Source organism: Paracoccus haematequi (genome assembly GCF_900631945.1).
Classification (GTDB): Bacteria; Pseudomonadota; Alphaproteobacteria; order Rhodobacterales; family Rhodobacteraceae; genus Paracoccus; species Paracoccus haematequi_A.
Genome location: NZ_UZWE01000098.1, coordinates 1 through 47409, shown reverse-complemented (window position 1 = coordinate 47409; position 47409 = coordinate 1). Strand labels below are relative to the sequence as shown.

General features: G+C 62.6%; 44 protein-coding genes and 3 pseudogenes. 15 read left to right on the top strand and 32 right to left on the bottom strand.

The features are described from left to right. Positions 1 to 132 precede the first annotated feature (132 nt). Complete coding sequence (locus tag PARHAE_RS20840) at positions 133 to 1155, bottom strand: replication initiation protein (RefSeq protein ID WP_126156400.1); 1023 nt, start codon at positions 1153 to 1155, stop codon at positions 133 to 135. A gap of 584 nt (positions 1156 to 1739) precedes the next feature. On the opposite strand from PARHAE_RS20840, the gene PARHAE_RS20835 reads away from it, so the two are divergent. Further along, positions 1740 to 2939 (top strand): AAA family ATPase, encoded by a 1200-nt coding sequence (locus PARHAE_RS20835; protein ID WP_126156399.1) that lies wholly within the window; start codon positions 1740 to 1742, stop codon positions 2937 to 2939. After that, the gene (locus PARHAE_RS20830) at positions 2936 to 3883 is read left to right on the top strand and encodes a ParB/RepB/Spo0J family partition protein (RefSeq protein WP_126156398.1); all 948 of its coding nucleotides are present in this window, start codon (positions 2936 to 2938) and stop codon (positions 3881 to 3883) included. The genes PARHAE_RS20835 and PARHAE_RS20830 overlap by 4 nt, the downstream gene beginning before the upstream one ends. Before the next feature lie 35 nt (positions 3884 to 3918). Here PARHAE_RS20830 and PARHAE_RS20825 read toward each other — a convergent pair whose 3' ends face one another. The 3 genes and pseudogenes from PARHAE_RS20825 to PARHAE_RS20815 all read right to left on the bottom strand — a co-directional run bounded on the left by PARHAE_RS20825 (position 3919) and on the right by PARHAE_RS20815 (position 5639). Then, complete coding sequence (locus tag PARHAE_RS20825; protein WP_241232930.1) at positions 3919 to 5106, bottom strand: ATP-binding protein; 1188 nt, start codon at positions 5104 to 5106, stop codon at positions 3919 to 3921. Between the two features lie 98 nt (positions 5107 to 5204). Beyond that, positions 5205 to 5399 (bottom strand): annotated as a pseudogene (locus PARHAE_RS20820) (winged helix-turn-helix transcriptional regulator); the annotation flags it as partial. Positions 5400 to 5489: 90 nt separating this feature from the next. Continuing rightward, positions 5490 to 5639 carry a PIN domain-containing protein gene (locus PARHAE_RS20815; RefSeq protein WP_206437047.1) on the bottom strand — a complete coding sequence of 50 codons (150 nt, stop codon included), beginning with the start codon at positions 5637 to 5639 and terminating at the stop codon, positions 5490 to 5492. Between the two features lie 423 nt (positions 5640 to 6062). Here PARHAE_RS20815 and PARHAE_RS22230 point away from each other — a divergent pair, with 423 nt between their 5' ends. Next, a complete protein-coding gene (locus tag PARHAE_RS22230) occupies positions 6063 to 6194 on the top strand; it encodes a hypothetical protein (protein ID WP_420899433.1) in 132 nt (43 codons plus the stop codon). A gap of 173 nt (positions 6195 to 6367) precedes the next feature. Here PARHAE_RS22230 and PARHAE_RS20805 read toward each other — a convergent pair whose 3' ends face one another. The 10 genes from PARHAE_RS20805 to mbhE all read right to left on the bottom strand — a co-directional run bounded on the left by PARHAE_RS20805 (position 6368) and on the right by mbhE (position 16496). Beyond that, positions 6368 to 8431 carry a TRAP transporter permease gene (locus tag PARHAE_RS20805; protein ID WP_126156396.1) on the bottom strand — a complete coding sequence of 688 codons (2064 nt, stop codon included), beginning with the start codon at positions 8429 to 8431 and terminating at the stop codon, positions 6368 to 6370. 79 nt (positions 8432 to 8510) lie between these two features. After that, positions 8511 to 9512 (bottom strand): TAXI family TRAP transporter solute-binding subunit, encoded by a 1002-nt coding sequence (locus PARHAE_RS20800; RefSeq protein ID WP_126156395.1) that lies wholly within the window; start codon positions 9510 to 9512, stop codon positions 8511 to 8513. A 467-nt stretch (positions 9513 to 9979) separates the two neighbouring features. After that, positions 9980 to 10894, bottom strand: a complete 915-nt coding sequence (locus tag PARHAE_RS20795; protein WP_126156394.1) for a hypothetical protein — start codon at positions 10892 to 10894, stop codon at positions 9980 to 9982. Continuing rightward, on the bottom strand, positions 10891 to 11226 hold the full coding sequence (gene mnhG / locus PARHAE_RS20790; RefSeq protein ID WP_126156393.1) for a monovalent cation/H(+) antiporter subunit G: 336 nt from the start codon (positions 11224 to 11226) through the stop codon (positions 10891 to 10893). Before mnhG ends, PARHAE_RS20795 begins: the two co-directional genes overlap by 4 nt. Continuing rightward, positions 11219 to 11515: an MrpF/PhaF family protein gene (locus PARHAE_RS20785; protein ID WP_103174710.1), complete on the bottom strand. Its 297-nt coding sequence runs from the start codon at positions 11513 to 11515 to the stop codon at positions 11219 to 11221. Before PARHAE_RS20785 ends, mnhG begins: the two co-directional genes overlap by 8 nt. Further along, positions 11512 to 11997, bottom strand: coding sequence for a Na+/H+ antiporter subunit E (locus tag PARHAE_RS20780; protein WP_126156392.1), 486 nt, complete (start codon positions 11995 to 11997; stop codon positions 11512 to 11514). Before PARHAE_RS20780 ends, PARHAE_RS20785 begins: the two co-directional genes overlap by 4 nt. Beyond that, positions 11994 to 13496: a Na+/H+ antiporter subunit D gene (locus PARHAE_RS20775; protein ID WP_126156391.1), complete on the bottom strand. Its 1503-nt coding sequence runs from the start codon at positions 13494 to 13496 to the stop codon at positions 11994 to 11996. Before PARHAE_RS20775 ends, PARHAE_RS20780 begins: the two co-directional genes overlap by 4 nt. Continuing rightward, positions 13493 to 13855 carry an NADH-quinone oxidoreductase subunit K gene (locus PARHAE_RS20770; protein WP_126156390.1) on the bottom strand — a complete coding sequence of 121 codons (363 nt, stop codon included), beginning with the start codon at positions 13853 to 13855 and terminating at the stop codon, positions 13493 to 13495. Before PARHAE_RS20770 ends, PARHAE_RS20775 begins: the two co-directional genes overlap by 4 nt. Beyond that, positions 13855 to 14256, bottom strand: coding sequence for an MnhB domain-containing protein (locus PARHAE_RS20765; RefSeq protein WP_126156389.1), 402 nt, complete (start codon positions 14254 to 14256; stop codon positions 13855 to 13857). Before PARHAE_RS20765 ends, PARHAE_RS20770 begins: the two co-directional genes overlap by 1 nt. Then, positions 14253 to 16496 (bottom strand): hydrogen gas-evolving membrane-bound hydrogenase subunit E, encoded by a 2244-nt coding sequence (gene mbhE, locus PARHAE_RS20760; RefSeq protein ID WP_126156388.1) that lies wholly within the window; start codon positions 16494 to 16496, stop codon positions 14253 to 14255. The genes PARHAE_RS20765 and mbhE overlap by 4 nt, the downstream gene beginning before the upstream one ends. A gap of 110 nt (positions 16497 to 16606) precedes the next feature. On the opposite strand from mbhE, the gene PARHAE_RS20755 reads away from it, so the two are divergent. Further along, on the top strand, positions 16607 to 17530 hold the full coding sequence (locus PARHAE_RS20755) for a LysR substrate-binding domain-containing protein (RefSeq protein ID WP_126156387.1): 924 nt from the start codon (positions 16607 to 16609) through the stop codon (positions 17528 to 17530). Here the strand turns inward: PARHAE_RS20755 and PARHAE_RS20750 are convergent. The 8 genes and pseudogenes from PARHAE_RS20750 to PARHAE_RS22220 all read right to left on the bottom strand — a co-directional run bounded on the left by PARHAE_RS20750 (position 17481) and on the right by PARHAE_RS22220 (position 23101). After that, positions 17481 to 17720 carry a hypothetical protein gene (locus tag PARHAE_RS20750; RefSeq protein WP_126156386.1) on the bottom strand — a complete coding sequence of 80 codons (240 nt, stop codon included), beginning with the start codon at positions 17718 to 17720 and terminating at the stop codon, positions 17481 to 17483. The two genes, PARHAE_RS20755 and PARHAE_RS20750, sit on opposite strands and share 50 nt — an antisense overlap. A 23-nt stretch (positions 17721 to 17743) precedes the next feature. Then, the gene (locus tag PARHAE_RS22225) at positions 17744 to 17902 is read right to left on the bottom strand and encodes a LacI family DNA-binding transcriptional regulator (RefSeq protein WP_126156385.1); all 159 of its coding nucleotides are present in this window, start codon (positions 17900 to 17902) and stop codon (positions 17744 to 17746) included. A gap of 100 nt (positions 17903 to 18002) precedes the next feature. Continuing rightward, positions 18003 to 19181 carry a plasmid replication protein RepC gene (gene repC / locus PARHAE_RS20740; RefSeq protein WP_241232929.1) on the bottom strand — a complete coding sequence of 393 codons (1179 nt, stop codon included), beginning with the start codon at positions 19179 to 19181 and terminating at the stop codon, positions 18003 to 18005. Positions 19182 to 19358: 177 nt separating this feature from the next. Then, positions 19359 to 20321 carry a plasmid partitioning protein RepB gene (repB, locus tag PARHAE_RS20735; RefSeq protein WP_126156384.1) on the bottom strand — a complete coding sequence of 321 codons (963 nt, stop codon included), beginning with the start codon at positions 20319 to 20321 and terminating at the stop codon, positions 19359 to 19361. Then, positions 20318 to 21532 carry a plasmid partitioning protein RepA gene (gene repA, locus PARHAE_RS20730; RefSeq protein ID WP_126156383.1) on the bottom strand — a complete coding sequence of 405 codons (1215 nt, stop codon included), beginning with the start codon at positions 21530 to 21532 and terminating at the stop codon, positions 20318 to 20320. Before repA ends, repB begins: the two co-directional genes overlap by 4 nt. A gap of 93 nt (positions 21533 to 21625) precedes the next feature. Next, positions 21626 to 21970, bottom strand: coding sequence for a type II toxin-antitoxin system RelE/ParE family toxin (locus PARHAE_RS20725; protein WP_241232927.1), 345 nt, complete (start codon positions 21968 to 21970; stop codon positions 21626 to 21628). Continuing rightward, the gene (locus PARHAE_RS20720; protein WP_241232926.1) at positions 21960 to 22241 is read right to left on the bottom strand and encodes a ribbon-helix-helix domain-containing protein; all 282 of its coding nucleotides are present in this window, start codon (positions 22239 to 22241) and stop codon (positions 21960 to 21962) included. Before PARHAE_RS20720 ends, PARHAE_RS20725 begins: the two co-directional genes overlap by 11 nt. Before the next feature lie 58 nt (positions 22242 to 22299). Then, positions 22300 to 23101 (bottom strand): annotated as a pseudogene (locus PARHAE_RS22220) (recombinase family protein). 436 nt (positions 23102 to 23537) lie between these two features. On the opposite strand from PARHAE_RS22220, the gene PARHAE_RS20710 reads away from it, so the two are divergent. From PARHAE_RS20710 to PARHAE_RS20700, 3 genes are all read left to right on the top strand, one after another. Further along, entirely contained in the window at positions 23538 to 24197 is a 660-nt protein-coding gene (locus PARHAE_RS20710) for a L,D-transpeptidase (RefSeq protein ID WP_126156382.1), read from the top strand. Between the two features lie 83 nt (positions 24198 to 24280). Further along, positions 24281 to 24826 carry a c-type cytochrome gene (locus PARHAE_RS20705; protein WP_241232924.1) on the top strand — a complete coding sequence of 182 codons (546 nt, stop codon included), beginning with the start codon at positions 24281 to 24283 and terminating at the stop codon, positions 24824 to 24826. Between the two features lie 309 nt (positions 24827 to 25135). Continuing rightward, positions 25136 to 25900 (top strand): DsbA family protein, encoded by a 765-nt coding sequence (locus tag PARHAE_RS20700; RefSeq protein WP_126156381.1) that lies wholly within the window; start codon positions 25136 to 25138, stop codon positions 25898 to 25900. A gap of 554 nt (positions 25901 to 26454) precedes the next feature. On the opposite strand, the gene PARHAE_RS20695 is transcribed toward PARHAE_RS20700, so the two are convergent. Beyond that, complete coding sequence (locus PARHAE_RS20695; RefSeq protein ID WP_126156380.1) at positions 26455 to 28014, bottom strand: 4-hydroxyphenylacetate 3-hydroxylase family protein; 1560 nt, start codon at positions 28012 to 28014, stop codon at positions 26455 to 26457. An 87-nt stretch (positions 28015 to 28101) separates the two neighbouring features. On the opposite strand from PARHAE_RS20695, the gene PARHAE_RS20690 reads away from it, so the two are divergent. Beyond that, complete coding sequence (locus PARHAE_RS20690; protein WP_126156379.1) at positions 28102 to 28743, top strand: TetR/AcrR family transcriptional regulator; 642 nt, start codon at positions 28102 to 28104, stop codon at positions 28741 to 28743. Beyond that, positions 28733 to 29263, top strand: coding sequence for an isochorismatase family protein (locus PARHAE_RS20685; protein ID WP_241232923.1), 531 nt, complete (start codon positions 28733 to 28735; stop codon positions 29261 to 29263). The genes PARHAE_RS20690 and PARHAE_RS20685 overlap by 11 nt, the downstream gene beginning before the upstream one ends. 216 nt (positions 29264 to 29479) lie before the next feature. Here the strand turns inward: PARHAE_RS20685 and PARHAE_RS20680 are convergent, their stop codons facing one another. The 5 genes from PARHAE_RS20680 to PARHAE_RS20660 form a co-directional block, all read right to left on the bottom strand. Then, positions 29480 to 30058, bottom strand: a complete 579-nt coding sequence (locus PARHAE_RS20680) for a recombinase family protein (RefSeq protein WP_126156377.1) — start codon at positions 30056 to 30058, stop codon at positions 29480 to 29482. Positions 30059 to 30626: 568 nt separating this feature from the next. Next, a complete protein-coding gene (locus PARHAE_RS20675) occupies positions 30627 to 31127 on the bottom strand; it encodes an acetone carboxylase subunit gamma (RefSeq protein ID WP_126156376.1) in 501 nt (166 codons plus the stop codon). Positions 31128 to 31179: 52 nt separating this feature from the next. Further along, complete coding sequence (locus tag PARHAE_RS20670; protein WP_126156375.1) at positions 31180 to 33489, bottom strand: hydantoinase B/oxoprolinase family protein; 2310 nt, start codon at positions 33487 to 33489, stop codon at positions 31180 to 31182. Between the two features lie 15 nt (positions 33490 to 33504). Next, positions 33505 to 35658 (bottom strand): hydantoinase/oxoprolinase family protein, encoded by a 2154-nt coding sequence (locus PARHAE_RS20665; protein WP_241232922.1) that lies wholly within the window; start codon positions 35656 to 35658, stop codon positions 33505 to 33507. 123 nt (positions 35659 to 35781) lie between these two features. Next, positions 35782 to 37575 carry a sigma-54-dependent Fis family transcriptional regulator gene (locus tag PARHAE_RS20660; protein ID WP_126156374.1) on the bottom strand — a complete coding sequence of 598 codons (1794 nt, stop codon included), beginning with the start codon at positions 37573 to 37575 and terminating at the stop codon, positions 35782 to 35784. Positions 37576 to 37982: 407 nt separating this feature from the next. On the opposite strand from PARHAE_RS20660, the pseudogene PARHAE_RS21485 reads away from it, so the two are divergent. The 3 genes and pseudogenes from PARHAE_RS21485 to PARHAE_RS21475 form a co-directional block, all read left to right on the top strand. Beyond that, positions 37983 to 38315: pseudogene (locus tag PARHAE_RS21485) on the top strand (transposase); the annotation flags it as partial. After that, positions 38301 to 38486: a helix-turn-helix domain-containing protein gene (locus PARHAE_RS21960; RefSeq protein ID WP_277600693.1), complete on the top strand. Its 186-nt coding sequence runs from the start codon at positions 38301 to 38303 to the stop codon at positions 38484 to 38486. The pseudogene PARHAE_RS21485 and the gene PARHAE_RS21960, both read left to right, overlap by 15 nt. Next, the gene (locus PARHAE_RS21475) at positions 38486 to 38884 is read left to right on the top strand and encodes a hypothetical protein (RefSeq protein WP_206437046.1); all 399 of its coding nucleotides are present in this window, start codon (positions 38486 to 38488) and stop codon (positions 38882 to 38884) included. The genes PARHAE_RS21960 and PARHAE_RS21475 overlap by 1 nt, the downstream gene beginning before the upstream one ends. Positions 38885 to 39304: 420 nt before the next feature. Here the strand turns inward: PARHAE_RS21475 and PARHAE_RS20645 are convergent, their stop codons facing one another. Continuing rightward, positions 39305 to 40366, bottom strand: coding sequence for a YihY/virulence factor BrkB family protein (locus tag PARHAE_RS20645; RefSeq protein ID WP_126156372.1), 1062 nt, complete (start codon positions 40364 to 40366; stop codon positions 39305 to 39307). Between the two features lie 668 nt (positions 40367 to 41034). Here PARHAE_RS20645 and PARHAE_RS20640 point away from each other — a divergent pair. Next, positions 41035 to 41691: an SRPBCC family protein gene (locus tag PARHAE_RS20640; RefSeq protein ID WP_126156371.1), complete on the top strand. Its 657-nt coding sequence runs from the start codon at positions 41035 to 41037 to the stop codon at positions 41689 to 41691. A 3-nt stretch (positions 41692 to 41694) separates the two neighbouring features. After that, positions 41695 to 42864, top strand: coding sequence for a zinc-dependent alcohol dehydrogenase (locus tag PARHAE_RS20635; RefSeq protein WP_126156370.1), 1170 nt, complete (start codon positions 41695 to 41697; stop codon positions 42862 to 42864). Positions 42865 to 43111: 247 nt separating this feature from the next. Here the strand turns inward: PARHAE_RS20635 and PARHAE_RS20630 are convergent, their stop codons facing one another. Both PARHAE_RS20630 and PARHAE_RS20625 read right to left on the bottom strand, forming a co-directional pair. Further along, complete coding sequence (locus tag PARHAE_RS20630) at positions 43112 to 44221, bottom strand: iron-containing alcohol dehydrogenase (RefSeq protein ID WP_241232921.1); 1110 nt, start codon at positions 44219 to 44221, stop codon at positions 43112 to 43114. Positions 44222 to 44395: 174 nt separating this feature from the next. Next, on the bottom strand, positions 44396 to 45616 hold the full coding sequence (locus PARHAE_RS20625) for a helix-turn-helix domain-containing protein (protein ID WP_126156369.1): 1221 nt from the start codon (positions 45614 to 45616) through the stop codon (positions 44396 to 44398). Between the two features lie 298 nt (positions 45617 to 45914). Here PARHAE_RS20625 and PARHAE_RS20620 point away from each other — a divergent pair, with 298 nt between their 5' ends. Beyond that, entirely contained in the window at positions 45915 to 46790 is an 876-nt protein-coding gene (locus PARHAE_RS20620; RefSeq protein WP_126156368.1) for a recombinase family protein, read from the top strand. A 15-nt stretch (positions 46791 to 46805) separates the two neighbouring features. Here PARHAE_RS20620 and PARHAE_RS20615 read toward each other — a convergent pair whose 3' ends face one another. Further along, complete coding sequence (locus PARHAE_RS20615) at positions 46806 to 47201, bottom strand: PIN domain-containing protein (RefSeq protein ID WP_126156367.1); 396 nt, start codon at positions 47199 to 47201, stop codon at positions 46806 to 46808. Positions 47202 to 47409 lie beyond the last annotated feature (208 nt).

Here is a 47409-nt window from a genome sequence, read left to right as displayed (position 1 = left end):
CATCGCCATGCGCTGCTGCAAGACTGATGAAAGTTTCAGCGCCTTCATTGCTCTCGCCGCAACCGTCATCCGACTCCGGTGAACGTCAACACACCCTAGCCGCTTCACCGAAAAATTGCCAATTGGCAATTTTTAAATGGGATGCTTCTCGGCATAGCTACGAAAGAACGCCAAGAAGGCGCGATCAGGGTTATGTGGAGGCTCTTTTGCTTCGCTCCACCGTCGCCATTCGCCTTCTACAAAGTAGATGTCATAGCCGGGATGGCGCAGGCGTGCTGTTTCATAGGTTGCGGTTTGGAGGGCTGGACCTCGACTGTCGAGCCATGCAGGACGGGGTCCAGCCCCCTGCCCTGCAATCACCTGTTCGGCCCTGCCTTCGACCTTTATCCGGCGTCCTACCCTGGAAAATTGCAGCGCGCGGTCTGCGGCTCCGCTGGCATCGCCATCCTTGCGCCACCATCGCATCTCGACATGGGTAACGGCCCGCCCCGTCTTGATCGGCGAAATCTCGACCATGAAATCCGACAGCGCGTTGACCTCGGCCACCGCCGGATCGATGGCACGCAGCTTCAGATTGGACCAGGACGAAAGCTTGCCCTTCGGCACGCCCATGATGCCGCGCAGGGAATCGAGCGTGAATCTTTCCGACGCTTTCCAGCGAAGATTTCCGCGCTTTTGCACCATCTCATACAAAGTCAGCGCGTATTTCGAGGACAAGGCAAACATGACCTCGCGCTGCAAACGCGCAAAGACCTGGCTATTGCGGATGATCTTTCGCAAGCGCGCAGGAATTTCGTATTCCAGCAAACCGTCGTTCCGGCTGCTTTCCAGATTTCCGCCAAGAAGCTGGACCCGTTCTATGGCCGGTTCACCTTCCCAGGTCACAGCGACCTTGACGATTGCCGACATCAGCCTTTCAAGGCTTTCACCGACGCGGTCGTTGGAGTTGTGACTTCCTCGCAGCACGGATTTGGCAATGACATGCGTCACCGGCTTGTCGATGGCATCCCATGCGTTTTCCAGAAGCTGGTTATAGATCCGACGGTCGCTCAAGGTCAGCGGCGTCACTTCCACAAGGTCGACAAGCTCGCCCGGCTTGACCAGACTGTCGGCATTGGGCCGAGCTTCAACCGTTCGAATCGATGCGTCCGCCACGTTTCACCTACATCTTCAGCCTTACTTTTGTAGCTTTGCCATGGTAATTTTTCAAGCAGGCTGGCTTGTGTCTGATTAGCATCACCCAAAAAGTAAGCCTAACCGTCGGCTGGTTCCTCCAGGTGATTCGCAAGCGCCTGCTTTTGCTGAACAATTTTTGGCGTGATTCGGGCCTGGATAAGGCATCCAGAACGTAAGCTTTCCGCAGCACCCGATCTGTAAGCCCATGCCGCCCGAATCGTAAGGATAGCCATCCCGGAAAGTATGCAGTGCAGTCCCAAACCGTAAGACTTTCCAAAGAAACCATAGTACGATCAACAAGTTACTCATCACGAATCTGAATCAGATGAATCCGAACAAATAGGTTGTTTGATTTTATCCACAGGATCCGCCCGCTAAGACTGTCATTCCTTACAAAATGGGACTTGCGCCTCTTTCTCACCAAAGCAAATAGCGCAAAAATCGGTAATCGTTGCTTGGATTACCGACTATCGGTTTTCCAGAGTCCTGGCTCGAAAAACCGAACTTTACCCGTTGGCTGCTTTCCGACATACTGCCGGGGAACGAGCAGCGAAGTTGCAACGATGAACCATGTTCTGCCCCCCGTCACCCTGGACGAGCTCGCAATTCTCAGCCAGCGTGCCTCAACCGTGATCGAACGGCTGAGGGAAAGAGTTTTTTCTCCCGGAACGCAAAAGCAACTCGATCTGCTTTTCAACGTTCGCACCGCTGCCGAGATGGTGGGGCGGTCAGAAAAGGCAATCCGGGATGCGGAATCGGATGGCCGGCTTCCCGAACCGTCCAAGGACGAGACCACCAATCGCCGCCACGGATACAGCTTGGCAGACATAAACCGGATGCGTGAGGTGTTCGGCACGCTTCCGCATCGCGACCCTGACGATCCGCCCCTGATCATGGCGGTGCAAAATTTCAAAGGTGGGGTCGGCAAGACGACATTGGTAGTTCATCTGGCCCAGTATTTCGCGCTGCGCGGTTACCGTATCTGCGTTATGGATTGCGATTCGCAGGCTTCGACCACTGCCGTCTTTGGCCTGAACCCCGATGTCGATGTGGATGAGGAAGAAGACACGCTTTATCCCTTCCTGCAGCATGGCGGACCAAAGTCGCTGCATTACGCCCTGAGAGCGACCCATTGGCCCGGTATAGCCCTGATTCCCGCGAACCTGGGGCTTTACGACGCGGAATACGAATTTGCCGCGCGGATGGCACGCGACCCGGCCTTCATCCTTGACCGTCTGCGCGAGGGTGTCGCCTCGATCGCAGACCAGTTCGACATCATCCTCATGGATCCGCCACCCGCGCTTGGGATGCTGTCGCTGTCGGTGCTGCGCGCGGCCAACGCATTGCTGATTCCCGCGCCGCCCAACAATATCGACTTTGCTTCCACGGCACATTTTCTGAAGATGATGGAATCGACCTTGGCAGAATTGGCGCGGCATGGCGGGGCGCGGGAATACAGCTTCGTGAAGATCCTGACTTCCAAGATGAACGACCAGAAGTCAGCGCATCAGGCCATCAAGCGCATGATGGATGCGGTGTTTCCGCAGGACATGCTGAGCGTTTCGCTGAGGGATTCCGCTGAGATCGACAATGCGACGGCTAATCTGATGACGGTCTATGAACTGACTGGCCCCGCGACCCGGACCGAGACACACAAGCGCTGCCGGGCCTATCTTGATGCTGTCGGGCGCGAGGTCGAGCTCCTGATCCGAAAGACTTGGCCAAGCCATCACCGTCAGTTGCGCAAGGAGGGCTTGTTGTGAGCAAGCGACACAATGCGATCTTCGACGATGTCCTGAAGGATCTGCCTGCGCCAGCAACCCCGGATCGGGGAGGTGCCAGATTCCTGAAACGGACCAACGCGCTTTCGGAAAGCGGCGAGCGCGAGGAAAAGGTGCTGAGATGGGTCGATCCCGCACGTTGCGTGATGTGGTCCCGGCATAACCGCGCTTATGATCTGCTGACCGAGGAAAATTGCCGCGACCTGATCGACAGCCTCAAGGCACAAGGCCAACAGGAATTTCCGGCCATTGTTCGCAAGCTGCCGGTGGGGCAGGGCGCGGAATACGAGGTCATCTGCGGAGCCCGTCGGCATTTCGCCGTCACTTGGTTGCGGGCCAACAACTATCCCCAGTTCCGTTATCTGATCGAAGTCCGTGACCTGACCGACGAAGAAGCATTTCGTCTTGCCGATATAGAAAACCGGGACCGCGCCGATCTCAGTGACTATGAGCGGGCCTGCGACTACCTTCAGGCGCTTGGCGCCTATTATGGGGGAAAGCAGAAGACCATGGCCGCACGCCTTGAGGTGTCCGAGGCATGGTTGTCGCGCTATCTGCATCTTGCGCGGCTGCCAAAGGCCATCATCGACGCCTGGCCCCGCATCACTGAAATCAGGGAACTGCACGCCCGGCAGATACGCGTGATGCTTCAGGACGGTGAGGACAAGGTTCTGGCCGAGGCCGAAAGGATTGCGGCCGAACAGGAAAAGGCCAGGGCAGGGCAGGGGGGCTATGTTGCCGTTCCAAAGGTTCTGTCGCGCCTGAAAGCGGCCGTTTATGGTTCGGCGCCCAAGGCTGGCAAGCCGTCCGGCATTACCGTCCAGAAGCGCGGAAACAGGATCCGTTTCGAATTTCCGGCCAGCATCGGCGAAGCCGAACTGCGATCGGCCCTGGATGATTACCTTTCCGACAGGGCTGGAAAATGAAAATTGCCAATTGGCAATTTCCGCGCTGCTCGCGATCAGGCTTCTCGCAAGGCCGCAAGAGTGCGACCGAGCGGCATTGCCCGAAGTCCGTTTTCGCCTGGCACCTCGCGATCTCCCGCATAAACCAACAGCTTTCGATCGGCGCCGATATCCTCGATCGCAAGATGAAACCCGCGGGATACCTTGGGTGAAGTGGTGCGCTTGATCTCAATCGCCCAGGTGCTGCCATCCGGCAGTCGAAGGACCAGGTCGAGTTCTGCCCCGGCCGAGGTTCGATAAAAGAAGGCCTCCGTCCCGGAAGGCGCAGCGGCGATCAGCGTTTCGATGCAGAACCCTTCCCAGCTGCCACCAACGACGGGATGGCCCAGGAGTGCCTCGAGAGAGCCAAGGCCGAGAAGCGCGTGGACCAGGCCACTATCCCGGACATAGACCTTGGGGGACTTGATCAAGCGCTTGCCGAAATTCTCGTGCCAGGGCGTCAGGCGGCGAACCAGCATCAGATCAACCAGAAGATCAAGATAGCGTCCAACCGTCTGGCCCGATATGCCCAGTCCTTCGGCCAAGGCCGAGGCGTTCAGAAGCCCACCCTGGGTATGCGCAAGCATCGTCCAGAACCGTCGCAGCGTCGTCGCAGGAATGCGCGGTCCAAGGGCGGGGATATCCCTCTCAAGATAGGTGCGAATAAAGTCCTCGCGCCAGGACAGGCTGGCACGGTTATGGGCGGCCTGGAAGCTGTCTGGAAATCCCCCTCGCAGCCAAAGGTCATTCAGGCGGTTTTCGCCCACCTCGTCTAACAGAAGAGGCGGCATCTCGATATAGCGGACCCTACCTGCCAGGGACTCTGCCGACTGGTTCAACAGCACGTTCGATGCCGATCCCAGCAACAGGAACTGCCCCGTGCGATACCCCTTGCGACGGCGCATGTCGATCTGACCGCGCAGGTTCCTGAACAGGTCCGGCATCTGCTGGACTTCATCAAGGATCACCAGATTTCCAGCCAGTTCGTCCAGATAAAGGTCAGGCTCGACAAGGATCCGCCGATCTGCCTCCCGCTCCAAATCCAGATAGACAGAGCGACGCTGTCCGGCAACATCCAGTGCCAAGGTCGTTTTTCCGATCTGCCGGGGTCCCAGCAAGACCACAGCCGCTTGCTCATCAAGGGCAGAAATGACGGCTTTGAAAACATGACGGTTGTACATAACCTTGCAAATAATCCATGGCATGGAAGATTTGCAAGGTAGATTACGCGAAAATACTAAGGTCAACTGACTTTAAGATGGTTGTCGAGCCTAACCAGCATCCGGATTTCATCGCCATCTTTCAACCAGCCGGCCAGCTTCTCGGCGAAAGGATCAAGCTTGCTTGGCCGATCCGGCGTAGCAAACTTTGGCTCGATCGTATTTGCAGCCAGATGCTTCGTCACCGTGTTCCGTGACAGTCCGGTGCGTCGCGCGATCTCGCGGATCGACAACTTCTCCCGCAAATGCATGCGCCGGATGATGTTCAAAAGTCCCATGTGGATCACTCCCGTTACCCCCGTCGCTCACCGCTCTGGGGAAAGGTTCACATGGCTCAATTCTCAGTGGAAATTACGCGCCTATCCGGCTCAGTTCTGGGTGGAAATCAACAGCCTGCCTTCGATCAGCTGACCATGCTGAAGATCTTCCGTATAGAACCGCTCGCAGCCGCTGGTCAGCGCAGCCGAGACGATCATCGCGTCATAGACCGAAAACCCATATCGCTCGCCGACAGCCATGGGTCTCTCCACCACGGGCGCGCGGGAGCCACTCCCCCGCTTTCCCACCCGTCGCGCAGCCCCCGGCCTGTCTCTTCCTCTTGCACCCCCTGCCCCGCTGTTTCGGCCTTATCGGTTCCGATGACGCCAGTCCCATGGCATGTCGAATTGTGAGGACCAGGTGCAGCGACCGGCTTGGCGAACGGCGGCTTTTTCATCCAGATAGGCGGTCGAATATTAGCCATAAACCAAGATCCAACCCTGTGCGACCATCCGTCGTGCAGCAGCGTGCGGCAGAGGAACCGCGGGCTGCGCGGGGCGACCGTGCCACCTGCTGTGGCCACCCGGACGCCTTTGACCCCGATCGTTTCCCGAACCCGCCCGACCGCTATAGGCGCGGGGCCGTGCATCTGCATCGTTGCCAGCTTTGCCCTGCAGGAAGCGGTGATCATCCTGTCGACCCTGCTGGCCCGCTTCCGCTTCGAGCCCGTCCCGAACCGTACGCCTGATCCGCAGATGATCCTGACCCTTCGCCCGCAAGGCGGCGTCTGGCTTACGGTGCGCCCCCGCCGCTGAGCAGCGCACGCCGAAGGCATTCGTGAAGGCCCGAAGCCTGCGCGTTTGGGGAACATAACGCGCTTGGCATCTACAGCGGAAACTATGATGAGAGCCATCGATCCCAAGAATTCTACCGCACGCGTCCACGCGCCAGAGGTCAGGAAAGGCTGCCCCCTGGCGAGCCTGTCCTGTCAGGGCGCCGCCGCTGCGGGAGTGTCGCGGCTTCCCAGATACTGCCGTGCCGTCACGGCAGCCAGGATCGCAAGGCCAAGGGCAGTCGAGATCGGCTCTGGCGCGATCAGCAGCAGAGCGGCCAGGACCAGTACGATCCGCTCGACCACCCAAAGCGGGCCAAGCAGCCAGTTGGTGATCGCCGCCGACAGCGCCACGATGCCCAGGACCGCGCCGGTGAAGGCCAGCAGGAAATCGGGCAATGTGAAGGCCTGCGTGACGATCAGCAGCGAAGGCGAGAAGACGAAGACGAAAGGCACCATGGCCTTGCCCATCGACAGCCGGAAGGCGGTGTTGCCCGCCTTGAAGCCGTTGGCCCCCGCGATCCCCGCGCCTGCATAGGCGGCAAGGGCCACCGGCGGCGTCACGTCGGCCAGAACCCCGAAGTAGAAGACGAAGAAGTGGGCCACCAGCGGTTCCACGTTCATCATCCCCAGCACCGGCGCGGCCACTGCCACCATGATGATATAGTTGGCGGTCGTCGGCACGCCGCAGCCCATCAGGATGCAGACCACGGCCGTCATCACCAGCGTGAACAGCAGGGTCAGGGTCTGGACGGTGAACAGCTCGAACGGCAGAAAGCCCAGGAAGGCGTGGAAATCAGCCGCCCCGCTGGCTGCGACCGAGGTCACCATGAAGGCGATCTTGAAGCCCACGCCCGTCAGCGTGACGATGCCGATGACGACGCCCACGAGGGCAGCGGCAGCGGTCACCGACAACGACTGACGTGCGCCGGACACGAAACCCTCGAAGATGCCGGCGGCGGTTTCCTTGATGCCACCCAGGACGCCGGAGGCCATTATCCGCTGGATCAGATAGACGGCCATGCAGGCGGCAATGGCCCAGAAGGCCGACAGGAAGGGGGTGCGGCCCGACATCAGCATCCAGACCAGCAGGATCAGCGGCGCGACCGACAGCCAGCCTTCGCGCAGAACCTTTCCGGCCTTGGGCAGTTCTTCTTTCGTCAGGCCGCGGATGCCCAGGCGCTTGGCTTCCAGGTGGACCTGCACCAGCACGCCGAAGAAATGCATGAAGGCGGGCACGATGGCTGCGATCAGGATGGTGCGCAGCGGGATGCCCAGGTATTCGACCATCAGGAAGGCCACCGCCCCCATCACCGGCGGCGTGATCTGCCCGCCGGTCGAGGACGCCGCCTCGACCGCGGCGGCGAAGTGGCGCTTGAAGCCGATCTTGATCATCGCCGGAATGGTCAGCGCGCCCGTGGTCACCGTGTTGGCGATGGACGAGCCGGAGATCGTGCCCAGCATGGCCGAGGACACGACCGAGACCTTGGCGGGCCCCCCCGAGAAACGCCCGGTCAGCGCGGTGGCCAGGTCGATGAACAACTGCCCCAACCCGATCTTCTGCGCCATCACCCCGAACAGGACGAAATGGAACACATAGGTGGCGATCACCCCAAGCGCGGTGCCATAGATTCCCTGCGAGGTCAGATACAGGTGGTTTATGATCGTGTTCCAGTCTGCGCCGGGATGGACCAGAATGCCGGGCATCGACCGGCCCCAATAGGCATAAGCGATGAACAGCGCCGCGATCACCGGCAGGGGCCAACCCATCGACCGGCGCACGGCCTCCATCAGCGTGACCAGCAGCAGCGTGCCCATCACGATATCCAACGTCAATGGATTGCCGACGCGGAAGGCAAGCTGGTCATAAATCCAGGGCACATAGAAGGAACTGACCGCCCCGGCGATGGCGAACAGCCAGTCATAGACCGGAATGCCCAGAATGACGAAGCCCGTGGTCTTGTGGCGGTCTCTGTGGAAGGCCGCGAAGCTGAGAAAGATCACGAACAGCGACACGCCCATGTGCAGCCCGCGATGGGTGGTGGCGCGCGGGATGCCAAAGCCTGCTGTGTAGAAATGATAGACCGACAGCAGGAACAGGATGACCCCGGTCAGGATCGCCACCGGTCGCAGGACGGTGCGGAACCGGGCCTCGGGGTCGTATTCTTCCTCCAGCGCGCGCAGTTCGGCGTCGGTCAGTTGGCGTGCAGTTTCGTTCATTCGTCATTCCTGCGTTTCAGGGACGGAAAAAGGACGCGGACCACGGGTCCGCGTCCTTTGAACCGGATCGGACCCGTGCTTACTGAAGCTTTCCCACTTCCTTGTAGAACCGCTCGGCGCCGGGATGGAACGGGATGCCCGCGCCCTGCGTCGCGCTGTCCAGCGTGATCTGCTTGCCCTTGGCGTGGCCCGCTGCGAACAGCTTTTGCGTGTTCTCGTTATACAGCGCCTTGGTGATGCCGTAGATCAGTTCCTCGGACTGATCGGCCGAGGTGACAAGCTGTGCGCCGACCGAGATGGTGGGAACGTCCGCGTCCTGCCCGTCATAGGTGCCGGCGGGGAAGTTGTCGGTAGCGAAGAAGTTATAGGTTTCCAGCAGCTTCTCGACTTCGGGACCACTGATCGGGACCAGCCTCACGTCATGCTGGCTGGCCAGTTCCGCAATCGCGCCCGCCGGATAGCCGCCCACGAAGAAGAAGGCGTCCATCGCACCGTCGCGCATCCGATCGGCCGCCTGATCGGGCTTGAGGTATTCCGCCGTCACGTCGGATTCGGACAGGCCATAGGCTTCCAGGATGATCTTGGCATCGACCAGCGTGCCCGATCCGGGTTCGTCCAGCGAAACGCGCTTGCCCTTCAGATCCGCCACGGAATTGATACCCGCGTCGGCGCGCGTGACCAGATGGATGCTTTCGGGGTAAAGGTTCGCGATCAGCCGCAGCTTTTCGACGGCAGGCTGGCCTTCCCACAGCCCCGTGCCGGTCTGCGCCCAATACGCCACGTCGGACTGGGTGAAGCCCGCCTCCAGCGCGCCGCCATTGATCGCGTTGACATTGCCCACCGATCCGTTCGAGGCCACGGCGGTCGCAACCAGGCCCGGCACGCCGCAGGATCCGCCATCCTCGCAGGCCCGAGATCCCGGCGGGTTCGAGATCGCGTTCGCGATCAGCCCGCCAATCGGGTAATAGGTGCCTGCGGTGCCGCCGGTGCCGATGCGGAAGAACGACATGTCCTGCGCAGAGGCGGCCTGACCGATCGAGGCTGCAATTGCGAATGCTGCAAACAGTGCTTTGATTTTCATATCCCTATCCGGTTTATTGCGACTTCAAGAACACGTTAGCACAGGATGCGGCGGTCACAACCATTCGGCACGCTCATCACCAAGGCGCTTGCTGACCTTGGCCTGGAAGGGGGGCTCAAAGGTTGTTCCGCAGCGCCGTCCATGCAGGTCAGCATGGACTCTGTCTTATGTTCCTGAACAGCGGCGTTGGTCGCTTTGGGCATTCCATCTGCCTACCTGAACTGTCATTCGACCTTCATCCGGGCGGGATTGGAGCCTGGTTGATGTTCATGCCCGTTGCCACAGGCCAAGCACCCACCCGACCGGCGAGCTTTCATCCCGCGCGAGCCGGAGCGGTCTGTCAGGCGGTCTTGCTCACCAGCCTGACCGCGCATCAGACGGCATGAAGGTTGGCGGCCGCTCCATTGCCGCCGCCTTAAGACGAGGAGCATAGGGCTTGGCTGCCCATCCCCGCGGTCAATCCCTGTTCAGTAGGAACCGGATCTCTTTTTGCGGTGGCTGTCCGAAGAGTCGCCCCGAGTTGTGTCTGTGTCGGAACGGTCCTGCAGCGTCTTGCCGTTCGCCAAGGCCGGGGAGTCAGGTTTTTTGACGATGACGACATGTGTCGGCCACTGGCGGGACAGTTCCTCGGCCAGGTTCGGCCTGAACCGTGCTGCCCAGCCGTCCCGGCCTGGGGAGCCGGCGACAACGAGCGTATCGTTTGACACGATACCTTCCAGCCCCCCGATGACGGGCCCCTGCAGGCAGTCCAGCCGGTGCCAGGACAGACCGGGCGAAAGCGTCGCCAGAACGCGGGCCAGATCCGATTGCGCGATCCAGGCGGCCCGGCGCTTTCCCTCGATGATTTCCGGCTCGGGCGTCCTGAGGCGCCAGGATCGCAGAAGGCCTTCTTCCCGGAAATACCAGATATTGAGGATGTCCAGAGACACATCCAGAGCCTGCGAGAGCGTGAACGATACGCGCAGCACCTCAGCCGCAAGATGGGGGTCGATGCGGTCCGCGTCATCGGGATTGATCAGGGCGGTGACGGCCGAGGGGGGATCCGTAGGGCCATTCATGATCCAGACCGGGGCGGGCACGCGCCGGGAAAGGTCGCGAATGAAGCTCCGCCACGCCAGAGGGGCCTGGGATGAGGGCCGGGCAGCAAGGACCAGATCGGCCGGTATCCCCGCAAGGCTCTCGGGGGTAACCGAGAGATGCGCTGACACGGCCACCCCCATCGCCTCGATCCCTGCCACGAGCTGCCATTGGCTGTCCGACAACTGCGGGCTTCGCGAACACAGCCCGACCCGCAGCGGCTGGCGGCGTGACAGCCGGGCCATCACCTGCAGCAGGGCAGGCTCGTCAAACTTTTCGGGCAGAACGAGGGCGATGTCCTTCATGGGCTGCGGTCCTTCGGACGAGGCTGCTGGGGTTGCGGCCGCGGGGCTGGCTTCTGCCCCGCCCGCCAAGCGGCAGCGCGGCCCAGAAGATGCGCCCCGATCGGTGCCGTCATCAGCAGGAACAGGATGGCGATCAAGGCCCGGCTGGCCGCGCTGACGCCGCCGATATCGACTGCCGCCGCCACAAGAGCCAGGGAGCCTGCCAGGCTGCCAACCTTCGAGGAGGCGTGCATCCGGGTCAGCGCGTCGGGAAAGCGCAGGATCCCAATGGCCGCGACAAAGGCAAAGCCGCCGGCCAGAAGCGCAAAGATGCCGGTAAGGATCTCAGTCATCGCGGTCGTTCCTGCGGCCAAGCCGTTCGGCATAGCGGGCAAGGGCAACCACGGACAGGAAGCTGACCAGGGCAAGCGCCACGGCGATGTCCAGAAAGGCCTCTGCCTCGGTGCGCACCGCGTAAAGGCCGCACACGACGATGACGGCGGTCGTCATCATGTCCAGTGCCACGACCCTGTCGGCCAGGCTTGGTCCGCGTGCCAGCCGTATGAAGCCGATGAAAATCGCCAAACCGACCATGATCAGGGCCAGGGTGACGCTTGTCTGCATGAAGGCGGTGGGTGTCATGGGCGGAAGACCTTTCCGATGCGACGTTCCATCCCCGATTTCAGATCGGCGATCAGGGCGGCCTCGTCGGTGGCATAGATCGAGTGGACAAGAAGGAAGCTGCGGTCCGGGGCCACATCCAGCGTCAGCGTGCCGGGGGTCAGCGTGATGAGATTGGCCAGCAGGAAGATCTCGCCATCCGAACGGGCCTCAAGGGGCATCTTGACAATGGCGGGGTGCAGGTTCGGCCGGGGCGCGATGCAGTCGCGGGCCACCATGATGCAGGACTTGATCAGTTCCTTGATGAAATAGACGGCCAGGACGACGCTCTGGGGCAAGGCACGGAAGTACCGGCGCTCGTCCTTGCTGGCGATCAGGTCTCGGGCGAACCAAAGGGCACCGAAGCCGATGGCAAAGCCTGTCAGCAGGTTCACCAGCGAGAACCCGTTCCACAGCGCCGACCAGGCGACGGCAAGAAGGACGTTGATGGCCAGAAGCCTCATTGCCGCGCCTCCCCCAGGACGGCCGCGACATAGGCGGCGGGATCAACAAGCTGCTCGGCGCCTCGGGTCGCGAACTCCAGAAAGGGACTTGGGAAGGCGCCGATCACGACCGTCATTGCTGCCAGCATCATGATCGGACCCAGCATTTGCCATCTCGCGGACCGGGGCAGATCGGCCAGGGTTGGCTGGCGTCCGTCGGGATGGGACTTCCAGAACGCCTCGGCCCAGATCTTGGTCATCGAGAAGATGGTCAGCAGCCCGACCAGAAGCGCGATCCCCGCCACCAGCCCTTCGCCGATTTCCAATGAGGCCTGGACAATCACGAACTTGGCCCAGAAGCCCGAGAGCGGCGGGAAACCGGCCAGCGAGAAGGCAGGAATGATGAACAGCGCGGCCAGCAGCGGCGCGGTCCTGTAAAGGCCGCCGATGGCGTAAAGGTCCGACGAACCCGTCAGGCGCCGCGAAACCCCGGCGATCAGGAACAGGTTCGTCTTCACGATGATGTGGTGGAGCAGATAGAAGACCGCGCCCATCACGGCAAGCGGCGTCATCAACGCCAAGCCCAGCACCATGTAGCCAATCTGGCTGATGATGTGGAAAGACAGGATCTTGCGGAAATCGCCCTGCGCGGCGGCGCCCAGAACACCCGTCAGCATGGTCAGCAGCGACACCCAAAGCAGGATTTCGTGCGTGTAGCCGATGTCGCCCACGAAGATCAGCGTGAAGACGCGCATCAGAGCATAGACCCCGACCTTGGTCAAAAGCCCGGCAAAGAGCGCTGAGACCGCGTAATGCGGCGTGTGATAGGATGCGGGGAGCCAGAAGAACAAGGGAAAGACCGCGGCCTTCAGGCCGAAGGCGATCATCAGCATCATCGCGATCAGCGTCATCAGCCCCTGGTCGGGCGAGGTCGCAACGGCACCGCGCAGATCGGCCATGTTCAGCGTGCCCGTTGCCCCATAAAGCAGCCCCGCGCCGCCCAAGAACATCACGGTCGAGATCAGGTTCAGCGTGACGTATTTGACCGCCCCGTCGATCGCTGACTGCCTGCCCCCGATCACCAGAAGCCCGAAGGACGAGATCAGCAGGACCTCGAACCAGACATAAAGGTTGAACAGGTCGCCGGTCAGGAAGGCGCCGGCGACGCCGCCCAGCAGCGACTGGAACAGGGCGTGGTATCCGAACCGGGCGGATTGGGGGCCAATCTCGGCCAGGGACCAGATGGCGACCGACAGGCCGATGATGGCGGTGATCAGCACCATGGCTGCCGACAGGTGATCGGCCACCAGCGTGATGCCGAAGGGGGCCTGCCAGCCGCCGATCTGGCCGGCGATGACGCCCTGATCCAGAACCTTGTCGATCAGCACCACAGCGGCGACAAGCGAGGCAACCGAGCCGCCAACCGAGGCCAGGTCGCCCAATCGCGACCGGCGCAGAAGAAAGGCCACGACCGCCGTCACGAACGGGATCATGATGGGCAGCGCAAGAACCCAGCTCACTTCCGGTCCTCCGCCGGTTCGGCGATCCGCATCCGGTCAACCTCGAGATGACCAAAGGTTCGATAAGCCCGTATCGTCAACGCGAGCGCAAAAGCGAACAGGCCGAAGCCGATGACGATGGCCGTCAGCAGCAGCGCCTGCGGCAGCGCGTTGGCCATGGTGCCGGCGGGCAGTTCGCCCTTGGCCCCCAGCAAGGGCGGGGCGCCGGGCGTCAGGCGCCCCGCCGCCAGGATCGCCAGGTTGAAGCCGTTCGACAAGAGCAGCAGCCCGAACAGGAATCGCATCAGGTTGCCAGACAGCATCAGCCACACAGACGTCGCGACCAGGAAACCCGAAAGGCAAGCAAGAAGGGTTTCCATCAGAGCGTCTCCTCGAGCGTGAAGACCAGGGTCAGGATCGCGCCAAAGACGGCCAGATAGACGCCGATGTCGAAGACAAGCACCGTTGAGAGCGCCAGATCCGCCACGATCAGCCAAAGCCCGGTGAAGGGGTCGAGGGCGGCCAAGGCCGAGGCCAATCCTGCAACCACGGCAAGCGCCATGCCCCAGACGCCGATGGCGCGGGGATCGACCCGCAGCGCGCTGCGCGCAGCACCGACGCCTGCCGCAAAGCTATAGAGGACAAAGCCTGCCGCGCCGATCAGCCCGCCGATGAAGCCGCCGCCGGGGCTGTTATGGCCGCGCAGCAGCACGAACAGCGAGAACAGCAGGAACAGCGCCGTCAAGAACCGCGCCCCGATTGACAGGATCAGTGAGTTCATGCCCCTGCCCCCCGCTTGCGCTTGAGGACCGCATAGGCCCCGAAGGAGGCCAGCAGCACCACGATCAGTTCGCCAAAGGTGTCAAAGGCGCGGAAATCGACCAGAACCACGTTCACGATGTTGAGGCCGTGGGCCAGAGCATAGGAGTTCTCCTCGAAGTATTGCGTGATGGTCCGGTCAAGCGGCGAGGCCGTGACAGACAGCACCATCACCGTCACGCAGAGGCCGACAGCACCGGCCACCGCCCCATGGGCCAGTTGCCTTTGGCGGCTGCGACGCTCGACCAGGCCCGGCAGGCGCAGGGCTGCGATGGCGAACATGACCGCCGACAGCGTCTCGACCATCAGCTGGGTCGTGGCGACATCCGGGGCGCCGGCAAAGATGAAGATCACAGCGACCCCGATCCCCACCGTGCCGATGCCGGCGATGGCCGCGATCCGCGAATGGGTGTTCAGCGCAAGAACCGCCCCGGCTGCGGTAAAGCCCACCGTCAACCACAGGAAGGCCGACCGCGGAAGCTCGGGCGCGATGACGGGCCTGCCGTGGAGGATGGTCGCGCCAAGCGCCAAGGCCGTGACGGCGAACACTGCCAGCATGTAGGACGTCAGCCTGCCGGTCTGCAGCATCCGGGTTTGCCAAGCCGCAAGGTCGCGGAAAGCATCCAGCAACCGATCCCAGCCGTTGTCGAAAGACGGAAGGCGCCGCAGCACGGGGTCGACCAGGGCCGCGAACCGATCACGCATCACATAGAGCATCACCCCGATGGTGAAGGTCAGGAGGCTGAGCACCAAGGCCGCGTTGAACCCGGCCCAGAGATGCAGCCCTGCGGCGCGATCCTGCATCAGGCTTCCGGTCAGGGTGCTGCCGATAGCCGCACCCAGCAAAGGCTGGGCGAGCAACCCGGCCACAAGGCCGCAAGCCGCCAGAATGATCGGCCCTGCCAGCATCTGCCAGGGCGCCTCATGGGCAGGATGCGGCGTTCGCAGCGGCGCGCCCAAAAACGGGCGCAGCGTAACAACCCCCGCGACAGCGAAGACCAGCGCATTCGCCGCGACCGCTGCGGCGATGACCAGGGGCGCACCCGCCATGGTGGCGGCGCCCGCATAGATCAGCTCTTTGCCGATCCATCCGATCATCGGCGGCAGCCCCGCCATCGAGGCGCAGGCCAGAAAGGCCGCGACCGCTGTCACGGGCATCGCCCGGCCCAGGCCGCCCAACTGCGCGACCTCTCGCGTGCCAGTCGCGTGGTCGATCGCGCCCACGACCATGAAGAGGCTGGCCTTGTAGAGCGAATGAACGATCAGAAAGGTCACCGCTGCCGTCAGCGCATAGGGGTGCGATCCGGCCAGAAGCATCGTGATCATGCCCAAGGCCATCAGTGTGGTATAGGCAAGCGCCTGCTTCAGATCGCTCTGCCGCATCGCCAGGACCGAGGCGAGAACCGCCGTTACTGCCCCGGCGGCTATCAGCGTCACGGTCCAGGCTGGGGTGCCGCCCAGTGCCGGGTGCAGCCGCGCCAGAAGATAGACGCCCGCCTTCACCATCGTCGCAGAATGCAGGAAGGCCGATACCGGGGTCGGCGCAGCCATCGCATTAGGCAGCCAGAGATGGAACGGGAACTGCGCCGACTTGGTAAAGGCCCCCAGCAGGACCAGCACCAGGATCGGTCCGTAAAGAGGATGCCCCTGAAGCCCCTGCCCCGCCAGGATCCGCGCCAGATCGTATCCGCCAGCCGCTGCGCCCATCAGGATGAAACCTGCCAGCAGCGCCAGCCCGCCGCCGGCCGTGATCAGCATGGCTTGCAAGGCATTGCGCCGGGCGCGGGGATTGTCGTGGTCAAAGCCGATCAGCAGGTATGAGGTTATGCTGGTCAGTTCCCAGAACAGAAACAGGGTGATCAGGTCGCGCGCCGTCACAAGTCCCAGCATCGAGATCATGAAAGCGAACAGGAACAGCACGAAGCGGCCGAAACGTGGGTGATCGCCCATATACCCGGTCGCATAGAGAAAGATCAGCGCACCGATGCCGCTGATCAGCAGGCCGAAGATCAGCGACAACCCGTCCAGCATGAAGGCAAGCGAGATATTCAGCGACGGCGCCCACGGCCAGTCTGCCAGCACCGGCTGCCCCCCGACAACGCCAGGGGCCATCGCCGCAAAGGCGACGAAGATCAGCGCGGCCAATCCCGATGCCGCATAGCCGTATAGCCGCCCCGCGTCCGTGGTCGCGTGCTGAGTCATGGAAAGTTCCGAAGCCGTTTAATTGCCCCGGATTTTAATCACAGCCCCTTCATGATAAGGAAATTGATAATGAGGCGACGTTACATAGCCGCACTCTATAAGGAGTCGAAATGCCGACCTTGCAGCAGCTTCGCTACCTGCTGGCAGTGGCCGACACGCTGAACTTCAGCCGTGCTGCCGAGCAGTGCCACGTCACGCAACCCACCCTCAGCATTCAGCTGAAAGAATTGGAAGCGCGGCTGGGAACCCGGCTGGTGGAACGCACGCGGGCCCGCGTCCTTCTGACCCCAGTGGGGACCGAGATCGCCCGCCGGGCCCGCATCATCGTGGCCGAGATCGACGACATCCGCGACATTGCCCGGCGCGAAGACCCGCACGCGATGCAGAGCCTGCTGCGCATGGGCGTGGTCCACACCGTGGGAGCCTATGTCCTGTCCATAGCGATGCCGACGCTGCGCCGGACCTTCCCCCAGACCCGCATCCATGTGCGCGAGGAAAAGCCGGAGCAGCTGCAGCACCACCTGGCCGACGGCCAGTATGACGTGATCCTTCTGCCCGAGGTTCCGGTGCGCGATGACTTTGCCTCTTTCGTGCTGGTGACCGAGCCTTTGCACCTTGTTGTTCCGCAGGATCACCCGCTGGCCCGCCGCAAGTCGGTCAGGCCGCAGGACTTGGCGGGCGAGACCATCCTGACGATGGAACGGCGCGAGGGACCGACCGATGACATCGCACGCCTTTGCCGCGAGGTTGGCGCGATCGAGGCCAGCGACTACGTCGGCACCACGCTCGACACGCTGCGTCAGATGGTCGCCGCCGGCATGGGCATCGCCCTGCTGCCCGCCCTTTACGTCCGCTCCGAGGTCATGCGCGAGGAACTGGTGGTGGCCGTCCCCCTGAGCGATCCCGTGCCAACGCGGAACATCTGCATGGCCTGGCGCAAGTCGGCGCAGCGGGCAGAAACCTATGTCGATTTTGCCGAAGCAATCAGTGGATGCCTGAAGCCTTGGGATGTGCAGCCGGCATCAGGCGCGTGAAGTGGGACGGGCCTCGCAAGCTCGCCACCAGCGACGTGATCCCCGTCAGCGGCAGGTGGGACAGCATCTCGAACAGTTGCAGCTCGAGCGCCGCGTCCTGCACCGAGGTCAGGCCCTGGTTCACCACCTGGCTGATCGCGGTGCCGCCAAGCGCGGTCACAGTCCCCTGCCCTTGTGTTATGCGCGTCATGAACATTGCCGCATTGTCGATCCCTACGTGAAGGTCGATTGCGGCTGGACGAGTAGCACCTCGATCCGCAGCAACCCGACAGCGTCGGGGCTGACACCGCCTCGATTGTTCAAAACCCTGTCGACTGTTACGGTCCCTACCCCCGCTTGGGCAGTAATGTCCTTGAAGGTCGGTTTGCGCATGGTTCTTCTGCCGGGAGACAGGATCAGGATGGCTATACAATCGTGATCATGGTTGCTGTTGCTGTGTGTCGCATACGCTGGAAGGGCAAAGGTTATGAGGCTAACAGTTCACAGCTGTGAACTTTGGCGCATCCCGGCGAGAAAGTGCCCTGATCATTTGGTCAATCGAGAACTGTCCGGCCTGTGCCTTCGCGGCAAGTGCCTGTAGATAGGCCCCAGGCGATCGAATCTGCGTAAACCGTTGAAGGATCGCCGCCAAGGTGGCCGCTGCGCAAATAGCGCCCATGCTCCCCTTCACGCGCGACCACACCGAAAGCTCAATCCCCATCATTGGTCTGACCTGATCTGCCGCATGGACAAGATCAGACCAGGTGCGGATGTCATGGTTGACGAACTGAACGATGTCGCCGCAGGTCGAGACGATAGCGTCCAGCGTCAGCTCGGCGGGTTCTTCAGCAGCCGGCACGCCATTAGCTTTTTCTTTGCAGCATTCAGATTCAAGATCTTCTTTATCTGATCTCTGATAGTGCTGCTCATTCTGGTTGTCCCAGGTGCCCAATTCATCTGTCTGATCAGTGGATATCCTGCCTCGGATATCCTTAAGAACAGTAGTCAATTCATTATGCAGCGTCCACAAATCTTGGGCGCAAGGCTTGCGGCGAAGGATGCGGCCTGCAAGGTTCACAAGACTCCGTTGCGGGTCATCAGAGGGCAGGGCGCCTCCCTGGCTTTCAACCAGGTCAAGGAGACTGATCACATCGCGCCGCATCAGGCTAATGTCGCTTCGCAGATCCGCCATCGCCGCCGCGGTGTCGCGGGCCCGCTGGGCGGCCGCCCGGATTTCGTCTGCACGCCGCAGCAAGGGCGACAGGTCTAAGCCGAACCGCTGTTCGCCAAGGGCACTGCGACGAATGTATCGCTTTCCATTTGGACTGTCATTGCGAAGGATCAGTCCGACCTCGACCAGACGGGCAAGGTGACGGCGCATGGTCGAACAGGGCATCCCGTTGAGCCGGTCGCAGATCGTCGAGTTCGAAGGGTATACGATCAATCGTTCAGGATCGCCCAGATCATTGCGGGGGTGGAAACTGACAAGCGCCTGCAGGACAGTCAGATCACGATCGGAGACACCGAAGGTCTCCCGTCCGGCCACCAGATCGCGCAATATGGCCCATTTATCGACGCTTCCGCCCGAAGACGGTTGCATCAGCGTCGCATGGCAGCGGATTTGGACAGCATCCACCCGCCGCCGGAACGGCGTTATGGCATCGTAAGTCATTGTTCGTTCACGAAGACAAAGAAATCCCGCGCTGCAAATCACGAAGGGACTTGCAGACTGTTCCGATGGCGATTACCTTTAATGTGCTACGATCAAAGGGTCTCGTAAGGTTTCGTGCTTTGCGGGACCTTTTCTTTGGCTGGGTCGTGCCTCCTTGCTGTTATGCCTATCTTGCCCTCACCCGCGCTTCTTCCAGCGGGCGTGAAGCTCCTCGATCGCGCCGGCAGCTTCGGATTGCAGCCATTCCGCGAACTTTGTGTCTTCGGTCCTGATCTCCAGCCGGACACCGGTCTTCGTTCTGATGACCTTGCCGGCGGGTTTTCCATTGATCGTCAGGGTGTTCGAATCTCCCGGTGTCGGGCGGGGCAGGGCGGTCATCTTTCGCAAAAGCCGGACTACCGCTTCGAACGCTGCAACCGAGGGATCGGCAACCTCCGGATCGGTCTGAGCCCTGACCCGAGCTGCAAGCTCCACCAGCTCCGCGCGATCCATGTCGGACTCGGCCAATGCGGCGGCCAGCGCCTCCCAACGGGGACGGCCCGTGCCATGGGCAGGGCCGATCGCCAGGGCAAGATCCGGACCGACAGTCCGGACAACGGCAAGAGCCATCGAGACCGCCGATTTCGTTACGTTCAGGATATCGGCGATCTGAGCCTGGCTGCCGAAATCGCTTTCGACCAGTTGGCGGGCAAACATCGCGCGTTCGATGAAGCTCAGCTCGCGGCGGCCTGTGTTCTCGGAAGCCTGCGCGCGGATTGCGGCGCTGTCGTCCATCGAGGCGATCATCGCGCGGATCTTGGTAACGTGGTCAGATCCGCGCACGGCCTCCAGCCGCCTGCGTCCATAGACCAGCAGGTAGCGGTCCGGATCCGAAGGATCGCGGCGGACCAGGATCGGCACGGTCTGCCCCACGGCCTCGATCGAGGCGCGAAGGTCGGCCACGTCCTGCGGGTCCATCCGGTCGGCGGCCCGGTCGTCGATGATCTGATCCGGATCCAGTTCCCAGATGCGGTGACTGTCCACGGCATCGCGCGCCGAACGCAGTGCGCGGTTGTTCGACATCATCGACGGCGGCGCGGCTGCCGCACCCTGGGCCAGGTCGTCCAGCATCGACATCCGGCGCTTCTTGCTTTCGCTCATTTGCGCCCCCAGGTCTGCTGGATCAGTTGCGCGATCTCGTCATTGACCGCGTTCAGGCTTTCGATCGCGCGATCATAGGTGGAGCGCGTGAAGGCCGAGCGATCGACCTCGTAAAGGGTCTGCTTCGTCAGCCCCGCATCCGAAATGGCGGTGGACTTCAGCATCGGCGCATTCAGGACCTTGTCGCCATACATCGTGCGCAGAAAGGCCACGATCCGATTCTGCGGGGCATCCGTCGGCTCGTAGCGGGTCAGCAGATAGCGCATCCAGTCATGCGACATGTCCGCACCGCTTTCCGCGATCACGTCCATCAGGTCGGCCGTCATCCGGAGGAACTGGCTCATGGACATGACATCCAGCATTTCCGGGTGGATGGTCACCAGCACGCCCGTCGCCGCCGAGAGGGCCGACATTGTCAGAAAGCCCAGTTGCGGCGGGCAGTCGATGACCACCACGTCATAGTCGGCATCGACCTGCGCCAGGGCTTCCTTGACACGGAAAAAGAACAGTCCGGCATTGCCCTGCGCCAAGGCCCGGGGCGTTTCATGCTCGAACTCCATGAGTTCGAGGTTGCCGGGGATCAGGTCCAGATTCGGCAGATAGGTCTTGCGGATCACGTCGCGGATCGGGGCAGGCTTCTCATAGCGGATTGCGTCGTAAAGCGTCCCGCCGTCCTGAAGGTCATATTCCGGCTGCACCCCATGCAAGGCCGTCATTGACGCCTGCGGGTCCAGATCGATGGCCAGCACGCGATAGCCCTTCAGCGCCAGCCGTTGCGCCAGATGGGCCGAGGTCGTCGTCTTGCCGGACCCGCCCTTGAAGTTCATCACGCCGATGATCTGCAACTTGTCGCCAAGCTGGCGGCCAGGCAGGTAATCCCCGACACTGCGCGCCGTCTTTTCAAGCAACTCCCGCAATTCCTGGATGTCCTGCACGGAATACATCCGGCGATTGCCGGCGGTCAGTTCGGGTGAGGGACCCTTGCCGTCCAGATGCAACTTGCGCAGATAGCTGTCGTTCACATCCAGAAGCGCGGCAGCCTCTCCCGAGGTGAACTTGCGCATGGCCTTGTGGGCGTCGGGCGGGAACAGGTTCTCACGCTGGGCATGCAATTGACTGGCCAGCCATTCGGAATGTTGCCGAATGACCGTGTTCAGGTTTTCCTGATCAAGGTCTCTGCCCGCTCGTTGCTCTCGCCTCGCCGTGTTCACGAAAAATGCCGTTCTGCTGCGATTTTTCGTGACTATGGCTGAGAATCGCTGCCTTTGGCAAGCAGAATTCCGGATCATCAGGCCTGATGCTTGCTATTCCTGTCCCAGCAAGCGGATCAACATCCGCCGATGCTGGTCCTGTGCCCCGAAAAAGACCGCCAGAACACGCACCTTCTGGTCCATGTCCTCCACCTTGAACCAGAAGGTCACACTGCCCAGGGTCAGTTGACGCAAGCCCGGCATCAGATCATCATGCCGGCTTCCGCGCCGCGGAGCTGTCGCAATGCGCGTGGTATCGTCAAGAATACCGGCCAGTCTGGCCTCGGCGCGTTGCAGGGCCTCTGTACGGCTTTCGCCAAACGCCATGTAGCTGTCGACGAGATGGTCGAAGATCAGGACAAAATCGCGCTCGGCCTCGGCTGCGAACTCAATCCGCATCACGATCCGCACGGCGGCGCGCTGCCGTGAAGCTATCAAGGCGACTGCGCATCGTTGCGGCACCGACGAAGGCTCCCTTGGCGCGCTCCTCCAGCAAGGCCTTTAATGCTGCCCGTTCCGCCCTTTCGCCTTCGGACTTCTGGCGCAGCAGTTCCAACCCATGCTGCACGACCGCGCTCACAGACGGAAAGCTGCCGTCCTTGACCTGAGCACGGGCAAAGGCATGTTGCTCGGCGCTAAGGGAAATCGACGATTTGACAGTCATGGTCATCTCCTTTGAAAGGAGAGTATGACCTGGTGGTACCTGCGTCAAGTCGGAGGGTCGATCCTCACGACAAGTCGTTGATCATCCCCATCCTCTCAGCCCGTTGCAGCAGCAGTCGCACGGTGGAGGGGAACCACTTCACGTTACCCAGGGGGATGCGCTCTCGCATCTGCTCCAGCCGGGTGGCGATGCCTGCCGGCGTCAGGTCGGGATCGGCATGTCGCATCCTGCCACGACGGCCAGCAGCCGGTCATTGGCGGTGCGGCGCGGCGCGATCCAGCACCGTCGCGGACATAGCGTCGGGCGGCGCGCTTCAGCCGCTCGACCGACCAGTCTTGGCCGATGCCGGCGGTGACAAAGCGCGCCAGAGCCTCCCAAACCTAAGGTCGTGCTCTCGAGCTTCTTGAATAGCCCTCGTCGCGGGCCAGGCGCAGCTTGCGGTTCGCCTCGCGGTTGCCTGCCCGAAGGCCGGGGTTGCCGCCCACCCGGCCCTGCGCCTTAGCCGAGCGCAGCCCCGCCTTGGTCCGCTCGCGCGCGTTCCGGTTCCGCCACCGCCCCCATCATCTGAAGCGAGAGGCGGCCCGGCGGCTTGGCCGTGTCGATCAGATCGCCGAGTGAGCGGAAATGCGCCCTCCGGGCCTCCAAGCGACTCGATCACCTGGAGAAGATGCGAAAGCGAGCGCGCCAGCCGGTCAAGCCGGACCACCACCAGGGTATCGCGGGCCGGATCGGCGCCGGAGGGCGCCGCAGGGCAGGGCGTTCGAGGCGTATTCCTTGTGGATGATCCCGCAGCCTGACGCCGCTCCGCCAGCTGCGGGTCGAGCGTCTGTCGCGGTCGAGACGCGGGCATAGCCGATCAGGGCCAAGGAACCGTCGGGATCATGGGTGCAAAGGGGTTATATGTTGTCGCGAGGAATCCGGCGGCAATCGGAGATGCCCGCTGGCCCTCTGGGCCTTTCCACGCGGCAGGCTCCCTCCGGACATGAGATCTTCGATAAGTCATCCGGATCCGACCTCTGTCCTGGCTGTCATATCTGTACAACCGGCATTGATCAGGACCACTGCCAAGATGATGAGGAATTTGTTTTTCATTTACGTCTCCTTGTCTGGTTTGCCTTATTGGAGCCTTCCTTGCACTCGACAGCGCAGCGCACAAGCTCGACAGCTGTCAACAGCAGGGGTCGCAGCTGGAACGCACATGATCTTGATCTACGCGGCATTTCGTCTCCTTGGCCAAATGCCCGGGAGCGGGTACCATTCTGTAATTACTGAATAAGATTATCAGAAAGAACGAGGCAGTAAATGATTCCGAAAGATACAGGTAGCGACCGACGCCGTTTTCTAGGTGGCCTTCTGGCCACAGCGGCGGTTCTGCCAGGCGGCGCCCTTCTGGCGCAGGGTTCTGACCCTAATACTGGGCAGCCTCTCTATGGCGCGCGCCCATCCGGTGGTGCGCCCGATCTCAGTGCCTATCAGGTCGATCCAACTGCGGATCCCCGGCGCAATCAGTCGTCGTTTCGCGCGAGACACTGGAGCGAGTTTTACCCGAGTTTGGGTAAAGGAGTGATCCTTGCAGATGTGACTTCGCGTGCAGTGCATTACTGGTCGGGTGATGAATCAATCAACCTGGCTTTCCCGTGCTCTATCCCTGTCACTGAAGATCGAACCCGCCGGGGCAAAACTGAAATTGTCAGAAAAGCAAAAAATCCGCCTTGGACACCAACGCCTAGCATGCGGGAAAAGGATCCCAATCTGCCGCAGCGAGTAGAAGGCGGAGATCCAAGCAATCCTTTAGGACCGTATGGTCTTTACCTATCATGGCCAGCCTACTTGATTCATGGCACTCATGACACGCGGAAAATCGGTCGGAAATCCTCCAATGGCTGCTACGGCCTGTATAATGAACATATTACTCGGCTCTACGAGGTGGCAGAAGTCGGAACGCAGGTGACGGTGTTCTAGAAGCCTCCTTGCACAGCCGCCACAGCTCGTGTTGGGAATGTGAAAACGTATGATCTCTCTTGAGCTTGCCGGTGTCTGACAAGATGGGAACTGCCCGCACGGAGGTTCAGGGCGGCGTTCCAACAACAGCTTTCAAGGTTGATCTTTGCGCAAATGGGCACAATTTGACACGCATGAGACGAAGCTATCTGCCTGCCATCCCAAAATGGGCGATATGCCTGCTTGTCGTCGGCTTTGCTACCGGAGGCGGTTGGGTGGTGTGGGGTTATGGCAAGACAGTCGATCTGCAACGGGGGGCTCAACTTTATTCCGAACACTGTGCAGTATGCCACGGTGCCCAGCTCGAAGGGCAGCCCGACTGGCAGATTGCGGATGAAAACGGCATTCTTCCTGCCCCGCCGCACGACAGGTATGGCCATACCTGGCATCACGACGACGCTATGCTGGAAGATTATATCCGCCGGGGAGGTCAGGCAGTCATAGATGACATGGGGGTGAGCATGACATCCGGCATGCCTGCTTTTGGCTCGAGCCTGAGCGATGACGAAATTGGCACCATACTTGCGTTCATCAAGTCAACTTGGCCCAAGCGAATTCAGGCTATTCAAGCCAGTAAAAATGATGGCTAGGCGAGGCAGGACTCAGAATAGTTATCTTCTGCGGATCATAGAATGCGTTCACATTACAACCCGTTTCGGTGCCGATCTCAACGCTATGGGCAACTCAGCGATGACGTGCTCGTTGGCCCCGGAAAACCGCTCGGGGCGCAGGCGCTCTGCCTCTGCCGTAACGGGAGGGTTTCCTATTGCCCCCTCCAAGGAGGGCTTGAGCCTTGGACGATGAGGCGGCCGGCGCGTAACGGCGGCATGGGGGAACTGAACGACCGTGCCATTCGGGTCAACGAGCGGGTCCTGCTTGGAGTTTAGGGTGGCTGTGGCATGACAATCCGGCGACGTGATGTGTTTGTTTTTGGGGGCATTGTCGCTGCAATTTATGGATTGCGTGCGCTTCCCTGGGAGCAGTTGACAGGCCGCGGCCTTACTTATGTCGAAATTGAAGACGTGCCGCCCTTTCGGCGCCTGAAGTCCGAGGGGCAAACTTCCTCTGCATCCGTTGCGCTGATTGGCCTTGATGGACCCTCGGATGATGCTGAGGCGCGCCATGCGCGGATGGAAGCCATGCGCGCCGACCCCTGCCCCGCCCTCTTCGGCACCGACCTTCCAACCGGTGTCGTCCCGATTGCTTATTTCAGCGAGTTTCGTTGCCCCTACTGCCGTGCGCTTGAACAGGATCTGGACAACCTGCTGGCTGATGACCAGGCCGCCTATCGGCTGGTGCAGCACGAACTTCCAATTTTCGGACCGGCATCTGAACTTGCCGCCCGTGCTTCGGTCGCGGCCGCACGGCAGGGCAAGCAGCAGGACCTACGGCGCCGCTTCATGCGCACGCCGCTCGTTGCCGATGAAGCTTCGGTATTGCGTGTGGCGTCTGACCTCGGCCTTGATGTCGAAAAGCTTTCGAAGGATATGGTCTCACCCGAGATTCAGGCCGAACTCGATCAAACGCGTGCCTTGGCTGATCTATTTGGCTTTATCGGCACGCCTGGCCTTGTGATCGGTCGGACCGTCCTGAATGGCGCAGTTCCTGTTTCGGTGCTCAGTCAGATTGCGAAGGACGAGAAGATCCTACCGCTCCCGTGTTGATAGAACAAAAACACCCGCTCTCTTGTTGATTAGGTGGGCTCTGATGATGTGACCGCCCCCCGACGGCATCTGATGTGCCAGGGTGGGTCTGCAACGATCCAAAAAGGGGAGCGGTCACATCATCAGAGCCGTCTGCAGCAGAAAAGTGTGCGCCGGGGCATCCGACGAGCCGCAAAGCCGTCCGGAAATCAAAATGTCCAATTACCCGCTGTTAGGATAGTTTTAGGACAAGTCCGCTCATCTTCCATAAAGCGGAGCCTTCTTTGGAATGCCCTGGTTTCACTGTACGATTAAGGATCGTTGAGAGGACAGCCAAGTTGCCCCTGAACAGGCCCGTTGAAGGCCAGCTGTGGATTTCTACGCTGAATGGCACGGTTCTGCTGGCGCTATTTGTCAGCGACCTTGCTTAAAGCCGCAACTGAAAGCCCCCGATCAGGTAAGGTGGCAGGATCGATGCGAGGAGCCCTAAGCTGCCCGTTCATACTTGGTTGCGCGCCGCACGACGGCGTCCTCATCGTGCATTCATCATTGCCTGGGACCAATCTCACCAGAGATCAGACAGACCTTTCCATTGCCAAGGAAGAGGCGGCCGTCCCTGAAGGCGGTGTCAGTTCAGGCGTTTCGCATCCTATTGTGCAGCATCTGCCCGGCTGCTTGCTCACACGCCGCCCGTCGTTGAGGAGGCCACGGTCGAGCAGGCTCTCGACCAGTTCCACCTTCTCCATCACCGGATAGTTGCGCCAGATCTCGCGTTTCATTGCCTCGGGCGAGCCGCCGCCATGGAGCGAGATCACCGAATACCAGCCTGCCTCGTGCGAAACCGTCAGATCCTCGATAAAACGGGCAACCTCTACGCGCTGCTCGAAGGGGATGTCGGCGCGTCCACCCATCACCGCGGCGATCGAGGCGGCGGTCTCGGGGTTGTGGTCCTCGTCCGGTCCTGGCAGCGCGACGATCAGCCCCCCCGAAACATAATGGGCGACGCGGTGCATGTCGTAGATCTTCGTGGCCAGCAGCAGCTTGCCAATGTTGGAAAACACCGCATCCGGCATGATCGACCCGGCCGCATCCTTGGTGCAATAGACCGAAGACGCCACCCCGCAGGCATAGAAGCTTTCGGTAATGGTGATCAGTTCCACCATCTGATCGCGGATATGCCCGTGACGGTCCGCGTCGAGTCCGTTGGCCTCGATCATCAGCGCCCCGGCCCCGATCAGCAGATCGCCGAAGCCCGCTCTCGCACCAATGCAGGAATGGCGGTGATGGGTTGCATAGGAGGTCGTCAGGAAGCCGCCCTCCTCGGTCTCGCCCGCGAGAAACACGCGGTCATGGGGCACGAAGACGTCATCGAAGACCACCATCGCCACGGCCTGGCCGTATTTCGCCGAGAACTTCGCCGCCGCGTTGCCTGGCTGGCCCGCCGGCCGCGAGATGATCGTCACGCCCGGCGCGTCACAGGGAACGGCGCAGCAGACGGCAAAGGCGCTGTCCTCCGGCATGTGCGTGCGACATGGCATGACGAGGAACTCGTGCATGTAGGGCGCGCCTGTCACGATGGCCTTGGTGCCCCGGATGACGATGCCGTCCTTCCGGCGCTCCGTGATGTGGACATAGACATCCGGGTTCACCTGCTTGCCCGGACGCAGGGACCGGTCGCCCTTGGCATCAGTCATCGCGACCCCTAGCGTCAGGTCGCGGTCCTGAATGTCGTGAAGATAGGCCAGGAACCGCTGGCCGTAGTCGGTGCCATGGTTGGCATCGATCAGGTGCGTTGCCTGCCAGAGTCCGTTCAGCGCATCATGCGTGAGGTAGCGCTGCGCGCAGCCGGAAGTCCTGCAGACCAGCCGCACGGCCTCAAGCTTGTCGAGCAGGTCCTGCGAGGTCTCGTTGATGTGCAGCATCCGGTTGACGGTCTTGCCGGAGGTGCCCTGCCGGGCCGTCATGATGCGCGCGTGCTGTTCCTGTAGGGCGAAGTCATAGGTGACACCCACACCGGCGATGCCGGGCGCCAGCAGCGGCTCATCGGCGACGCTTTCAACGGCCTGACCGCTGACGAAGACGCGGGGTTTGTAGGCCCGGAGCGAGTCCCGGTAGTCGGCAGCTGACATCAGCATGATGATTCCCTCCGGATTGTTTAAAATATCGAACGCTGTTAGATTAATGAGCAGTGTTAGAATATCTGTCAAGGATGATAGGAGGGCATGGTGGCGGAGCGTCAAACCCGGCGGACAGCGGTTAGCGAACACAAGCGCGCGTTGATCCTCGAAGCCGCGCGCCAGGTCTTTGCCGAAGAGGGGCTGGACGGGGCGAGCCTGCGGGCCATCGCGGTCAGGGCCGGATACACGCCCGCTGCGCTCTATTTTCACTTCGACTCCAAGGAGGCGATGTATGCCGAGGTGCTGCATGGCTCGCTAGTGTCCCTGGGTGCTGCGGTCGAGGGAAGCGTCGCCGGGACGAAGACTCCGCAGCAGCACCTAAAGGCCGCTGCCATGGCCTTCTTCCGGTTCTATGCCGAGAACCCGCGGGATCTGGACCTGGGCTTCTACCTGTTTCGCGGCGGCATGAAGCCGGCAGGACTGGGACGCGAGCGTGACGAGCGGCTGAACGCAGCGCTCGAAGCCGCCCTACGGCCAATTGCCGAGGCCGCTTTGGCACTTGGTGCCTCAGCGGAGCGCGCCAATCTGCTGATGGTGGATTGCTTCGCCCATGCGACGGGGCTTCTGCTGCTGCTCCATACCGGCCGCATCCGCATGTTCGGAGCCTCGGCGCCCGAGTTGATGGAGGCTTACGTCGATGAGCGCGTCGAGCGGCTTGTGGAAGGACAGGACCGTGATGACCATTGATCCCGCACGCTCCCTACTTCTCGTCATCGACTTCCAAGTGCGCCTGATGCCTGCGATCCATGAGGGCGAGCTGGCGGTCCGCAATGCGCGGCGGCTGACCGACGCTGCAGCGCTGATGGGCATCCCGTGCCTCTTCACCGAACAGAACGCCAAGGGTCTCGGCCCGACGGTCGACGAGCTTATGGTCCCGCAGGATCGACTGGTTCACAAGCAGTTCTTCGATGCCTGCCGCGAGGAGGGCTTTCTCGCTCGCATCCCCGCAGACGCCCATGTCGTCGTCCTCGGATGCGAGGCACATGTCTGTGCTCTACAGACGGTGCTGGGCTTGCTCGCGGCCTCACGGAAGACCTGGGTGGTGCGCGACGCGCTCGGCTCGCGCCATCCCGAGAATAAGGAGACTGCTCTGCGCCGTATGGAGCGCCACGGCGCCGAGATCGTCACGACCGAGATGGTGGTCTTTGAATGGCTGCAGAGCGCCGGCAACCCGCAGTTCCGGCAGTCCGTGGCATTGATCAAGTGACTGAACTGTATAGAAAAAAACCGAGTAGAGCGTCGGGGCTGGGTCAAGGCACCGCATTATCAGCGCTGCCAAGGCAAACGGGATGCCGCATTAAGTGTGTGGATTGCCAATGCTGACATATTCATTTGGCAGGCGCAGCGAACGTCCGCTTCGTCCAGCATCCCAGTTGTTGCGCCTTGCTCTTTGGATGACCGCTTCCACGCGCAGGTGCCCAAGCTATCGGTTTGTATCGTTTTTCGGTTCGCCATTTCTCAGGGCAGCGTACAAAGCGGACTTGCCGACTTTCACGCGTGCGGCGGCCTCGCGGACGGTGAGGCCGGTCGCAATTAGATGGCGGGCACGTGCGACCCTTTCCGGCGTGGCGGCCATCGGCCGGCCCCCCTTTCGCCCCCTTGCTGCCGCCGCCGTGAGCCCTGCGTTCGTCCGTTCACGGATCAGATCGCGCTCGAACTGACCAAGGGCGCCGAAAATGTGGAAGACGAGCCGCCCGGTGGGGGTCGTGGTGTCGATGTTCTCGGTCAGCGACCGGAACCCCACGCCGCGATCTTCCAGGTCGGCGACGGTCTGAAGCAGATGCGTCATCGACCGGCCGAGGCGGTCGAGTTTCCAGACCACGAGAATGTCGCCCTCCCGCAGGAACGATAGAGCCGCGTTGAGCCCGGGGCGCTCGGTTCTGGCGCCTGATACTCCGCGATCCTCGAAAGTGCGGGTTGCTCCGGCAGCATGGAGAGCGTCGAGCTGAAGGGCGAGATCCTGTTCGGCGGTTGAGACGCGGGCGTAGCCAATGAGGGACATGGGTCTCCGGCGGAAAACTGTGCGCCGGGGCATCCGACACACTCCATTTGTCCGCAAAGCCGTCCAGAAATCAAGTTGTCCAGCTACCCGCTGTTGGGATAATTTTCGGACAGACTCTATGATCTTCCATAAAACGGACGTTTTTCGGAATTCACATGAGCAACGTGCTGAACGATAGGGGATCCTCAATCGTTTCACGGCGCTCGGTATCCCCGTGACACAGCCCGTCGGCTGACATCAGGCAGGGAAAGGGGACCTCCGGCCTTCAGACACTTCGTGCAACAGCGCCGGTTTCGGTGCATTCACACTTGGAGCATCGATATCTCCGCACTGCGCAATCAGGCGGCAGCACGGAGAAAATTCCCGCGCTGTCTCGGCCCCACGCGTCCTCGATGTCTCCGGAAAAGCTTCACGGAAATACTCGATTTGCTCTGCATCAAGCATTTGCCTCAGGTCACCCTTAGCAGCGGTTCGGTGCAAATTTGGCGCACCGCCCCGTGCATCTCGCCGCGTTCTCTTGGAAAAGGCCGGAACGCCGCGAACGGCGTTCCAGCTTGTCGGACCGATCTCAGGCGCGCTCGGGAACGGGCAGGCCCAGCCATTCCGTGTAGAAGGCATCGATGTCGGGTTCGAAGTCGTGGATCACCGGATACCAGGGGGTCGGCGCCTCGACATCGAGAAGGTCGCCGGATTTAGGGCAGTAGTATTCGCGGATCACCTGCCAGTCGGTCGAGGGGGCCATCAGGCGGGGGTAAAGCTCCTCCATCTCCTGGGGCGTCTCGCGCACGCGCATGACCGCATGCAGCTTCCAGTTCTCGCGCCAGTCGCAGAACTCGTGACCGGCATGGGACTTGACGACCCATTTCCTGTCCGAGGCGCGCTGCACGATATACAGCTTCGGTCCCAGCGGCAGGATGATCTTGTCGTCCCACGGCACCTGCTCCTGCAGGATGTCCAGGTAGATCTCGAACCGCTCCTTGTCCTTGGGGGTCGAGAGCATCGTGTGCAGCGTGTCGCGGTCGATCTTGCCGTCGACCAGGTCCTTGATCTTGGCTTTCGTGTAGGCCATTTCGCGTCTCCTGTTGGGTGGGGGGCACCGGGCCGGCCGGTGCCCGGAAGGCTCATTCGTCGACGAACTGGACGGTCTTCACGTCCGGCAGCTCGCTGATGTCCATGGAATATTCGCGCCCGTAGGACGGGATCGGCAGGTCCGCCTCCATCAGCGCCCAATCCCCGGGCAGGTCCCAGAACTTGCGGAAGCTTTCCTCGAACTTCGGCCCCAGCTTGAAGGACGCCGCGAACATCTGCTGGACATGGACGCCCGCGTCCTTGTCTAGGATGCGCTGACGCTCGCCCTTCATCCATTCCCGTGTAGGGACGGCCTTTTCCAGCCGCTCCTTGCGGATCGTCGCGCGCAGGGCCTCGGTGCCGGCCTCGTCAACCGCGAACTGGCCGTCCTTGCCGCGCGCCAGCTTCACCCCGTAGACGCTGGCGGCGAAGCGTTCCAGCAGGTAGCCGCCGTTTACGTCCCGCGCGACCGATTCCGCCTCGCGGTCCAGCGGATCGCCGAAGCCGGGGCCGCCGCGCATGTAGTTCAGGTAGAGGTCATAGTCCTTGAACATCGCCTCGGTGGTGATGGCCTGCTTGTCGCGCTTGATCAGCGCGTCGGGCAACATCGCGTCCCAGGTCGGGTTCTCGGGGTCGGTGTCGCCGCCATGGGGGATCGGGCCGCCGTTGGCGATGATCTCCTTCAGGCCGGTGTCATGCGCCTCGAAGCGATAGCCCGAGGCCGCCGGATAGCCGCCCATCAGCCCCCAGTCCGAGGAGATATGGCCGTTGCCCATGAAGAACATTGTCCAGTCCTTGGCGTTCCAGACCATCCGCAGCGATTCAAAGCCGCAGCCGCCGCGATACTTGCCCGCGCCGCCCGAGGAGGCCTTGATCTGGCGGCCCAGGTAGACCAGCGGCTCGGCCAGTTCCCAGATCTCCATGTCGCCCATGTCGCCTTCCGGGTTCCAGATGGCGGCGGCATGGCTGATCCCGTCCTTGATCGCGGAGGCGCCGACGCCATTGGCCGCGCATTCGAACGAGTTGACGGCGTGGATCTCGTCAAACTGGTTGAACCCGCCGCCCTGCAGCCAGTTCGAGGTGTTCGCGTTGCCGGCGTTCACCTCCTCCAGGTAGCCGCGGCCGAAATAGGACCGGGAAAGTCCCCGCCACAGCGCCGTCCAGGAACTGACGAGGAAGTGCCAGCTGTAGCTGAAGGCGACGCGGCGATCGTTGGGGTTCATCCAGGTGCCTTTGGGCAACCGGAACTCGGTCCCATAGGCGGCGCCGTCATTGATCATCTCGGTCGGGATCAGCGATTGCGTCATCATCACCCAGATACCGGAGGTGAAGCTGACCGCATGGGCGTTGTAGGTATGCCAGCCCCAGCGGGACGACCCCTCGAAGTCCAGTCGCCATGTGCCGTCCGGCCGGATCGTGATCTCGGACGGTGTGTGCATGATCGTGTCCACCTTGGCGAAGTCCGAGGGAACACGGACATCGTCATGGGCGTAGGGCACGTCCACGAAGCCGACCTGCCGGTACTTGCCCGGAATGGTCATCGCCTTGATGCGGGCCTGCAGGCCGACGCGGCCGTGTTCGATCGCTTCATAGGCGAATTTCCAGTAGTTCTCGATCCCCTCATCGGCGATCACCTGCTCGACGAGATCACGGATCATGTGGCAGCCGGCGATGCGCGTGCGCTCGTCCAGCATCCAGTAGCGCGTGGTGCGCACAGAGCGCTGGCTTTCATGCAGCCAGTCGCGCATCAGCGTGTCGTTCTGGCCGATCTTGCGGCAGGTGATCTGATAGCCGTCACCGAAACGCTGGATCTGCCCCGTGGACATCGAGCCCGGCCCGACCGACCCGGTGTCGATCACATGGGTCACGCCGCCGACCCAGCCGATCAACTTGCCCTCGTGGAAGATCGGCACGATCGTGTGGATGTCGCAGGTATGGACGTTGCCGATCAGGCTGTCGTTGTTGCAGAAGATATCCTTGTCATTGATGCCCGGGTTCGATTCCCAGTCGTTCTCGATCATGTACTTGATCGCTGCACCCATGGTGCCGACATGGATGATGATCCCGGTCGAGGTCAGGATCGCGTCCCCTGCCGCGTTGTAAAGCGTGAAGCAGAGTTCGCCTTCCTGCTCGACGATGGGGCTGGCCGCGATCTTCTTGGCGGTTTCGCGGGCATCCACGACCCCGGCCCGAAGACGCGAGAACAGCTTGTTATACATGATGGGCTGGCTGTCGCGCAGTTCCATCTTCTTGATGCCGCCGTAATGACCGGTGCGCTTGGTGGCATCCATCAGCCGGTCGCGGTGCTGTTTCAGGGTTTCGCCACCACGGACGATGCCCTCGACCTTTGCTTGCATATTCATCTGATCTTCCTCCCCTCAGACTTCTTTCAGGTGGAACAGGCGGTGGCCGTCCAGGAATGTCTCGAAACCGCCGGGCACGACAAAGGTGGTCGCGTCGGATTCGATGATCGCAGGCCCCGTGATGCGGTTGCCGGGTTGCAGCGTCTCCATCTGGTAGAGCGTCGCGTCCACCCATTTCTTGTGGCGGTAGAACTTGCGGGTTCCCAGCCGGGCTTCTTCGGGCGGGGTCTCCGGTCCGAGCTCTTCCTTCGGGATCTTCGGCTTCGGGATCGGCACGGTGCCCCGCATGATCGCGCCGGTCACCGAATAGCCGAGTTCCGGCGAACGGGCCGAAGCGGCGTAGACACGGCCGTAGGTCTCGTTGAAGGCGTCGACCAGCTGGTCCCAATCTTCGGCGGTGTGGGCCGCCTGAACGGGGGAATCGATTTCCAAGTCGTTCAGCTGACCGCGATACTGCATGCGGAAGCCCGGCTGCAGCGTCACCTTGTCGGCGGAATAGCCGTTGATCTGGAACTCCTCCAGAACCCGCTCTTTCAGCTCCTCCCAGGCGCCCTGCAGGACTTTGGCCTGCTCGGCTTTCTGCCCGGCTTCGGCATCGACCGCGATGTTGATGTCCAGCGACTTGTCGTAGCGGTACTCGAAGTCCGCCGCTGCGCAGCCGAAGGCCGAGAAGCCTGCGGCCCATGCGGGGACGATCACGTCCTCGAAGCCCAGACCTTCGGTATAGCCGTAGGTATGGACCGGACCCGCGCCGCCATAACTGAAGCAGACGAAGTTGCCCGGCGTCGAACCCTTGCCCGAGATCATCGAGCGCAGATAGTCGCGCAGCTCGCTGTCCAGCAGTTCGATCACGCCCGCAGCGGCATCCTCGACCGACAGGCCGAGCGGGTCCGCGATCTGCTCCTTCATCGCCTTGACCGCCCGGTCACGGTCCAGCTTGATCTGGCCGCCCAGAAAGTTGTCGGGGTTCAGGTAGCCCAAAATGACGTGGCAGTCGGAAATCGTGACGGTCTCGATTCCCGAATCCGCCCAGCAGACGCCGACGCGATAGCCCGCGCTGTCCGGCCCCAGCTTGATCGCCTTGGTATAGGGATCCAGCCGGATGAAGCTGCCGGCGCCCGCACCGACCGAGTCCATCGCCACCAGCGGCAGCGACAGCACCAGCCGCGCCATGTCGGGGTCGTTGCGGATGGTCAGTTCGCCCTGGGTGATCAGCGCCACGTCGAAAGAGGTTCCGCCGATGTCCGAACAGGCGATGTTCTTGTAGCCCAGCACCTCGCCCAGATACTTGGCGCCGATCACGCCGCCGATCGGGCCGGAGGAGATGGTGCGTGCCAGTTCCTTGGCCTTCCACGAGATCGTGCCGCCATGCGTCGCCATCACGCGGAAGTCGAACTTGGACCCGTTCTCCTTGAAGGCGGTCGAGATCTTGTTCAGCGTCTGGCGCGACGGCTCGGCCGCATAGGCTTCCAGGATCGTCGTGTTGGTGCGATGGGTTTCCTTGCGGACCGGGTAGTAGTCGGTCGAGGCGAAGACGGGGATCGTCTTGCCCGCGGCCTCGATCTCCTCCATCACGATGTCGCGGACGCGCCGCTCGTGCGCCGGGTTCTTGTAGCTGTGCAGCAGTGAGATCACGATCCCGTCCACGTCCTGCGCGATCAGGTCGCGGGCGGCGCGGCGGGCGTCTTCCTCGCGCAGCGGGATGACCACGGTGCCGAACATGTCGATCCGCTCCATCACGCCGCGGGTTCGGTCACGCGGGACGAGCGGCTCGTCGTAGTAGTGGGTGTTCAGGTGGATGCGGTCTTCATAGGCAAAGCCCAGATAGGCCTGGATGGCGCGGCCCATGCGGTGGAAATCCTCCATCCCCGCATTGACGATCAGCCCGCATTTAAGCCCCTTGCGCTGCACCACGCGGTTCAGCATCGCGGTGCCCGAATAGACGCCCGTCTGGATCGAGCCGAGCGCGTCCTCCAGCGACAGGCCCCAGTGCTCCAGCCCCTCGCGGCTGGATTCGATGAGGCCGAGCGCCTCGTTCTCGGGGGTCGACTGGGCCTTGCCGACGACGAAGTCGCCATCGCTGTCGACAAAGAAGGTGTCCGTCATCGTGCCGCCGGCATCAATGCCCAGCACCTGCACGGTCCGGTTGCTCTTGTGGTCCAAAGCCAATGTGAGGTCCTCCCTTTCCTCGGGGCGGCGCAGGGCCGCCCGGTAAGGTCAGAGTGGAATCATCGCGGTCGGCCCGGTTGTCCGATTGTCGGATGGACCGACGGACATGCTGCGGACGCGAAATCAGCCCCGGCGGGGTCGCGCGATCCGATAGGCGTCGAGCTTGAGGTAAAGGGTCGAGCGCGCGATCCCCAGACGCCGCGCGACCTCGGTCATGTTGCCCTGCGCGCGTTCGATGGCTTCCAGGATCTGGGCGCGCTCGCCGTCGCGCAGGGTGTCGCCTTCGCGTGCAGGCGCGCGGCTGAACTCGGGCGGCAGGGAACGGTGGTCGATCAGCCCGTTCGGTGTCACCGCCAGCAGCAGATCGACGAGGTTCGACATCTCGCGCAGGTTGCCCGGCCAGTCATGGCCGGTGATCGCCGCCAGGGCCGCCGGCGTGAAGTTCAGGCTGCGCCCCACCCCGGCCTTCTGCCGGGTGATGGCGCGCAGGTGCGGCACGATTTCGTCGCGCCTGTCGCGCAGGGGCACAAGGGCGATGCGGGCCACGGCAAGGCGATAATACAGGTCGCTGCGGAAGCGCCCGGCCCCCGCTTCGTCGCCCAGCGACCGCGTCGAGGTGGCGATGATGCGCATCCCTGCCCCCGCCGCCTGCTCGACCAGTCCCAGCAGCAGCTTCTGCGCGTCCAGCGGACAGGCCGCCGGGCTTTCGAGGCAGAGCGTCCCCCCAGCCGACGAAAGCTGATCGACCAGCCCCTCCGCCAAGTCGCGGCGCAGCCCCTCGGCCGTCAGCATCGCGCAGTCCAGCCGGACAAAGGGCAGGTTGGGATCGCTGCCCGCCTGATGGATCGCCTCGGCCAGCGTGGATTTCCCGGCTCCCGTCTCGCCCTCGATCAGGATTGGCAGATGCGAACCCGCAAGCCGCGCCGCCTGCGACGAGATCCGTGCCATCACCTCGCCCACCTGACCGATGGTTTCGAGGTCCAGCCGGGATGGGACCATGGCGGGGCGGCTCTGGCGCTTGCTCAGCAGAAGGCCAATCCCCCCGCCGCCGTCGCGCATCACCTCCAGGTCCATGCCCGGCAGCAAGCCCTGCAACACCGGGACCATCTGCTCATCGGGCTGGTCCATGAGGTCGGGCAGTGCCGCGCGCAGCCGGTCCAGCGCTCCGTCGTCGTCGAAGGCCCGCAGGAAGTTGTCTGTGGACAGGACGTTCAGGCCATATCGGTCCAGCATGGCCATCGGCGCGTTGCCACGCCGCAGCCGGCGCCGGTCGGCGGTCTCGGCCAGCTTCTCGCGCTCGACCATGAGCATCTGGCGCAGCATGGTTTCAGCCTGCACCGCAAGGATGGCCGAAAGCGCGCTGGCATCCGAGCGCAGGGCGTCGGCCGGCCAGGACACATCGACCACGCCCAGAATGCGTTCCGTCACCGGATCGCAGACCGGCGTCGCCGAGCAGGACCAGCGCTGGATTTCTTCCGAGAAATGTTCCGCCCGGAAGACCTGCACCGGCATCCCGGTCAGCAGCGCCATGCCGATCGCATTGGTGCCGATATCTTCTTCGCGCCATCTGCCGCCCGTGTGCAGATGGTTCTCGCGTCCCATGTCCAGGGTGTAAGGGTCGCCGACCTGGTCGATCACGAGTCCCTCGGGATCGCAGAGCAGGATCATGTTGCCCGAGCGGTTCAGAAGGTAGCCCGCCTTCTGGACCGTAGGCTGGGCAGCCCGCATGAAACGGCTCGACCGGAGCCGCGCCTGCTGGACGTCCGGCTCTGTCAGCACGGGCGCCTGCTTCAGCCCGTCTCGCGCCAGGCGTGAACTGCGCTGCCATGAGGCGATGATCTCGGCGCGGGCGGCTTTCGGCACCCGGCCCATGGCACGAAAATTCTCCCAGTCCTGTTTGGAAACGCTGTTCGGCATCGTTCCTCCTCGCCAAACCAGGCACCTCCCCTGCCCGACGGAACGCTAACACGCGCGTGCAAGGCCGTCAGCCGCGACAAAAGAAGGTTACATTTTCCCAAGGTCATTCTTGCAAGTCGCGTCAGCGCCTGTTGTCCGAAAATCGGACAGATCGGACAGATCGGACAATGCGCGGACATGTGCAGCCTTGGGCGATCATGACCCATGATCGCGCCCGCAGCCCTGTGCCCGAGTCCGAGTTCGCCCTGGTCACGTTCATGCTTCTCGCGCACCATGGGCTTTTCACGCACCATGACCTTGTTGCACGAAGGCTGCCCCGGATTCACATCGCGGGTCCAGCGACATAGCTGAGCGGCATGTCCAAGCCCGCGCCTATCCGCTACCGCACCCTGAACTGGTCGTCCTACAGGCGGCGCGGCTGGCGCAAGGTGAACCTGGCGGTGGACGAGGCGACGCTCGAGGTGCGAGCGGTCGAAATCACCGGCAGCGGCGTCGGCGACGCACCGATGCTGCCCGGCCTGTTGTCGCAGATCCCCGAGGGCGAGCCGATCGCCTCGGTGACGGCCGACGGCGCCTATGACGGCCGCGCCTGCCGCGACGCCAACGCCGACCGTGGAGCAGAAGCCATCATCCCGCCCCGGCGCAACGCCAAGCTGTTCTTCAACATCCTGGCGACCTTTGCCGAGTTCGAGGCAGACCTCATTCGGATGCGGACCCGGGAGGGCATGGCCGTGGCCCGCGCCAAGGGCAAGCTGCGCGGCAAGAAGCCGAAGCTGTCGGAGCGCCAGCAGCAGGAACTGCGGCGCATGTATGACACCGGGGAGTATTCCATCAGTGATCTGGCAGAGGTGTTTTCTATCTCCCGGCCGACCGTGTACCGCACCTTGGGCCGGCAGGCGGCGGCAGCGTGATGACGGATGATCCGAAGCCTCCACGCCCACCCTCGCTGAAAAGCGAGGCCCGCCAGACAAACTGGCGCCGCACCAACCTGCCGAAGTATCAGGCCCATCTTGCTGTTCAGCGGGCGCTTATGTCCGGCGCACTGGAAAAGCAGGGCTGCGAGGTCTGCGGCGCAGCCAAGGTCGATGCCCACCACGACCGATACGACGAACCCTTGAACGTGCGGTGGCTATGCCGCAGCCATCACGTCAAGCTGTACCTAATGGGTTTCATACTGCAGAATCGACTAACTGCCGCGTTCAAAGTCCGATTAAAAGAAGCAGCAGCTCTCATTCAACGGAAAAATGGCCTCGCCTTCAGACAAAACCCAGACCCATACCCGGGCATGCACAACATTTACGGGTATTAGGCTTGCTGCAATGCGGACTCCTTCCTCGGGCGGTAACTGCGTGTTCAAGTTGCTGGCCAGACAGTTGCTCCTCCCAAAGACCGCTGCCTGACCTGCGCTGAATGTATCGCGGATAACCGCCCCGAATGCCTATCCATTTTGGTAGGTCTGCGTCACGCCGGACCGGCGTCTGAAAGGTAGTTGCGGAGATGCTTTGGAAGGCCTGTCACCATAGCCAAGCTGAAAAACTTCGGTATCCGGCAGTCCAATGTTGGGAGCGGAGCAATACCAACCTGCCTACGGTCGCGGCTGGATGAAAGTTCAGTGATAGGTCAGTCCCCACCTTCATATAGCGTTTGCTTCACACCGAAGACGCACGTGACATAAGGATAAGCCGCTTCGACCTTGGCAGACCCGGCATTCAGCCGACGGACAGCCATCTCAGTTGCGAACGCTCATCTTCCGAAGCTTCCACAAGCTGGCCCCAAGAAGGATGATTGCCATGATGGCGTCCGACTTGGGCGACGGCGCGACCTCCGTATCGTTCCTTGCCGTGGAGACCCCGACCGGACCGGCGGTCCGTGTTCCGTCGCTTTCATGTACCGACTCACCTGGCGGCGGAGTGTCAGCCTTTACAGCGTTGCGCTGGCCCATCGGTTCGGGGGCACCCGTGGTCGTGTCCTCGGAGGTCTGCTGTTCGATCTCGGCGTTCAGCTCCGCTCCGGCCAGCACGATGAAGGCCGACAGCCACATCCAGGTCAGCAGCATGATGACCCCGCCCAACGTCCCGTACGTCTCGGTATAGTCGTCGAAGTTCTGGACATAGAGCGAGAACGCCGCGGTGCCCAAAATCCACAGGACCGTGGCCGCCACGGCACCGACGCTGACCCACCGCCACTTGGGATCGGCGCGCGACGGACCAAAGCGATAGATCGCCGCCAGCCCGATCATGGTCAGCACCGCCATCAGCGGCCATTTCAGCCATTCGGCGGCGGTCTCCAGCGTCGGTGACAGCGGCAGGAAGGCGATGACCGACGGCAGCACGATCAGCAGCGCGATCGCGACCGCCAGGCCCAGGATGGCGCATACCGTGATCAGAAGCGCGCTGAGATACAGCTTGATGAAGCCGCGGCCCTCCTCTTCGTCATAGGCGATGTTCAGCCCCTCCATCAGGGTCATGACGCCCTTCATGGCGCCATAGATCGCGATGGCCAGACCAAAGGCCGCGACCAAGCCGGTCGCCGTCTCATCGCCGCTGGTGACCTTCAGGACCTGTTCCTGCAGCACCGCCCCGGCGCTTTCCGGGATCAGGGCCATGACCGTGTCCAGCTGGCTTGCGATGTCGGCGGGGTCCAGCACCAGACCCGCGATCGAGATCAGCGCGGCAAGGGCCGGGAACACCGACAGCAGCGCATAGAACGCGATGCCCGCCGACACGACCGAAATGTGGTCGCTGGCGATCTCGGTCTTCACGCGAACAAGGATCTGCTTCCATTCCTCCATGGAAAATCGTGTCGGAGAGGCTGTCCCCTTTTGGTCTGTCGAAAGGGTCGTCTTGGTACGGGGCACGTGGTTCTCCAGCGCTGTAATGGGCAGTGTCGGCAGGTCCGCAAGCTCACGAATCTGTCATCTGTGCAGACGTAAGGCGATCACCGCGACCGGGGTTCCTTGCGCAATCTATGCCCTGCCCGACCGTTGCCCTGTCGCACCGTTCCGCCGCCGCCGATGATCGGACAGAAACGGGTGACCTGTGTCTGCCCGGCCTGTCCCCGACTGCTGTCGCGACCGGGGGGGTGCCGCTGCCAGGCCATGGGTGACGTGGCCTCCCGTGGCGGGTGATCAGGCAAAGAGCTGGAACATTCGCGCCATCCCCTTGTTGGACCCCTGCTCGATCACGGGCCCAGAACACAAGGAAAGGCCCGCCCATGCATCGTCGTCCCGACACGCCACCCCTGGTTCCCGGCACCGCGCGCAGGTCGCGGAACCGCGCCTGATGCGCCGTTACGCCGCCGCACACGCTGCCCCCGACGGCGTCCAGCCACCACTCAGCCTGCTGGATCGCCGGAACCAATGCCCCCGCAACCAGACGCCGCCCATGCGGGCCATCTGACCGAACACCATGATCGCGGCGCCGGACCATCGGTGCCGCACAGCTTTGGGAAAGGACCGTCATGCCCCATCATGATCATCTCGACCACATCCGCCACACGCCCCGGCCGCCCGCATCCGGCATCGGACTAGGGGCGGTGCTGGGCATCTTCCTGGCCGCCGCCGGAACCGGCTATCTGCTGACCCGCCAGCCCGAACGGCGTCCCGCCGACAATGCGCCCCGGCGCACTGCCAAGCACGCGCCGCCGGGCCGCTTCGCGCTGTCCGGCCGCACCGTGACCATCGCCCGCCCCCGCGACGAGATCTATGCCTTCTGGCGCCAGTTCGGGAACCTGGCCGGCGTGATGGAGAACGTCCGCGCCGTCTCGACCGAGGGCGACGTCACCCGCTGGACCCTGCGCGGCCCGGGCAGCGACATCACCCTGCGCACCCGCATCACCGAGGATCGCCCCGGCGACGTCATCGCATGGGCCTCGACCGATGGCTCGGACATCGAGACCACCGGCCGGGTGCTATTTCGCGATGCGCCGGGCAATCGCGGCACCGAGGTCACCGCGCTGATCGCCTATGTGGCGCCGATGGGCGCGCTTGGCCGCGTCGTGGCCAAGCTGTTCCAGGCGGACCCCGCGATCCAGGGGCGCCGCGACCTGAAGCGCCTGAAGATGTTCCTCGAGACCGGCGAGATCGCCACCCCCCTCAACCGCAGACAGGAGGCCTGATCCATGCGCGCACTGACATGGCACGGCAAGCACGACGTCCGCGTCGAGACGATGCCCGACCCCCAGATCGTCAACCCCCGCGACGCGATCATCCAGGTCACCTCGACCGCCATTTGCGGGTCCGACCTGCACCTGTTCGACGGGGTGATCCCCGGCATGCAGGCGGGCGACATCCTGGGCCACGAATTCATGGGCCGGGTCGTCGATGTCGGCCCCGGCAGCACGCTGAAAGTCGGTCAGCGGGTCGTGGTGCCCTTCACCATTTCCTGCGGGTCGTGCTTCTTCTGCCAGCGGGCGCAGTTCTCGGCCTGTGACAACTCGAACCCCGCCGACAAGCAGGACCTGACCGAAACCATGTTCGGCCATGCGGCGGCGGGCCTGTTCGGCTACAGCCACCTGACGGGCGGCTATCCCGGCGGACAGGCGGAATATGTCCGCGTGCCGTTTTCCGACGTGGGCCCAATCGTCATTCCCGAAGGCATGGACGATGACGACGTCCTGTTCCTGTCCGACATCCTGCCCACCGGCTGGATGGCCGCGGACAATGCCGACATCGAAGCCGACGACACCGTCGTGGTCTGGGGTTGCGGCCCGGTCGGGCTGTTCGCGATCCAGGCCGCCCGGCTGATGGGTGCGGCCCGCGTCATCGCCATCGACCACTATCCCAACCGCCTGGCCCTGGCCCGCAGGATGGGGGCCGAGGTGATCGATTTCAAGCAGACCTCGGTGCTGGAGGCGGTCATGGAGATGACCGGCGGCATCGGCGCCGACGCGGTCATCGACGCGGTCGGGATGGAGGCGCACGGCTTTGCCCTGGACACGGTGATGGACAACCTCAAGCAGGCCGTGGGCGTCGGTGCGGACAGCGGCCACGCCCTGCGCGAGGCGCTGATGGCGGTGCGCAAGGGCGGACGCGTGTCGGTCCCCGGCGTCTATGGCGGCTTCATGGACAAGTTCCCGCTTGGCGCGCTGATGCAGAAGGGGCTGCAGCTGCGCACCGGACAGACCCATGTGCAGGCCTATACCCACGACCTGCTGCGCCGCATCCAGGAGGGAGAGCTGGACACGACCTTCATGATCTCTCACCGCCTGCCGCTGGAGGAGGCCGTCAAGGGCTATGAGGGGTTCCGCTGGAACCAGAACGACTGGACCAAGGTCGTCCTCAAGACCTGACGCCCGTTGCGGCCGCCGGCAGGCATTGCCGGACCGGAACCGCGTCCCCGGATCGTCGTGCCCCTTGCCCGGGCGCCGCGATCCGGGGACAGTTCTTCCCAAATACCTGCCGCACTCCACCTCGGCGTTCACCCGCAATGGGGGTTCCTGCCCCATGAATTGGACGATCGCCAACTTTCTGCGCGCGGCGGCTATCGAGGACTGACCTGAGGCTGTCACGCCTTGTGCTAGGAATAGCCAAAAGCGTTCAGAACGCTTGCCGGTACATTGCCAACGCATCGGCTTGGGTCACTTTGACAGGGTTGTTCATCAGCAATCGCGTCTGCAGCATCGCATCCTCGGCCAGGCGTGGGAGACTGTCCTCCGGGATGTTGCAATCACGCAGCCGCCGGGGGGCGCCGGAACGGTTCATCAAATCCTCCATGAATACGACGAATGCCGTTGCGCGTGCGTCGACGCTGATGATGGATGCGCCAAGAATAAGGTCGGCCAATTCGGCATAGAGGGGCGCTGCGACCCGCATGTTATGGCGCAGCACAGGACCCAGCATTAGCGCATTGGTCAGGCCGTGCGGCAGATGAAAATGTCCTCCAAGCGGATAGGCAAGGGCGTGAACGGCTCCGACGGGACTGTTCGAGAACGCCTGACCGGCCAGTGTCGCCCCCAACAGCATCGCCTCGCGTGCCTGTCTGTTCTGGCCATCGTCACACGCGGTGATCAGGTTCGCAGCCATCAGGCGCAAGGCTTCCTTTGCCAGGAGGTCAGACAGAGGATTCTTTCTGAGCCTGCCGGTGAATGCTTCGATTGCGTGCACCATCGCGTCGATCCCGGTGGCCGCGGTCTGCAGGGGTGGCAGGCCAATCGTCAGTTGGGCATCCAGCAAAACGCGATCGGCGTATAGCTGTCGTGCAATGATCCCCATCTTCGTGGTCGCGCCGGTGGTCAGGATCGTGATGTTCGTGACCTCGGAGCCTGTGCCAGCAGTCGTCGGCACCTGAACCAGCGGCACCCGCGCGCCAGTCACCTTTCCGATGCCGCACATGTCGGCCAGTGACTGATCCGAGGAGATCATCACGGCAGCCAGTTTCGCGACGTCCATGGACGAGCCACCGCCGAACCCCATGACGATGTCAGAGCCTGCATCCTTGGCCATCGTCGCGCACGCGATCATCACATCTTCAGGCGGGTCGGCGACGACATCATCGAAGATGGTTATCTCGAACCCTGCCGACTGCAGCGATGCCTTGGTGGGATCCAGAAGGCCGGATTGATGCAGAAAGTGGTCAGTAACGATCAGCAGCTTGCGCTGCTCAACCACTCCGACAGCAATGTCCCAAGGCGCTGCGCGCCGCCCCATTCTACCAGCATTCCAGCTACCGTATCGTAACTGAATGGTCCAAGCTCCGAATTCATTGCTGCGCGCCCTCCTTAACTAAGTCTTTCACACTCGACGTTCTTGGTTCCGCCTTAAGGATACATCTACCGCACAGCGTGCGTCTCCAGACATGCAAAGAACTGACCACTGCAGGATCTACTCTTCTTTCCGCTGCCTGCCCCCCGCCCGGCGCACGACATCATCCAGGCCCGACATCGCGGTATCCAGATCGGCCATGATCCGGTCCAGTTGGCCCTCGTCTCGTCCTCCCTTCATTCGCTCCAAGGCAGTGATCGGCTTCAAGCGTTCGCTCGGCCCGCTCGGCCCCTCACGGCTGGCGAACACACCGCCACGAACAGCCCCTGCCCCTCCTGCATGGCCCATCCGCGCGGCAAGGGACGGCAGCGCCCAGAACCGCGAGGTGCTGCGGGCGGTGAGGTTGCTGAGGCAGCCGGCATCGACGAGCTCGCCGATCAGCGACAGGGCCGTCCGGCGCGTCACGCCCAGATGATCCATGACCATCGCTGAGCTGACGACCGGCTGCGCCCTTAGATAGGCGATCAGGTCGCCAAGGCGCGACCGCCCATGCGCAGAAGACGTCATGGCCGAGAGACGCCCCAGCTCATGGCGCAGGGTCCCCAGATGACCGAGATCATGTGAGAGGCTCCGCGTGGCGGCCTTTAGGAACGTGGCCAACCCGGTCATCGGCGACCAGACCCGGAAGCCGGTGCGGGTCAGCGATACGGATGGCGGCACGATCCACCCGGCCACCGCCGGCATCAGCAGGCCCCCTGCCCTCTCGTCCAGATCATCGCGGCCAGCCCTTCGATCAGGAGACAGTCCCTGCAGGTGACGTGCGGCACCCTCCACGGTCATGAAGATCAACCGCTCGGCCACGGGGCTGCTGCGCCGGGAGCGGAAGGCATAGCTGGCCGCCGCGCGCCATCCCGCTAGGATCGGAACCTGGGACCAGGCGCGACCAGCCTCCACGACCAGGGGCAGTTCCGCATCCTCGAGACGATCGCCCTCATCGCGTGTCTGCCCGATGGGTGCGGCGGCTGCTTCGATCCGGCGCAGGGCCGCGACCGGCGCGCCGAACGGATCCCCGGGTCGCCGGATGACGGTCAGAACCTTCAGGGCCATCTCGGCCGCCCGGGCATCCTCGTCCATCGCGGTGCCGCTGATGAGACGCAGCACCATCCCCTGCGTGGAGATCCGCTCACCTTCAAGGCCGACCGAGGCGGCAGCCTCTAGAAGGCTCGTCTCCATCCGCCACAATGCAGCCAAGGAGGGGTCGGCCAAGAGAATGCCCTCAACCCTCGCTGCGTGGGTCTCGGCACTCAGAAGAAGCGATCCGATATCCATCTGATTATCCATGATTATGCCGCAGACAGTTTAGCATAAAAGCAACTTTCTTCAGTTGCCTAGTACTTTCCAAAACGGGTCAAAATCTTTGTCATCCTGCCACTCTGGCAGATGAGATCCCGAGGGCTCCCGAATACGGCCCCGAGAGCGCACGAAGGCGCCAAATTCCGTTCCCTGCTGAACGCAAAGGATCTGGGTATCTGTACAGCTACCGCAGATACCGGTGTTGCATCTGTTCACAAACGACCGTTTTCTCCTGCCTTGCGAATGTGTATAAACGCGCGCAAACAGCCCCAACCCGGAACCCTCCATGCCGCTCATCGGCTATGCCCGCGTCTCGACCCTCGAGCAGACGCTCGATCCGCAGTTGGTAGAACTGCGCCAGGCCGGCTGCGCCTTCATCCATGAGGAGCACGCCTCGGGCGCCGACCGCACCCGCCCTGCCCTCGCGCGGCTTCTGGCCCAGATCCGGTCCGGGGATACGCTGGTGGTGGTGCGGCTCGACCGGCTGGCCCGTTCGCTGGCGCATCTGCTGCAGGTGATCGAGACGCTGGAGGCGCGGGGTGCGCATTTCCGCTCGCTGGGCGATCCCATCGACACGGCCACGCCGCAGGGCCGCTTTTCGCTGCAGGTGATGGGAGCGGTGGCGGAACTGGAACGCGCGCTGATCCGCGAGCGGACCAAGGCGGGGCTGCGCTCGGCCCGGGCGCAGGGGCGAGTGGGCGGCAATCCGGCCCTGCGGGCGGGCGACCGCGAGGCGATCCGCAAGCTGCGCATGGCGCGCGACGAGACCTATTTCCGCAAGCTGGAGGCCTCGGCCGATGACTGGCTGCCGCTTGTGCGGCGGCACCGGCCCGGCATGGCTTGGGATGACCTGGCAAGGTTGGTCCAGGCGCGCAGCGGCCAGGCATGGTCGGTGGAAAAGCTGAAGCGTGCGGCCAAGCGCTATGTCCGGGACGGGCTGCTGCCGGACACGGTGCTGGAACGAGCGCCGCGACGGGATGCCGATGACCGGCTGCTGGCCATCGTCGTCGGCATGCGCCTGGCTGATCCCGGCCTAACGCTGGCCGGCATCGCCGAACGGCTGGAACAGATGCGCGAACGCACCCCGCGCGGCAGCACGAAGTGGTACCCATCAAGCGTGCGCGCTCTGCTGCGAAGAGCCGCGAAAAAGGGGGTGGGGTGAGGCGGCATCGAACGATCAGGTAAATTCAGGCACCATCGTCCTGCCCGGCCTTGTCCGCGGCCTGCCGGTCGAAGCTGAACGTCGCCCGGCAGCCCGCATCGCGGGTGCCAGAGCGATCAGATGTTCCGAGAACTCTACCCCGCCCTGACGGTAACGCTCGACGGCCAGCCCGACGCGGTCGGCATGTTCGACCACCATCTCCTGCGCAGAAAGCAGGCCGTGGAGGGCGCGGGCGATGTCGGTGCGCGGCAGCCGGTAGGCCCGTTCCAGAACCCAGACCAGATCCAATAGAACCTCGCGGCACAGCCAGGCCGGGTATTCGTCCGTCAGGTTCGTGAAAACGACATTGGCTTGTGCCGTTTGCTGGAAATCTTCCGGGACAAGGAAGCGAACAGGTACATTGGTGTCCAAGGCAATCCTTGTCACCCATACCTTAGCCATGGCGCGGCGTATGGTGACCTAAGCGGCGTGATCCATAAGCTCCTGATCGGCCCCGCCTCGTCCCGAAGGTAGCGTACAACAACTAGGGCGTGTTGACGTTTGAGGATTTCCAAACTGATCGCTGGCTGATTCAAGGCTGCCAAATGGGAGGCAACCTTGATCCGCACGACGTTGACCG

What these genes read in the sequence shown, in the direction of transcription:
- PARHAE_RS20835 (WP_126156399.1), top strand. Translation starts at nt 1,740, where the DNA reads ATGAACCATGTTCTGCCCCCCGTCACCCTGGACGAGCTCGCAATTCTC.
- PARHAE_RS20625 (WP_126156369.1), bottom strand. Translation starts at nt 45,616, where the DNA reads ATGGATAATCAGATGGATATCGGATCGCTTCTTCTGAGTGCCGAGACC.
- PARHAE_RS20660 (WP_126156374.1), bottom strand. Translation starts at nt 37,575, where the DNA reads ATGCCGAACAGCGTTTCCAAACAGGACTGGGAGAATTTTCGTGCCATG.
- PARHAE_RS20630 (WP_241232921.1), bottom strand. Translation starts at nt 44,221, where the DNA reads ATGGGGCGGCGCGCAGCGCCTTGGGACATTGCTGTCGGAGTGGTTGAG.
- PARHAE_RS20620 (WP_126156368.1), top strand. Translation starts at nt 45,915, where the DNA reads ATGCCGCTCATCGGCTATGCCCGCGTCTCGACCCTCGAGCAGACGCTC.
- PARHAE_RS20690 (WP_126156379.1), top strand. Translation starts at nt 28,102, where the DNA reads ATGGTGGCGGAGCGTCAAACCCGGCGGACAGCGGTTAGCGAACACAAG.
- mbhE (WP_126156388.1), bottom strand. Translation starts at nt 16,496, where the DNA reads ATGACTCAGCACGCGACCACGGACGCGGGGCGGCTATACGGCTATGCG.
- PARHAE_RS20785 (WP_103174710.1), bottom strand. Translation starts at nt 11,515, where the DNA reads ATGACACCCACCGCCTTCATGCAGACAAGCGTCACCCTGGCCCTGATC.
- PARHAE_RS20685 (WP_241232923.1), top strand. Translation starts at nt 28,733, where the DNA reads ATGACCATTGATCCCGCACGCTCCCTACTTCTCGTCATCGACTTCCAA.
- mnhG (WP_126156393.1), bottom strand. Translation starts at nt 11,226, where the DNA reads ATGACTGAGATCCTTACCGGCATCTTTGCGCTTCTGGCCGGCGGCTTT.
- PARHAE_RS20755 (WP_126156387.1), top strand. Translation starts at nt 16,607, where the DNA reads ATGCCGACCTTGCAGCAGCTTCGCTACCTGCTGGCAGTGGCCGACACG.
- PARHAE_RS20700 (WP_126156381.1), top strand. Translation starts at nt 25,136, where the DNA reads ATGACAATCCGGCGACGTGATGTGTTTGTTTTTGGGGGCATTGTCGCT.
- PARHAE_RS20815 (WP_206437047.1), bottom strand. Translation starts at nt 5,639, where the DNA reads ATGGCTGTCGGCGAGCGATATGGGTTTTCGGTCTATGACGCGATGATC.
- PARHAE_RS20645 (WP_126156372.1), bottom strand. Translation starts at nt 40,366, where the DNA reads ATGGAGGAATGGAAGCAGATCCTTGTTCGCGTGAAGACCGAGATCGCC.
- PARHAE_RS20640 (WP_126156371.1), top strand. Translation starts at nt 41,035, where the DNA reads ATGCCCCATCATGATCATCTCGACCACATCCGCCACACGCCCCGGCCG.
- PARHAE_RS20635 (WP_126156370.1), top strand. Translation starts at nt 41,695, where the DNA reads ATGCGCGCACTGACATGGCACGGCAAGCACGACGTCCGCGTCGAGACG.
- PARHAE_RS20780 (WP_126156392.1), bottom strand. Translation starts at nt 11,997, where the DNA reads ATGAGGCTTCTGGCCATCAACGTCCTTCTTGCCGTCGCCTGGTCGGCG.
- PARHAE_RS20800 (WP_126156395.1), bottom strand. Translation starts at nt 9,512, where the DNA reads ATGAAAATCAAAGCACTGTTTGCAGCATTCGCAATTGCAGCCTCGATC.
- PARHAE_RS20770 (WP_126156390.1), bottom strand. Translation starts at nt 13,855, where the DNA reads ATGGAAACCCTTCTTGCTTGCCTTTCGGGTTTCCTGGTCGCGACGTCT.
- PARHAE_RS20710 (WP_126156382.1), top strand. Translation starts at nt 23,538, where the DNA reads ATGATTCCGAAAGATACAGGTAGCGACCGACGCCGTTTTCTAGGTGGC.
- PARHAE_RS20675 (WP_126156376.1), bottom strand. Translation starts at nt 31,127, where the DNA reads ATGGCCTACACGAAAGCCAAGATCAAGGACCTGGTCGACGGCAAGATC.
- PARHAE_RS20705 (WP_241232924.1), top strand. Translation starts at nt 24,281, where the DNA reads ATGGGAACTGCCCGCACGGAGGTTCAGGGCGGCGTTCCAACAACAGCT.
- PARHAE_RS20750 (WP_126156386.1), bottom strand. Translation starts at nt 17,720, where the DNA reads ATGACGCGCATAACACAAGGGCAGGGGACTGTGACCGCGCTTGGCGGC.
- PARHAE_RS20670 (WP_126156375.1), bottom strand. Translation starts at nt 33,489, where the DNA reads ATGAATATGCAAGCAAAGGTCGAGGGCATCGTCCGTGGTGGCGAAACC.
- PARHAE_RS20725 (WP_241232927.1), bottom strand. Translation starts at nt 21,970, where the DNA reads ATGCGGATTGAGTTCGCAGCCGAGGCCGAGCGCGATTTTGTCCTGATC.
- PARHAE_RS22225 (WP_126156385.1), bottom strand. Translation starts at nt 17,902, where the DNA reads ATGCGCAAACCGACCTTCAAGGACATTACTGCCCAAGCGGGGGTAGGG.
- PARHAE_RS20695 (WP_126156380.1), bottom strand. Translation starts at nt 28,014, where the DNA reads ATGCTGATGTCAGCTGCCGACTACCGGGACTCGCTCCGGGCCTACAAA.
- PARHAE_RS20680 (WP_126156377.1), bottom strand. Translation starts at nt 30,058, where the DNA reads ATGTCCCTCATTGGCTACGCCCGCGTCTCAACCGCCGAACAGGATCTC.
- PARHAE_RS21475 (WP_206437046.1), top strand. Translation starts at nt 38,486, where the DNA reads ATGACGGATGATCCGAAGCCTCCACGCCCACCCTCGCTGAAAAGCGAG.
- PARHAE_RS20805 (WP_126156396.1), bottom strand. Translation starts at nt 8,431, where the DNA reads ATGAACGAAACTGCACGCCAACTGACCGACGCCGAACTGCGCGCGCTG.
- PARHAE_RS21960 (WP_277600693.1), top strand. Translation starts at nt 38,301, where the DNA reads ATGGCCGTGGCCCGCGCCAAGGGCAAGCTGCGCGGCAAGAAGCCGAAG.
- PARHAE_RS20795 (WP_126156394.1), bottom strand. Translation starts at nt 10,894, where the DNA reads ATGAAGGACATCGCCCTCGTTCTGCCCGAAAAGTTTGACGAGCCTGCC.
- repB (WP_126156384.1), bottom strand. Translation starts at nt 20,321, where the DNA reads ATGAGCGAAAGCAAGAAGCGCCGGATGTCGATGCTGGACGACCTGGCC.
- PARHAE_RS20720 (WP_241232926.1), bottom strand. Translation starts at nt 22,241, where the DNA reads ATGACCATGACTGTCAAATCGTCGATTTCCCTTAGCGCCGAGCAACAT.
- repC (WP_241232929.1), bottom strand. Translation starts at nt 19,181, where the DNA reads ATGACTTACGATGCCATAACGCCGTTCCGGCGGCGGGTGGATGCTGTC.
- PARHAE_RS20765 (WP_126156389.1), bottom strand. Translation starts at nt 14,256, where the DNA reads ATGAACTCACTGATCCTGTCAATCGGGGCGCGGTTCTTGACGGCGCTG.
- PARHAE_RS20825 (WP_241232930.1), bottom strand. Translation starts at nt 5,106, where the DNA reads ATGCCATGGATTATTTGCAAGGTTATGTACAACCGTCATGTTTTCAAA.